Here is a 57,671-nt window from a genome sequence, read left to right on the forward strand (position 1 = left end):
CGTCCGGCTCAAACAGCAGGATGCTTGCACCCCTACGCTATCTCCTGCCCGCGGCAAGTACTCTGATCCGCCCAATCCCGGCAGAGGGACCCAAGTGGTTCACAGTGATGCATTTCCACGATTCAAGTCGGTTTGCTTCCAAGATCCAAGTTCTGCATACACAGATCCAATGCCTGGATCTCCATTTTTAAGCAGCAACCCTCAAAGCCCCCTCTAAAAGCCCCTGGTTTACAAGTTCTCGCTACAGATTGATGCCAATCATCAGTGTGTGAGTACTGCAAGCACGTTGATCATCAGTAATGTTTACTTTTGGGCTTTTTCAACTAGCCTCACTGCGATCAACCGCAGTGCCTCTTCAATCCATCTCAACAACTTGGCCGACAACAGACCCAGCCTACCAAGCGCCAAGCCTAGAAACGGCACACAGCCCCCGTCCCCTCTACAACCAGCACTTTCCCCCGTCCAAAATCGGTTTTTCTATATTTCTCCGTTGTGAGCCGCTTGGGGGCCGGGTCCAGGGGGGCGGGCGATTCAGACTGCTTGCCGCAGGCAGTTCTGATATCCGGGATGCAAGCCCTGTGCTGTTTGAGCCCGACGCTTGTGATTGGTCCGGGGGACCAATCACCGGGCGAGTTCACAGGGCGCCCGGATATCAGAATCGACAAGGGTACCGATGCGCAGCATCGGCAAGTAGTCAAGCCCGCCCCCCTGGACCCGGCCCCCAAGCGGCGTCCCCACACCGAGACACCCAACAAAAAAAAACCGATATCTCCAACCCTGGGGTCGGGCGAGATATCGGTTCAAAAGCCGGGGGCCTGTTCCCGGCGTGCTACCGTTTCAAAACGTGCTTCTAATTATTAATTCCAGAAGAACTCATCGCAGCCACCTCAATGCGCCGCAATCCACTCCAACAGTTCCTTCTCCCCTTGCCAAGGCTGACTACGATCCCCACTGGCAGCCCGCTCCTCGGCAACAAACTCGGGGGTAATGGCATCCTCCTCATTCCCCCACTCATGGCGAATAAAGCTCAACACAGCCGCCAGCTCCGCATCACTAAACTGCTCTGCAAATGCAGGCATCGCCCCCTGATATTCCTGGCCTTTCACCGTGATAGCCCCCGTAACCCCGTGCAGCACCAATTGCGCCAGTACCTTGGGGTCACCCTTCACCCACTCTGAATCCGCCAAAGGCGGGAACACCCCTGGCAAACCTTGCCCCGTCGCCTGATGACATGCCACACAGGCATTGGCATATAGCTGCTTGCCATCCGCAGATGCACTGCCAGGCGCAGGAGCCAGAACCGCCAAAGGACGCTGATCCCCCAAACGCGGAGAGCTGTTGGGCTGAGCCGAGACGATGTAATACACCGCCCAGGCCAGCAAGGCCAAAATCACCAGAATCACTATGCGCGGAATCGGGTTGTACTGCTCGTGGGGATCAGCATTCTCGCTTTGACGACTTTGAACAGGCCGGTTCATTCCTCACTCCCCACCACATCAGCACTCAAGATCGGATACACATGCTTGAGTGACTGCAAATACACCACCAGATCCAAGGCCTCCGGACGGGCTACCACCACCTTGCCCTCCGGTGCCACACCCGGCGGCAGACTCACGACGCGCTCGTCAGGCTGCACCTGATCCGGGTTCTTGGCTTCAAACAAGAAACGATAGGGAGGCATATTGCTGCCCGGCGAGTAAGCGCGCGGATCGTACAAGTGCCCCAAATGCCAATCCTGACTAGGCTGACGCACACCAATATTGAACAGATCCGGCCCGGTACGCATGGTGCCCAGCAAAGGTGGGTCGTCGTAGTGATAATCCCCGGCGACCGAAGCACGCCCCCAGCCACGGCTGGCATCCGCTACACCCGCGCCCGTTGTACTGGGCTGCTGCGTGTGACAAGTAATGCAGCCATTGCCCCGATACACCGCCCGACCCCGCACTTCCTGACTGGTATAAGGCGACAAACCTTCAGGAGCAGGCTCATCCTTCAACTGCAAAAAAGGCACCACAATCATGGCGGCCGTTGCCAAGGACAAGGTCACCATGGACCCGATGATCAACTTCAGTTCGTTTTCCATGACCTTAAACCTCCAGCTCAGCGGTACGGCGCACTGCAACCGAGCGGGACTCGGTCAAGGCAAACGCACCCGACTTCACAATCATCAGCAATACGTGCAGGGCGAAGACCAGATGGCCCAGCGTCATCATGGCGCCGCCAATAGAACGGCCTTGCAACCAGGGCATGGTGACTGCCACCGATTCCATAAAACCACGGGCTGGATCCAGCAAGGCCAAACCTTGCAGCACGCCACCAATGCTGAGCGTGATCATGTACACGGCAAAGCCAGCCACCACCAGCCAGAAGTGCCAGGAGATCAAGGCAGGCCGGGGCCAGGCCGTGTTCAGAATGCGAGGCAAGGCAAAGTACACTCCGCCGAAAATCACCATGGTCACAAAGCCGTACATACCCAGATGAGCATGAGCCACCGTGAAGTGCGTGAAGTGTGTAATGGAGTTCAGCGAACGCAAGGCCTCAGCAGAACCTTGCAAGGACGCGACGGTGTACATCATGGCGCCAAAGACAATAAAACGCAGAACGGGCGAGTGACGCAGCGCACTGAAATGCCCCTTCAACGTCAAATGCTGGTTAGCCGAGAAGGCCAGCACCGGAATCACCATCATCACGCTTTGCACGATGGACAAGGTAATCAGCCATTCAGGAATAGGACCACCAATCAAATGGTGCGCACCCACCTGTCCGTAGAAAAAGGCCAGCGTCCAGAAGCCCAGCAGCGACAAGTTGTAGGAGCGCACAGGGCGTCCAATGACTTTGGGCAGGAAGTAGTAAATAGCGGCAATCGACATGGGGGTATAGAACAGGCCCAACACGTTATGCCCGAACCACCAGTTCATGGTGGCTTGCTCCACCCCGAAGTGCACGCCAGGAACTTTGGCGACCAAATACAGGATGGGGAACCAGAACAGCGCCGCGCCGATGTACCACACCGACACGTACAAGTGCTTGACCTTGCGTTGCGAGAGCATCAAGGCCAGCGGCATACCGATCATCATGCCGCCAAAGGCGAACAGCACACCGATTTGCCAGGGGATTTCCAACCACTCCAAACCCGCATTCAAGCCAATGGCCAAAGCACCAATCCCCGCCACCAGCGCAGCATTCCAGACCAGACCGCCTACCATCACCAAACGGCCACCCAACAAAGGGGTTTGCAGCAAGCGCGGCAACATCCAGATCGTTAGCCCCAACAAGCCCATGGGTGCCCAGCCATATGCCACGCCGTTCAGGTGAATCGTGCGCAGACGGCCAAAGCTTAACCAGGAAACGTCACCCAGGAACTCGGGCCAGTGCAGTTTCAAGGAGCTGATCAGACCCGCAAACGAGGCCACCACCAGCCAAACCACCGCACAGACAATCAGTAAAAACGCAGGCATGGAACTGGAACGGTCGGCCTGTTCACGCGCCGCCATTTCAAACGCGCTGGTTTGCTGACCATGGTTCTCTGCAATATGGTCGGCCGCCGCCAGGCTTAGCGCCTGCCGTTGGGCAGCATCGGCCGAGGGTTCTTCGGGCTGGCCGATTTCGCCCTTGTGAAAAATAGTGCGCGCACCACTGACGTCAGCATCGAACAGGCCCTTGCGCAAGGACCAGATAAAGGCAAAAAGCCCGGCAATCGACAGGATGAATGCGGCAAGCAAAAGCGCCGTCGGGTTCATGGTATTCCTCTGATTAGATAGGCCCGCAGCCCACACGGGCACGGACGAAAACACCCGGCAAGGCTACCTGTCGGCACAGAGCATTCCAAGAATCAGTTAAAGCTTAAAAAACCCTATCAGTTGTCCTGAAAGCCCCGCAAATTGCCGTTTGCTTGTGCTTGAAGACATACCCATCAGATAATAAAAAAACCACATTTATTGAAATTACCGTATCAGATGGAGCACAGAAGGACATGAAACTGTACGAGACGCTGGCCAAGGAACTGGCCCAGGCCATTCTTGACGGCACAGTTGCCGCAGGCGAGCGCATGCCCTCTGTGCGTCAATTGATGGATAAGCACAAGATCAGTGCCTCGACGATTTTCCAGGCCTATTACCGCCTGGAAGCACAAGGCTTGATCAAGGCGCGCCCTCGTTCGGGCTACTACGTCTGCTCCAGCCTGGCGCCTCATACCTTGGAAGCGGACACGGCCTCCCAGCCACCGCTGCAAGCGACCAGCGTCAACAATAGCGACCTGATCATGGCGATCCTGCAATCCAGTTCAGAGCGCTCCGTAGCGCCTTTAGGCTCCGCTTTCCCCAGCCCTGTGCTCTTTCCTCTGGAACGCTTGGGCCGCTTCTTGTCTGCCAGTCTGAAACAGCAAGATCCCTGGGCCAGCGTGGACGATCTGACCCAAGGCCACGCTCCCCTGCGTCGCCAGATTGCCTTGCGCTATCTGGCTCAAGGCATGGCCATCAATGCCAACGATATTGTGATTACCAACGGAGCCCTGGAAGCGCTGAACCTATGTCTTGCAGCGGTAACTCAACCGGGTGACATCGTGCTGGTGGAATCGCCCACCTTTTATGCCGCGCTGCAATCGCTGGAACGCATGAAGCTGCAAGCACTGGAAGTGCCCACCCACCCGCGTGAAGGCATTGATCTGGAAGCGCTGGAACACGCGATCAAGCATCACGCCCCCAAAGCCTGCTGGCTGATGACCAACTTCCAGAACCCGCTAGGCAGCCTGATGCCCGATGCGAAAAAAGCCCAATTGGTCGAGCTGCTGGCCCGCTATGAAATCCCCTTGATCGAGGACGATGTTTACGGCGAACTGTACTTCGACACGGAGCGCCCCCGCCCCGCCAAAGCCTTTGACCGTCAAGGACTGGTGATGCACTGCTCCTCTTTTTCCAAAACCCTGGCACCCGGCTATCGCATCGGCTGGGCTGTGCCGGGACGCTATATACGTGAAGTCGCCCAGGCCAAGTTGACTACTACCCTGACGTCTCCCGTGCCCACCCAATTGGCCCTGGCCAGCTACCTGGAAAAAGGTGCGTACGAGCAACACCTGCGCCGTTTACGCACTCAACTAAAAAGCCAGTATGCGCAGTTCTCCAAAGCCTTGGGACGCTACTTCCCCGCAGGGACTCGGGCCACCCGCCCCGAGGGCGGCTACTTCCTGTGGGTAGAGCTGGAAAAAAGTGTGCAGACCTTGGAGCTGCATCGCCTGGCCCTGTCACAAGGCATCAGTCTGGCACCAGGCTCCATCTTTTCAACTACCCAAAATTACAGCCATTGCCTGCGTCTTAACTTTGGCCATCCATGGACAGAACACAGCGATCACGCACTGGAAATACTGGGTAATTTATGCCGACCATTGCCACTTAAAAAGTCATGAAGCGTAGGGCCTGGCGATAGAAAATAAGAATAGGCAAGTCATTGAATAACAAACGAAAAGACAGCATGATGACTCAGTTACATAACGCAACAACACTGTCTATTCAGGAGTTTTTGATGGCCCATACCTTACGTAGCAAGCTGATCGGTGTCTGGCAATTGGTGTCCTTTGATTTTGTCCCGGAAGATGGCTCGCCCAGCTATCCCGGACTGGGGCCTAATCCCATCGGTCAGCTGATCTATACAGAAACAGGTTATGTAGGGGCACAACTGGGCAGCAGCACCCGAACGGTACAAGACAGCTGTCAATCGCTATTGGATACGTATCTGGCCTACGCTGGGACGTTTGAAGTGGATGAGGCCACCCAGTGCGTTACCCACTTTGTTGATATGTCCCTGTACCCCGATTGGGTAGGGGTTCCCCAGCCACGACTGGCGCGCTTTACGCAAGGCGCTCTGGAACTGATCACCCGTGACCCCGTGGTAGTCGCCGGCAAATTGGGAGTGGGCACCTTGTTGTGGCACCGAGCCTGACCAGGCCAAGCAGACGCTCCCTCACTAGCGGCCAGCCCTTGCTGGCCGCCTCAGTTTTGAGCCTCGTTATCGAGCAGGCCCAGAAAATAATCCACAATCGCGTGTGCACGCCTGTCCTTACGCATGGCCAAGGACAAGGGAATCGTGAACTGACGCTGCTGCGGGTCCACCGCAATCATCTGGACCTTCTCTACCCAGCGAGCCGCCACGTGCTCGGGCAAGAAACCGATGTACTCCCCCGTCAAAATCAAAAAGGCGATCCCTTCCCGATCACTGGCCGTGGCAACACAATTCAGATCCTGGTGTTGTCCGATCGCCTCCGGGCTCATGCGATAAGCAGGCGCAATAGCCGCAGCCCGGCGCAAGGCTTCCTGAGACACTGTCCCTTTTTGCACCGCGGCAAACAAAGGATGCTCCCAGGAGCAATACAGAAAATAAGGTTCGGCATAAAGCGTGCGATATTCCAGCCCGCTCAAGGCATTAGTTTCAGGCAGCACGCCCATATGCAAGCGGCCATCCAGTAAACCACGCTCAATCTCACCCGGCGTACTCATGCTGATATGGACGCGCACCGCCTCACTGCTTTGGCGCAAGGCACGCAAGGCCGAGGTGATGTGCATATGAGGCTGCGAGATCAGGCTATTCATCAAGCCTATATTCAAGTCCCCCCGCAAACTGGAATGCAGCTGGTTCACCTCACTGCGGAAATTCTCCACCGCCGCCATCAAGGTTTCACTGGCCCGCAATACCTGTCGCCCTTCTTCCGTCAGAGCAAAACCCGCCCGGCCACGCTGACAAAGCCGGATTCCACCCAAACGTTTTTCCAGATCGCTCATATGCAAGCTAATGGCCGAACGTGTAATGCCCAGCACGCCTTCCGCGGCTGAAAAGCTACCCACTTGCGCTACTGTTCTGAACACACGCAGCAGACGCAAATCAAAATCGGAAACCTGCAAGAGTCCTTTGAGTTGCATATAGGTGAGTAAAACAATAAGTGAAGTTGAATAAAAACGTATTTTACTCAACAACTTAGCTGCCTACACTGGGGGTATTCACCGCCTTGAGGAGACCACCATGAACTCACCCTACTTTGCGCCACAGCAGATTGCCAGTGAACTCAATCTCCAGTCCCACTGGATGCCCTTTACCGCGAACCGACACTTCCAGCAGGACCCGCGCCTGGTGGTCAAAGCCGAAGGCAACTGGCTGTACGATCAGGATGGCCGCCAGATTTTTGACAGCCTGTCCGGGCTTTGGACTTGTGGTGCCGGACATGCTCGCCATGAAATCCAGGCCGCCGTGCATCGTCAACTCGGGCAACTGGACTACTCTCCCGCCTTTCAGTTTGGACACCCCGCTGCTTTTCAGTTGGCCGACAAACTGACGCAATACACCCCCGAGGGACTGGATCACGTTTTCTTTACCAACTCCGGCTCTGAATGTACCGACACGGTCGTCAAGATGGTGCGGGCCTACTGGCGCATCAAAGGCCAGGCGACCAAGACTCGTTTGATTGGCCGTGCTCGTGGCTACCACGGCGTGAACGTGGCCGGCACCAGCCTGGGAGGCATAGGCGGTAATCGCAAGATGTTCGGGCAACTGATGGATGCCGACCACCTGCCCCACGTACTGCAAGCAGACTGCGCCTTCACGCGCGGCCAGCCCGAAACAGGGGGCCTTGCCCTGGCCGACGAACTGCTGAAACTGATCGAATTGCACGACGCCAGCACCATCGCCGCCGTGTTTGTCGAACCCGTCTCCGGATCGGCAGGCGTACTGGTGCCACCTACCGGCTACCTGCAACGCCTGCGCCAGATTTGCGACCAGCACAACATTCTGCTGGTCTTTGATGAAGTCATCACCGGCCTGGGCCGCCTGGGAACCTATACCGGGGCCGAATACTTTGGCGTCACCCCCGACATCATGACCATGGCCAAGCAATTGACCAACGGTGCCATCCCCATGGGCGCGGTCGTTGCCAGCAAGGAAATCTACCAAACCTTCATGGGCCAGGACTTGCCACTGCACGCTGTGGAATTCAGCCACGGGCACACTTACTCTGCCCACCCCGTCGCCTGCGCCGCTGGACTGGCTGCCCTGGAGTTGCTGGAACAGGACAATCTGCTGCAACGCTCCGCTGAACTGGCTCCGCATTTTGAACAAGCCCTGCACCAGCTGCGCGACAGCCCGAATGTCATCGACATCCGCAACTGCGGCCTGGCGGGTGCCATTCAGCTCGCCCCACGTAATGGCGACCCCGCCATCCGCCCCTTTGAAGCGGGACTACAACTGTGGAAACAGGGCTTTTACGTACGCTTTGGTGGCGACACTCTGCAATTTGGCCCCACCTTTACCTCTACCCCCGAGCAACTCAACTCGCTCTTCGATGCGGTGGGAGGCGTCCTGAAGAACCTGGCTTGAACGCAGCAACAGGGCGGTCATGGAAAGACCGCCCCACACACCAACCAAGACCTGGAACAGGGCCTAAAGGAGACAGCCGCTGTAAACCAGGCTGTAGCCTCTGCTCCAAACACGACAAAAGCGCCATAATAGGATTTTTGCCCCACAAGCATCGTTCAGCGCCATGAGTCCATCCCGCCCCGCCGTTTTTGCACAAGCCCCTATTGGCGTGTTTGATTCGGGCGTGGGTGGATTGTCCATCTGGCGTGCCCTGCGCCAATCCCTGCCCAACGAGCATCTGCTCTACCTGGCCGATTCCCAATACGCTCCCTACGGAGACCGATCCCCCGAATGGATTGTGGAGCGTACCCTGCAAATGACTCAATTGCTGGTAGACCAGGGCTGCAAGGCGCTGGTCATCGCCTGCAACACCGCCACACTGGTAGCCGCCCCCGCCCTGCGCTCCAGGCTTTCCATCCCCATCATCGCCATCGAACCCGCCATCAAACCCGCTGCCACCTTGAGCCGTAGCCGTAGCGTCGCCCTGATGGCCACCAGCCGCACCCTGGACAGCAGCGGCCTGCAAAGCCTGATTGACCGCTATGCCAGCGATGTGGAAGTCATACGCATTCCCTGTCCAGGGCTAGCCGACCGGGTCGAGGCCCTGCAACTGTCAGGCCCGGAAATCGAAGCAGAACTCAAAGAACGATTGGCCCCCGCCCTGCAAAGCCAGGCCGATACCCTGGTCCTGGGCTGCACACACTACCCCTTTCTGCGTCCCACAATCGAAGCCATCAGCGGCTCGCGCTTCCATATACTGGAACCGTCCTTTGCCGTCGCCGCCCAAGTGCACCGTCGCCTGGAGCAGGCCAACTGCCTGAACACACAAGCCCAAGCAGGCAACAGCGCCTTCATCAGCAGCGCCCCCGTGGACCAAGCCCAAAAAGTCATCCAAGCCCTGACAGGACTGAGCGAACCCACCATGCTGGCATTCCCCATACATTCGCTAAACGTGCTGTAAAAACGGCCTCTACTCAATCTCTCGCCATGTTCAATAAGAGCAGCTTGAATTGGCTGCTCCAGCTAATTGACCACTAGCTTTAGCGGTCCACCGCCCCCCATTCACCCTCTCCACTCGACTCGACTCAGCGTTCGAACTGACGTGATGACATGACGCCCCTCCCCCCGGACGGTTTTAAAGTCAGCCCGAACAACAAGCCTGCCCCATCGCAACTCAAACCAGCAACCCACCCAAACAAAGACTCCAGACCTCACTCTTGAAGCCATTGAGAGCTGCTCGGGGTGCTGGCACAGGGGCGCGGGGCGAGTCAGACCACTTGCCGCAGGCGGAGTGACGATCGGGGATGCAAGCAGCCTGCTGCTTGAGCCCGACGCTTGTGGTTTGTCCGGGGGACAAACCACCGGGCGAGTTCAGGCTGCGCCCCGATTGTCACTCTGCCAAGGGGACCGACGCGCAGCGTCGGCAAGTGGTCCGCCCCGCGCCCCTGTGCCAGCACCCCGAGTAGCGGCCTACGAAGAGTGCTCTGCCCCCCACTCTGCAGCAACCAACGCCCCCAAGCCTGCTCCACCTTCAAGCTCAGCAAACAACAACAACAACAACAACAACAACAACAACAACAACAACAACAACAACAACAACAACAACAACAACAACAACAACTTTGAGCCTAAAGCATAAAAAAACGCCTAAAACCCCGCCAAACCACGCCACCGTAACAAACCATCCATCAAGCCGCCATATGCCTGCCAAGCCGCAGCCAGACAGCCCTTGAGCCCCCCTGCTCCCACCCCCGCCCGACCCTTCACATAAAACACAATCCAATCATCGGCGGATTTGCTGATCCGTTCACAGGGCAGTCATACGCCCTTCCTACACTGCCCGCAGTCCTGATCCGATGCCAACTGAGCAGCCCACCCCCACGCCCAGTCTGGCCTCTCTTTTCACTTTTCTACACGAGTGGCTGTATGACCTTCTCTCCCCGTCTTCCCAAGTCCCCGGCATTGCAGCGCATGCAGCAAGCCGGGCTTACTCTGTCCATGGCCCTGCTGCTAAGTGCTTGTAGTGGTGGCTCCGGCGGCAATGATGGCTCCACCAGTCCTGGCGTGGACCCGGAACCCCCTACCGTTGAACCGGGCGACAAACCCCAGGCCCTGGGTGGCAAAAAAGCACTGATCGTCACCATCGACGGTTTGAGCTACGAAGCCTTGCTGCAAGCCCGTCAGGCCGGCCAGCACCCCGCCCTGAAATCACTGACCATCGCCCCCGCACAAACCGGCGGCTATGTCGGCACCAGCAGCGAACAGCGCACCCTGCCCGTCCCTGGCTGGGCCTCCCTGATCACCGGCGTTTGGGCAGACCAGCACGGCCTGCGTGGCGTAGGCACTGCCGCTCCCACACTGAGCGCCCCCACCCTGCTAGCCCTGGCTGACAAGCAGCCCCAGGCCGCCATGGCCCTGAGCGCCGCCGACTACCGCAAGCTGCTGGGTGAAGACCTGCAGGCCGGACGCATCGTCGAAGCGGCCAACTGCACCGATTCCGACAGCTGTGTCAGCGAGCAAACCGAAAAATACCTGCAGCAAGGCAAATCCCTGATCCTGGCCCAAATCCAGGCTCCCGCCCGTGCCGCATCCCAGGGTGGCCTGGGTGGCCAGGCCTACCAGCAAGCCGTGCAAGCCTCGCTGGCCTCCGTGGACAAACTGTTTGCCCTGATCGAAAAACGCAAGCAGGCAGACGCGTCGGAAGACTGGCTGGTCATCCTGACCACCAGCTATGGACTGGACGAATTTGGCGGCACCACCGGCTCGCAATTCAACCGCAACAAGACCAGCTTCATCGCCACCAACAAGACACTGGCCTCCCTGCCAGCGGCTGACAGCCCCATCACCAGCACCACAGACATGAACACCCTGGCGGCTGTCATCGACATTGCCCCCACCGTGCTGTCCCACCTGGGCATCCAAAGCGAACAGTACCGCTTCCGTGGCTCACCACTGCAAGCTGAAACTCGTGTGCGCAACGTGTCCTTCAGCAAACCCGCCGACAAGAACATGGTGGACCTGAAATGGGTACTGGATGGTGACGCCTCGCAGGAAATCCAGGTCATGCGCGACGGCAAGCTGATCGCTACCCTGCCTGCCGGCACAACCCAGTACTCCGACCCAATGCCCACCTCGGACACCGAGCAGATCTACTCGCTCTATTACTCGATCCAGACAGGCAAGGCAGCGTCCGCCCTGAAAGCAGAAGTAGGTTACAAGCCCCCACCCAAACTGGCTGACACCCTGAAAAACGGCCTGCAAAGCTACTACACCTTCAACGCCCAGCCTTTTACCGACAGCAAGGGTGGCAGCAGCCTGCAAACCTCCACCCCATCCGTGCCCGCCGGCCAACTGATTGCCGCCGACTTCCTGGACCCCAGCACCGCCAAAGGCGGCCTGCGCATCCTGGGCAGCAATGTTGATGCCAATGGCAACCGAGGCTACCGCCTGGCCATGAGCCGCGACCTGTTCTCCCTGAGCAGCGTGCCCAAAATGACCATCGGCTTCTGGTTCCGCACCCCCGACAACTGCCAGGGTTACGGCGCTTCCATCATGGCCAACAAGAACTACGACTCGGGCAACACCGCCGGTTTTGCACTGGGCCTGTTCAACTCCGGTGGCTGCGATATCCGCTTTAACACCGGCTACGGCGGTGGCCGTAATGAAAGCCAAGGCTACAACGTCACACCCAACGAGTGGGCTTATGTTGCCGTCGTGATCGACAAGACAGATGGCCGGATGCTGGGCCACGTATTCGACCCCAAGAAAGGGGCGCAATTTAGCTCCGTAGCCCTGGAAGCCCGCACGATCCAGGCCCTGGGCGGCACTGGCACGGGTGAACTGGGCTTGAACGAAGACGTTACCGGCCAGTACTACAAACGCTGGGGACGCAGCGACATCAACATGGACTTTGGCGAGCTGGCCATCTGGGATCGTGCCCTGAGCACGGACGAGCTGACCAGCATCTATGAATCTCGCCAACCTTTGTCCAGCCTCCAACCCTGATCGCCACGCAAGGACTTTTCATGACTCCCAAGAACACCTCACTTACCTTCGAGCGCCTCAAACGCGCATCTGTCTTGCTGATGTTCTGCGGGCTGCTGGCTGCCTGCGGCAGCGGCGGCGGTAGCGGCTCGGATGACACCGGCTCGCCGGAAGGACCGACCGAACCGGGCAAGCCCACTCCAGAACCTGCGCCGCAACTCAAATGCGCCCCTTGATTGATTAAGAGATTAAGCACAATGACTTCACGCCGCACATTCCTACGCAACATGACGGGTGCCAGCCTGGCAGCCGGCTCTCTGGCCGCCTTTCCTCCCAGCATCCGCAAGGCGCTCGCCATCCCGGCCAATAACAAGACGGGCACCATCAAGGACGTAGAGCACATTGTGGTTCTGATGCAAGAGAACCGCTCCTTTGATCATTACTTCGGCACCCTGAAAGGCGTACGTGGTTTTGGTGACCGCTTCACCATTCCACTGCCCAATGGCCGCAACGTCTGGCAGCAAAATGTCAGCTCGACCGAAACCGTGATGCCTTATCACCTGGACAGCACCAAAGGGAATGCCCAGCGCGTCAACGGCACCCCGCATTCCTGGTCGGACGGCCAGGCGGCCTGGGACCACGGCCGCATGGCTTTCTGGCCCAAGCACAAGAACCGCCACTCCATGGGCTTTTATCGCGAAGCCGAAGTGCCCTTCCAGTTCGCCATGGCCAATGCTTTCACCCTGTGCGATGCCTACCATTGTTCCATGCACACGGGCACGAACTCGAACCGCATGTTCTTGTGGACCGGTACCAATGGGCCCTCGGGCAGCGGCGAATGTACGGTGAACAACGCCTGGGACAGCCTGGGCCCCTCGCTACTGGGTTACGAGTGGAAAACTTACCCCGAGCGTCTGGAAGAAGCCGGCATCAGTTGGAAGGTGTACCAGAACCTGCCTGACAACTTCACCGACAACTCCTTGGCAGGTTTCAAGCAATACCGTCGTGCCAACGAGAAGTCCGGTCACCCGCTGACTCACCCACCCTACGAACCCTCGGACAATATCGGTAATCCGCTGTACAAAGGCATCGCTAACACCATGCCCGATGGCGGTTTCTTTGGCCAGCTGCGTAAAGATGTAGAAGAAGGCAATCTGCCCCAGATCTCCTGGGTGGTGGCGCCCGCCAATTACTCCGAACACCCAGGCCCATCAAGCCCGGTGCAAGGTGCCTGGTACACCCAGGAACTGCTGGATGCTCTGACAGCCAACCCCGAGGTCTGGAGCAAGACCGTACTGCTGGTCAACTTTGACGAGAACGACGGCTTCTTTGACCACGTGCCTTCGCCCTCCGCGCCATCCATTGATCCGGTCACCGGCAAGCCCGCAGGCAAAACGTCCTTGAGCGAAGACGAAATCGCGTTCGAATACTACAACTACCCCAGCCCCAAAGGTCTGTTGGGCCAGCCCCCCCGTGACGGCAAGGTCTTTGGCCCCGGCGTGCGCGTGCCCATGTACGTGATCTCCCCCTGGAGCCGTGGCGGTTGGGTGAACTCGCAAGTGTTTGATCACACATCCGTCATCCGCTTCATGGAAGAACGCTTCGGTGTGATGGAGCCCAATATCAGCCCCTACCGCCGTGCCGTGTGTGGCGACCTGACTTCGGCCTTCAACTTTGCCAGCCCGAACGACGAGCCGCTGCCTACCTTGAACGGCCGTCGCAGCCGTCAGGAAGCCGACTCCATCCGCAGCGCACAAGAGCGCTTGTCCCAAGTGCCTCAGCCCGTGGACAACCAGCGTATTCCCGTACAGCAAACCGGTGTGCGTCCATCGCGTGCCCTGCCTTACGAACTGCACGTCAGCGCCCGTTGCGACAGTGAAAAAGGCGTACAACTGCTGTTCTCCAACACAGGTAAGGCCGCCGCTGTTTTCCACGTCTACGACAAGCTGAACCTGGACCGTATCCCGCGCCGCTACATGGTCGCTCCCGACCAGATTCTGGACGATGTGTGGGACGTACAGGCAAATAATCTGGGGCACTACGACCTGTGGGTACTGGGCCCGAATGGTTTCCACCGCCACTTCCGTGGTGATGTCAGCGTATTGAGCCAGCCCGAAGCCGCCCGTCCAGAAATTCGCGTTTGCTACGAAGTGACCAAGGGCGACATCTATCTGGAAATGATGAACGGCGGCCAGTCTGCCTGCACCTTCACCATCCAGTCCATGGCATACCGCGAAGACGGCCCATGGGAAGTCACCGTGGAACCAGGCAAGCAAGCCAAGCAATCCTGGGTTCTGAAATCCAGCGGTCACTGGTACGACTTTGTGGTGCGCAGCAACAGCGACCCAAGCTACTACCGTCGTTTCGCTGGCCGCGTGGAGTTTGGCGAGCACGGTGTCAGCGATCCGGCTCTGGGCATTCCGGCTTACCTGTAAGACTTAAACGCTGTGCATCTATAGTTCTCTATCGTCTGACTATGTGTGCGTGCGCACCACGCACACGTTTTGCCCCGATGCCTTTGCTTGGCATCGGGGCTTTTTTTTATTGATTGTGAGTGATGTCAAACGGGATCTGAAAGCCCGCTGACCCAGCAAGCTTAGCGGGAAAAGCGCGACCGTAGATTCAAGCCAATGTAATGCCTTCTACGTTGCCGCTTTCTTTTCGTCGCCACTCTTTCCTCTTTGACCTGGACCGGTATCCGGGCGCTGCCCAACTCCACAACCGCGCGCAAAACAGCAGAGTAAGCAGTACGGGCAGGCAAGCAAACGTCAGCCCCTGCATACATAGCACGCTCACTGGACAAGGGGGACTCATCGGCCAAAAACAGAATGCCAACATTATCCAGCTGCCGCATCGCGGAAATAACGGCGTACACATCAAACGCGCTCTCGCCCTCCCCGTCAATAATCAGAATGCGCAAGCGCTTTCCGAAAGTGGCAAGGTCTGTAGGACTGGTTGCTACCGTCGTGCACACCCCGGAGCCGGCCAAATAATCATGCAGGGCCAGCATATCGCCCACACGCGATGATGCAGGCTGTGCAATCAGGAGAAAAACCACATCAAAATCATACATAGGGCGCGATACGCAGTCCTGTTATCACCGACCACCCTGCATCAATTTAATAATGGCCTGTGTATGCTGGGCGTTCTGGGTTCCGATCAGCAAACGCCCATCAGAAATCGTTTCACTGATACGAGCCACACTGACCAACTGCCCCTGCACACTCAAGAGCAGATAATGCCCTCGTGCCTGAGCCGTGACACTGCGCAGTTTGCTAATGCCGTTCTGGTTCATCTCCAGTAGCAAAAACGTACCTTGATCCTGAGTGGTTACTGGCGTAACGCGGTGCAGATCGGATTGCGTCAAAACAGGCTGGGGCAGCGCATACAGCGAGGTCCCCCCCACATCCACGGCCACCAAGGGCGCTTCTGCTTTCTCTTGCGCCAAATGCAGGGTAATAACAGTTTGAGCTTGGGCACGTGAGGCCGTCGGTGCCGCCGTGCTGGCATTGGTCGAACCACCCGCGCCTTGCATGACAGGCGGTGCTGGATCTACAGGTTCGGAAATATGACGAGGCATGGTTTGCTGACAAGCAGCCAGGCCACCAGCCAGAATCAACACCGCTAATTTGTGCAGAATATTCATTGTTTTCTCGATCACGGCACACACCCGGCCAAGACGGGTGCGTGCCTGGTTGCCGCATCCAACTTAACGTTGGCCTTGAACTTCGATATCGACCCGACGATTCGGTGCCAGGCAGGCAATCAAATCACTGCGATTGGGCTGATCACACTGCACAAGGGGGCGGTCCTGACCAAAGCCTTGCGTCACAATTGCGGCGGCTGGAATGCCCTGGGCGGACAAGGCCTGTCGTACCGTCTGGGCACGTTGTTGCGACAAGCGCTGATTCGATGCCGCACTTCCAATCCGATCTGTATGGCCGGAAACCGTCACCCGTTCGATGTCGGACATTTGCTTGAGCTGGCCGGCAATATCACGAATCGTGCTCAGACCGGCGCTGGTCAAGGTCGCACTGCCAAACGCAAAGGCCACGTCCCCGGAAAGCGAAAATGGCTGAATGGTTGTGGTTTTCGGCGCCGCATCCAGAACAGAAGCACACTCACCAGGCTTCCAGTAAAAGCTGCGACCCAGCTTGTCCTGATCAAACAGCACCTTGAACTGACAAGTCTTGATGCCCTGTGCCGTGTTGAAGTGGAACAGGTAATCCCACTCGCGAACCTTGAAGCCTTCGGCAAAGTGCGGACGACCCAGCAGGTCATACAGCTGATCGCGAGTCACGCCTTCCCGGACCTGACGCAGATTGTCGATATTCGGGTAAGAGCCCGTGTGAAAAGTCGCTTTATCCACTTCCGGAAACACCGGGTTTTCCGTGTGGCCCTCCGAGTCCACCTGACTCAAGGTTCCGCAACCAGCAAGCACCAGACTGCCCAGCAAAGCAGCCCCAAACCAATTTTTCTTCATGATCTGAATTCCTTCAAAAGTGTGTGCTGTGCATCGGCGCCAATGCGCCGATGCACCATAGAGTCAGGGCCGACTTACCATTGATAACCAATACCCACGGCACCACCGTAATCACCGCGCGAAGTGGTATTGCCCGAGAGCTTGTAAACCCACTTACCGTTATCGGTAATACCGGAGAAACCAATGGCCATACCGGACTCTCCACGCCAGGTACCGCCGGCCATGGACATCATGTGCTTGCCCGGCAAGTAAGCCTGAGGCAGAGACGCTGTTGCCATCGCGGCCGCCACACCTGCACTTAAGCGGTTATCCAGACGATTGATATCGTGGCGAATATTGTTGATCTGACCTTGCAGATTGCCCGCCACCTGATTCAACTGGCTTACGTTGACCGCATCGGTGTCATTCACGCCCGCCGCCACATTGGTGATGTGCTTGCCGGACATATTGATGCCGTTCTCGTTGATGATCGGACCACCGTTATTGATCTGAATTTCATCGGCCTGAACATTCACTGCCGTAATGGAATTGACCTTCAGATCCTGGGACACCGACACCTTGATATCAGCGCCAACGGTCTGGCCTGCATCATTGACCCGGTCCGTCTTGGAGATAACGATGTTGTCCCCTTCAACAAAGCCGACCGTGTTGCCATTGTGGATAGGCGTGCCGTCACCGGAGCCATTATTGCCACCACCTGTGGAGCCGGAACCATTGCCGTTGGAACCACCGGTATTGCCGCCTTCCTTGCCATCAGTCGGTGCTTCAACATTCCAGTGCATGCTGTCCAGAACATCTTTCAAGGAGGAATGCTGGCCACCGTTGTAGGCAAACGAGCCGTTTCCATCCAGACCAATGAAGGACTCGATAGGCTGGAGCTGACCATAATTGACGGCATCCGTCGGATTGCGACCGGCGGCAACATTGGTGATGCGCATATCACCTGCGTTGATGCCAGCCAGGGTGATGCTCGGGCCATTATTGATGGTCAGGCCGGTGTTACCCAGGTGTACGTCGTTTCCTACCGCAACCCCTGCGTTGTTGATGACGGTATCGCCGGTCTTCAGGCTGCCATCTGCTCCCAGATCAATGTCCTTGTTCAGCTTGACTTCAACCTGTCCGGAATCATCGGTGCCAGTCTGCTCAACTGTGACATTCTTATCACCGACAAAGGCAACCTGGCCGTTCGGGCCAATATTGGCGCTATTGCCATCCGCATCAGTCACATTCCAGCCAGCGCTGGCAACGTCATTGACTTGCTTGAGCTGATCTTCGGTCGCCGCCTGACCGCTGGTGTAGTTGTCCGGATCCCAAGTCAGATTGGTCAGTCCGCCGATTCGGCCAGTATCACCATTGATCGTGACCGGGTTTGCTCCGCCCACCACAACCTGCGTGCTGCCGATAGCCGTGCTGTTACCGGCTGCATCGGCCACCGTGATCGAACCTGCGCCTACGGTAGTCGTGTCACCGGCGGCATTGCTGACCGTGGTGCCTGCCGCAGTCGTGGAGGTCTTGTTACCTGCCCCATCATCCACGGTCAGACCGTCGTTGTTCACGACCGTGTTTCCTGTCTTCAGGCTACCGTCTGCGCCCAGATCAATATCCTTGTTCAGGTTGAAGGCCAGGTCCGTGCCATCACGCGAAATGTTGATGTTGCCGTCCGTGTTACTGAAGTCCACCGAGGCGCCAGGCTTCACGTTTTCAGTAGCACCACCATTAGCGCTGATATTCCAGCCTGCGTTGGCAACCTCTGAAACTTCTTTCAGCTGCGATACGTTCACCGCATCGGTGTCATCCGTACCTTCGGCAAGATTGGTGATCTTCTTGCCGTTCATATTGATGCCGGCACCGTTAATCACCGGTCCACCGTTATTGATGATGATGCTGTTCAGATCCGTCAGATCCTTAGCCATGACCAGGTTCAGCTTGTTGCCGTCGCTATCAACACGCAGGTTCTCACCCGTGGACTCTGCGCCCTCGGCCAACTCACCTGAAATGGTCAATGGCGTGTTATCGCCCAGCGTTTTGGCAATGGTGCTGCCGGTGTTGCCCGAAAAGCTCAAGCCATCAGCCTGGGTGGCGATCTCGCTGCCCTTGTAGATAACATCACCACCGCTTTGGACAACAAAGTTGTCACCCAGCTGGGTTGCGCCCGTAACAGTCAGATTGTTGGTCGTGACGCTGTCGCCATTAACGATCGTGTCACCTACCGTGACGCTGTCACCGCTGATCACGGTATCGCCTACAGTGATGCTATTACCCACAGTCAGATCATCAGCCAGGTTGAAAGCCAGATCCGTGCCATCACGCGAGATAACGATGTTGTCATCACTGTTGCTGAAGTCCACCGAAGCACCGGGTTTCACGTTTTCAGCTGCACCACCATTGGCACTGATGTTCCAGCCTGCGTTAGCAACCTCTTCAACATCCTTCAACTGCGACACGTTCACCGCATCGGTGTCGTCTGTGCCTTTGGCCAGATTGGTGATCTTCTTGCCGTTCATATTGATGCCGGCACCATTGATCACCGGACCACCGTTATTAATGGTGATGCTGTTCAGGTCCGTCAGATCCTTGGCCATGACCAGGTTCAGCTTGTTGCCGTCACTATCGACGCGCAGGTTGGCACCCGTGGACTCCGCGCCCTCGGCCAGTTCGCCGGAGATGGTCAGCGGTGTGTTCTCACCCAAAGTTTTGGCAATGGTGCTGCCGGTGTTGCCTGCGAAACTCAGACCATCATTTTGGGTCGCGACTTCGCCGCCCTTGTAGATAACGTCGCCGTCGTTGTTGACTACAAAGTTGTCGCCTAGGCGAGTTTCACCCGTAACAGTCAGATTGTTGGTCGTGACGCTGTCGCCATTAACGATCGTGTCACCTACCGTGACGCTATCACCGTTGATCACCGTATCGCCCACGGTAATGCTGTTGCCTACGGTCAGATCATCGGCCAGATTGAAGGCCAGATCCGTGCCATCACGCGAGATGACGATGTTGTCATCACTGTTGCTGAAGTCCACCGAACCACCGGGCTTCACGTTCTCAGCTGCAGCACCGTTAGCACTGATGTTCCAGCCTGCATTAGCGACGTCTGAAACCTCTTTCAACTGCGACACGTTCACCGCATCGGTATCATCCGTACCCTCGGCCAGATTGGTGATCTTCTTGCCACCCATATTAATGCCGTCACCGTTGATCACCGGACCACCGTTATTAATGGCGATGCTGTTGATATCGGTCAGATCCTGAGCCATGACCAGGTTCAACTTGTTGCCGTCGCTATCGACGCGCAGGTTGGCACCCGTGGACTCTGCGCCCTCGGCCAGTTCGCCGGAGATGGTCAACGGTGTGTCGTCACTCAGCGTCTTGGCAATAGTGCTGCCGGTGTTGCCCGCAAAGCTCAAGCCATCATTCAGGTTGGCGATCTCGCCGCCCTTGTAGATAACGTCGCCGTCATTGTTGACTACAAAGTTGTCGCCCAGGCGAGTTTCACCCGTAACAGTCAGATTGTTGGTCGTGACGCTGTCGCCATTAACGATCGTGTCACCTACCGTGACGCTATCACCGTTGATCACCGTATCGCCCACGGTAATGCTGTTGCCTACGGTCAGATCATCGGCCAGGTTGAAGGCCAGATCGGTGCCATCACGCGAGATGACGATGTTGTCATCACTGTTGCTGAAGTCCACCGAACCACCGGGCTTCACGTTCTCAGCTGCAGCACCGTTAGCACTGATGTTCCAGCCTGCATTAGCGACGTCTGAAACCTTTTTCAACTGCGACACGTTCACCGCATCGGTATCATCCGTACCCTCGGCCAGATTGGTGATCTTCTTACCGTTCATATTGATGCCGTCACCGTTGATCACCGGACCACCGTTATTGATGGTGATGCTGTTGATGTCTGTCAGGTTTTGAGCCATCACCAGGTTCAACTTGTTGCCGTCACTATCGACACGCAAGTTCGCACCCGTGGACTCTGCGCCTTCGGCCAGTTCACCCGAAATGGTCAGCGGTGTGTCATCGCCCAGCGCCTTGGCAATGGTGCCGCCGGTGTTACCCGCAAAACTCAAGCCATCGGTCTGGGTCGCTACTTCGCTACCCTTGTAGATAACATCGCCCGCGTTGTTGACCTCGAAGTTGTCGCCCAAGCGGGTGGCACCCTCAACAGTCAGGTTCGTGGTCGTGACACTATCGCCATTGACGATGGTGTCGCCCACCGTAATGCTGTTGCCGATGGTCAAATCATCAGCCAGGTTGAAAGCCAGATCGGTGCCCGTGCGCGTGACGGTGATGTTGCCATCGTCATTGCTAAAGTCTACCGAGCCACCAGGTTTCACGTTCTCCGTGGCGGCGCCATTGGCGCTCACATGCCAGCCCTGAGCAGCGTATTTGATCGCATCGTGCACCGTGTTTTCACCGGTATCACCGATATTGCTCATGCTCAGCGTGCCGTTGGGGGCCAGTGTGGCATTGCCACCCAGGATGTTTTTCGTGGTGTTGGCTACATTGCCCAGCACCGAATTCGTGGCATACAACTGGCTGCCATTGATCGCATCCGTGCTGCTCGCGCTGATCCGGCCTGCGGCCACATTCGTCACTGTACGTTTTTCCTGCTCCGTACCCACGCTGACGGTAGCAACAGGACGATCCCCGGCAAAGTTACCGTAGTTCAGCCCGTTCAAAGAGGCATTCGAGGTGCCAACCGCGCCTGCTGTCTCTGCACCATCGCCCAGCGCTACCGAACGCGCATTGCCTGCACGTGCGCCCTGACCAATAGCGACGGCACGGTCGGCCGTGCTGCGGGAACCGTCACCCAGCGCGATCGCCTGCCGCTCAAGAGCCCAAGCGTCACGGCCTTGTGCAATCGATGCCTCGCCAAAGGCATGAGCGCCCTTGCCCTGTGCCAGTGAATAATCAGCGGTGGCCTGAGCTTCACGACCTACCGCGATGCTGCTATTGAACTGGGCAATGGAGTCCGTTCCCAGCGCAATCGAATCGCGGTTCTTGTCCTGATTTTCGACATCAGGATTAGATTGGCCGGAGCGAGCGTTAGTACCCATTGCAATACCGCGCGCCGCAAAGGCTTTGGCATCCGTACCGCTGGCTTGGGAGTTACCGGCTGTTGCCTGTGACCGAGTACCAAACGCCATGGCGTCATTAGCCGTTGCCGTCGCGTTGCTACCCTGAGCGATACCGCGAGCCGCATTCACCACCGAATTTTTACCGATCACAATCCCTTCCACGGCTGTGGAACTGGATTCTGTACCGATCACAATCGAGTTCTCGACCGAGGGACCGTTTGCCTGACGATCTGTGTAAGAATCCCGGCCAATGACAATGGAGTTCTTGTCACGGCTGACAACGTGCGTACCAATTGCCACGCCGCTCTCGTCCCGCGCTTCAGATTGGGAGTTACCGATAGTCGTGGAATTCAGCCCCAAGCCCTTGATGTTGTGTCCCAGCACAACAGATGACGCTCCCTCTGCCCCTGCCATATGTCCAATAGCAACCGAGTCCTTTTCCTTGGCAGTCGCATCAGGGCCGATGGCAATCGAATCAATAGCAGTAGCAGCAGCGCCATTATTATTCTTGTTACCCTTGTCCACACCACCATCATTGACACTGAAGTAACGAGGCTTGCTGTCGGCAATCTGCTGCCCCCAGTCCTCACCGACCTTCTCGGCCAGCTTTTCATAGTCGACTGTCGCGCCCAGCGTCACCTGATCTACTGCCGATTGCAGCTGGCGCACGTTCACTGCATCCGTATCATTGGCACCGTCTTCCACGTTCACAATACGACGTGTGAACTCGCTGCCCGACTGGCTGCTACCAACGGAAACGGCACTGCCATTGAAGCCTCTATTGGTGAACTTGCTCAAGCCAGACACATCGTTTTGCGCGGCATGAGAGTTCAACCCCAGGGCTACAAAATTGCTGTCTGCATGTGCATTAGGACCAATGGCTGTACCCGTTCCCAATGCCGTTGTCTGACGGCCCACCGCAACCCCGGTATTACCGGCAATCGCCTTGTACCCAATCGCCACGCCTTCTGTTTCAGCGCCGGAGTCCTCACCAATACCGATCGCACGGTTTGATGACAGCCCCCGATTCGCATTCTTGCCCAGGCTGACATTGCTATCGCCAATGATATTCTGGCCAGCATCTCGGCCAAGTGCCACGTTCTCGTTGCCATCCACGCCATTGCCGGTGCCATCACCTAGCGCCACATTGAACTGACCTTTGACGTTCTGACCACTGGCCTGACCGATGGCTATATTGTGCGAACGATCACCCGGCAGATGATTGCCAGTCGCCCGGCCAGCACCATTACCGATAGAGATATTGTTTTCTGCATCAGCCTGAGCATCCAGACCCAAGGCGATCCCGTTAGCCCCGCTGGCCTGTGCCTGCATACCCAAGGCAAGCGCATTATTTCCACTCGCCGCTGCTTCGCGGCCTACCGCAACGCTGGCCAGACCGCTGCTCTGACTATCCTTGCCAATCGCAATGGCCGCCTCCGGTTTGGGTCGACTGTCTGCGCTGGCGACACTGGCACCGTCACCCAATGCAATCGCGCTCTGGGCATCGGCCAAAGCGCCCTGCCCTGCAGCGATACTGCGATCACCCTCTGCCTTGGACTCAGGGCCAATTGCAATGGATTCTTCGCCGTTCGCCTCTGCATCAGGCTGCTCTGAATTGGCACGGAAATACTTCACACCAGGATTGGTATCATCCACACCCAAGGCGGTCAGACGATCGTTGATCGTCACTAACCCTGCTTCAGCCGTTCCAATGCGGCTGCCATGATCAGCAATAACCGTTTCATTGTCCGAGATTCGGGTGTCATGGGCCGTAATGGCCGTTTCATTATCCGTAATCCGGGTGTCATGACCCGTAATGGCCGTTTCATTGTCCGTAATGCGAGTCCCATGATCCGTCAGAGTGGACTCATTGCTCGTGACCCGCCCTTCCAGCCCATCAATCTTGCCGGTATTGGTCTGCACCTCAGCGGACGTAGCATTGAGCTGCGCCTGGGTCGCCACAGACTCACCACCCACCGTAATCTGATCGGCACTCAAGGCGCCGGAGATCGTCAGGCTACTCAACCCCACGATGCTGCCACCACCCGTAAACCGGATGGTGCCGCCTGGGCTGGTGAAGTCAATGAGGTTGTTCTGACCATCGCCAGGAATCTCGACCGCGGCCCAGGCATTGCTCATCGCCAATGCGCTTGCTGTCAACAAGGCGCCCCATCCCATGCGTGCGGAAAAAGACGCACGCTTTCCTCCTTTTACGCACGAGGAACTGCGCTTGCCTTTCGCTTTTTTATGCTCAGAAACGGCAACAAATGTTCCCGTTTGCTCATTCCAGATGGTTTTGTAGACGTGATTCATCTCTGTTCCTGATCCTTTAAGGAATACGTGTTGAGTGCTACGTGTGTGTGAGTAGGGTTGAAACTGTCTCGAACGCACAAAGGCTCCGCCCCCTCCCAGGGGGGCAGTAGGCAGGGAGGTTCTATGAAGTAGCCTTGGAGGGCGTGCACGCCGGCATCGACGCTCAACTGGAAATCCAGGGCAGTCTCAATTCCTTCGGCGATGACGTATTGGCTGATGCCACGCGAGGCATGAACCCAAGAATGAAGGGCAGCAATGCCGTCCCTGTCCCGTGCCTGATGCACCAGGGACTTATCAATTTTTATGACCTGGGGACGGATCTGCCGAGCCAGATCCAAGGTATTGAATCCCGTCCCAATATCATCAATGGCAACTTTGCAGCCCAGGCCGCGCAAGGTGCGCAGCAGGCTAATGGCGGCTTTCTCATCAAAGACAGAAGCCGTTTCGGTAATTTCCAGGGTCAACCGACTGGCCAACTGTGGCGCATCGCGCAGCACCGCAATCAGCAAGCGCCACCACGGCGCCTGCTGCAAAGACAAGGGGGAAATATTGCAGGCAAGGTGAACGTCCGGATAACGCTCCAGCACCTGTACCACCGACCACAGAACGCTGGCATCCAGGCGTTCGGTCACATGCAAGCGCTCTATGGCCTGAACAACCTGCGCACAAGAAACGGGCTCAGTACTGTTCTGCGCATCATCCCAGCGCAACAGCACTTCGTAGTACAGAACCTGCTCGCGATCCTGCACAAAGACCACAGGCTGAAATGACAGGGCAACCTTCTCGTCCCGCATATCTGCAAAGAAACGAGTCGCCAGAGCCATGTCGCGCCGAGTCTGCTCGCAAACAGGAGGCTCAAGCTCGGAGAAGGCAATAGTGCTGGCCAGAGACTGCAAATGAGACAGGCAAACCGGACGGTCGCCCGATGCTTCAACCCAGGCCGGAACAACATTGACCAGGATACGGTCCGAGCCGCAGCGAACGGGCTCGTAGCACAGCGCCGCTTTGACTCGTTCCAGAAACAAGTCCTTGTCAAACTGGGTGGGCAGACGACAATTCGTCAAGCCAATCAACACCACTTGATCAAGCACCAGGATGTCGCTGCGTGCTATGCCGTAGGGACGCAGGCGCGCCGAAATGGCGGACAAAAAGGCTTGCTGGAACAGGCGCGCATCATAGGCCTGGGCAAGCGTTGCCAATCTTCGCAAGCCTAAAAGCAAATAGCTGCTTGAAGGAGTAACTTGCTGCAACCAGCAGGACAATGACTCTAGCGACTGGACGCCCATTACGCGCCCCGCATTGTCAGTTGGCACTGTGGACGCTGAGCGTGAATCAGCGTCTGGCTTTCAACCTGGCAGCGGTCAAAAAGCCTCCTTTATGTCAACATCCATTCCATAACAAATAGACACGTTTGTACGTGAAAATTACGCTGAAAAGGATCATTTCGATGCGCTATTCGGTTGGGACTAAAAGGAGGCTTCTTGTCAAAATCGCAAGCCTATTTACGCCTTTTCTTAACCATTGTTGACGCTTGCCTATGGCTGGCTGCAACGTTCTTCAGAAAGTGCATCGGCCAGACCTGCTTCGTGTTGACACACATGTGGCCGCCGCTAACACTTAATCAGTATCTGCATCTGAAACACAGCGTTAATAAAAAATTACGTAATAGTTTTTATTGCAGTACGAGCTACCTCAATCGCCGTTTACGTGGCAGCAGGTTTGCATGCGGTTAGTAAAACTTGACATCGCGTGGCCAACATTCCACTGGACCATCTTGGGTTTACTAACATCGATTGCACTGAGATGTAGTCGAGTGGGAGGGGGGAGGCTGCGCTTTGCGCTAGGAAGATGGGTACTATGAGTAAGAAATATGGATATGCACGCGTTTCAACACAGGATCAAAACCTGGACCTACAGATCGCGGCTTTAAAAAAGGTGAATTGTGATCATATCTATACGGATAGAGGGATATCCGGGGCTAAAGCAACACGTCCAGGATTGAATCATCTGCAGCGAAAACTGAAATCGGGTGACACGCTTATTGTCTGGCGTCTGGATAGGCTGGGCCGATCACTACGCTATTTGGTCGACACGATCGATCGTTTAGGCAAAGAGAATATCCATTTCATTTCCTTGACGGAAAATATAGACACGACAACATCGGGTGGTAGATTGCTGTTTCATATGATGGCCGCCCTGGCTGAGTTTGAACGCTCGCTGATTAGCGAACGCACTCGCGCAGGAATGGCAGCAGCGCGTGCCAATGGCAGACCTCTAGGCAGACGTCCAGCCTTATCACCCGCCCAACATAAAGAAGCCCTTATTGCGTTGACCAATCAAGTTCCGCTGGACATCGTTGCCAAAAAATATGACGTGCATCCCAGGACGATACGCCGCATCAAGGCCATGGCCTCGACATAGCGGGCTCAACGCAAGTGACTTTATTAGTCAGCATTGCCGCCAGACAACTAGGTGGCGGCAATGATCTGTAGGGGAACAGGGCAAGCACCCTACCGCCTTTTACTGCACCAGCTGATTCATCTCGATAATTGGCAGCATCACGGCCAGAACAATCAACAGCACCAAACCACCCATCAGCAAAATCATCAAAGGTTCCAGCAAGGCGGTCATGGTCAGGGCTTTGCGCTCCAGCTCGGTTGATAAGGTCGTCGCGGCCCGATCCAGCATGGGCGCCAGTTCGCCGGTTTTTTCACCGCTGGCAATCAGTTGGACTAATAGCGGCGGGAACAAGGCACTGCGCTGCAAAGCGGTCGCCAAAGGCAGACCCTCGCGCACATGAATAGCGGCCTGATTCACGGCATCGCGCAAGGCCAGATTGGACACAGTACGCCCGGCCGCTTCCAATGCCGTTAGCAAGGCCACATTGCTGCCAGCCAGAATGGCCAGCGTGGCGGCGAAGCGAGCGGTATCGACACCCAGCAAGTAGCCTCCCAGAACAGGCACGCTTAACAAACGCCGATGAAAGGCCAGCTTCAAGGTCGGCTGTCGCAGCAAAAAAGCCACCAGGCCAGCCGCCAGTAAGAGCACAACAAATAACACCAGGCCCCATTCACGCAGCAGATCACTGGCGCTGATCATGACCCGAGTCAGCATGGGCAGTTGCTGTTTGGCTTGGGTGAAAGCACCGACCACTTGCGGGACGACGTAGCTCAGCAAAAATACCACCATCGCCACCGAAATCAGACTGACGATGGCAGGGTAAATAAAGGCCGTCAGCACCTTGCCCCGAAGGGCCCCGCTATCCTCGATAAAGCTGGCCAAACGATCCAGCACTTGCTCCAGCTCGCCCGACTGCTCCCCTGCCCGCACCAATGCCCGATAGATTTCCGGAAAATCGCGCGGGTGATTGGCCAAGGCATCACTCAGGCTTTGCCCTGCCCGAATATCCGCACGCAGGGCTGCCAGCAATTGCACCAGAGGCCGACGCGTCGCCTGCTCAATCACCACGCCCAGGCTGGCCTCCAGAGACAAGCCCGCCGCCACCAGACTGGCTAACTGACGAGTCAGCCAGGATAACTCGGTACGACGCAGGCCCGCACTGCGAGCACGGGCAGCGGCTCGGCTACGGCCCGCCTTCAGGGAAACCGTCAGCAACCCTCGGGACAGTAATTGCTGACGCGCCAGCCGTTCGCTCTCGGCCTCCAGCACACCCCGCTCGCTGCGTCCGGCCTGGTCCACCGCCTCATAGTGATAAGTACCCATACTCTTTCGCCCCCCCCTTATAGCTCGCGCGTGACGCGCAATACTTCTTCAGGGGTACTGATGCCCTGCTCTACCCAACGCTGGGCGTCCTCGCGCAAGCTGCGCATGCCCGACTCACACGCGGCCTGACGCAAGGCAGGTTCGGCCCCGGCAGCATTCAACAAGTGCTGGGCACGTTCGTCGATGCGATACAGCTCGTGAATCCCGGTACGGCCTTGATAACCCGTGTGAGCGCATTGCTCGCAACCATCAGGACTGGCCCGGTACTGCCCGTGCTCGGCAGGCTGACGACAATGTCGGCACAGCTTGCGTATCAGCCGCTGGGCCAGCACGCCACGCAAGGTGGAGGCCAGCAAGAAAGGTTCCACACCCATATCGACCAAGCGAGTCGCGGCGGACACGGCATCGTTGGTGTGCAAGGTGGCCAGAACCAGGTGGCCTGTCAGAGAAGCCTGCACCGCAATCTGTGCGGTTTCCAGATCCCGAATTTCCCCGATCATGATGATGTCCGGGTCCTGTCGCAATATGGCACGCAAGGCACGTGCAAAGCTCAACTCAATACGGGGATTGACCTGCGTCTGGCCTACGCCGGGCAAGTCATATTCAATCGGATCTTCCACCGTCAGCACATTGCTGCGGGCTGTATCGACGCGGCCCAGAGCGGCATACAAGGTGGTGGTTTTACCGCTGCCGGTAGGCCCGGTAACCAGCACAATGCCGTGTGGTTGATGAATCAGCTCATCGAGCTGAGCCAGGATGTCCGGGGCCATGCCCAGACGCTCCAGCTCCAGTTGCCCGGCTGACTTGTCCAGCAAACGCATTACGGCGCGTTCGCCATGTCCGGTAGGCAAAATCGAGACACGCAGATCCAAGGCCCTGCCCCCCACTTTCAGGGCAATCCGGCCATCCTGGGGCAGGCGTTTTTCGGCAATATCCAGGCTGGCCATAATCTTGATACGGGACACTAAAGCACCATGCAAGGCTCGACGCGGGCTGACGATATCGCGCAAACGGCCATCCACCCGGTAACGCACGACCGAATGGGTTTCATAAGGCTCCAGGTGTATATCACTGGCACCGTCCCGCACCGCCTGGGTGAACAAGGCGTTGATCATGCGGATGACCGGCGCATCGTCCTGGTTTTCCAGCAAGTCGGTGACAGCAGGCAGTTCCTGCATCAGACGATCCAGGTCTACCTCGTTGGCGGCCGCATCCACCACGCTGGCGGCATCGTCGCCCTGTGCGTAACTGGCATCAATCAAGGTATCCAGTTCCGCATCAGGCACTTGGCGCTCGTCCAGCTCGGGGTAGCGTCGCCGCAATTCCACCAAGGCCCAATCCGGTGTGCGTTCGCTAATGACCAGCGTACCCACACCTTGCTGCTGCGTCAGCACCGCACGGTGCTGACGTGCCCAGGAGTACGGCAGGCGGGTCATAAGGTCTCTCGCAAGTCCACGGTTCCGGACGAGCCTGCGGCCTGCGGCAAGACCATGTGTCCCGCATCCGGGTGGAACCAGGTGGAGCGATCCGGCAAGCCTGTCTGCACGGCACGCATGTAGTTGTAGCGGTCCAAAGACAGGCTTTGGCTATCTTGGGCATTACGCACAATATGAGGGCGCAGGAACACCATCAAATTGGTTTTGGTACGCTTGCGTTTCTCGTATTTGAAGAGGTTGCCCACCAGCGGAATGTCGCCCAATAAAGGCACGGACTGCGTGCCGTCCTCAATCGAATCTTCCAGCAAACCACCCAGCACAATGATCTGACCATCATCCACCAGCACATTGGTACTTAGCGCACGTTTACGCGTGACAGGCGAGTTGGCCGAAACCGACATGGCGGTATCAATGCTGCTGACCTCCTGGTACAGCGCCATCTTGACGGTGCCGCCTTCGGAAATCTGCGGGCGCACCTTCAGGGTCAAGCCCACGTCCTCACGCTGAATGGTCTGGAAAGGGTTACTGGCCCCGTCACCCGTGGTGGTGTATTGCCCTGTCACAAAGGGGACGGTGCGGCCCACCATGATGCTGGCCTCTTCGTTATCCAGTGTCATCAGGTTTGGCGTGGATAGAATATTGGTGCCCCCTTGGCGTTCCAGCGCACGCGCCAGAACACCCAGATTGACCACCTGCTGGCCCAGCACATTCACCGTGCCTTTCACCACACCCAAACTTAAACCGGCGGCCAGCGAATCCAGTGTGGTTGCCCCGGCCTTGGTGATGCCGCTGCCGCCCAGATTGGCACCGCCCACAAAGCCCGAACCACCGTCCGCGATATTGCCGCCGCCCGTCATCCACTGAATACCGAACTCGGCAGCATCCTCTGCATTCACTTCCACGATCAGGCTTTCCACCAGCACCTGAGCACGACGTTGATCCAGCTGATCAATCACTTCACGCAAGCTGCGGTAGACCGGATCGGGAGCGGAAATAATCAAAGTATTGGTGGATGGGTCGGCTTGCACGGTCGCACCACCCGCGCTGAAGGCCACAGTGCCGCTGGCATTGTTCGCAGCGCTCAAACCCAACTCCCCTTGGGGCTGCTGGCCCGTTGTCGCCGAGGTCGTCATGGCCTTGGCACCGCCCGTGGTGTTGGTATTGGTGTCAGGAGCCAGACTATTGTTGTTTTGCTGCTGATTCCCTGTGGACGCATTCCCCGAACCCGATTGCCCGGTCAAGGCTGCTCGCAACACTTCGGCCAGCTGCACGGCCTGGGCATTACGCAAATAGACCACGTGCAAATTGCCCTTATTGCTTTCCGGGCTGTCGATACGGCGTATCAGATCGCGCGCCAGATCCAGACGGGCCGGACTGCCTGCCCGCACCAGCACGGAATTACTGCGCGGATCAGCCACTACGGTAATGCGCTGCGCCACATCGTTGCCGGGCGTGTCCAGCATTTGCGAAGCCAATGCCGCCACGTCCAGAGCTACTCCGTAATCAATCGGGATGATGTCGGTATTCAAGCCTGCGGGGGTATCAATCCCGGCGATCACCTGGGCAATACGGTCCAGATTGTCGCCATAGTCCGTCACGACCAAGGTGTTATTGGAGGGGTAGGCATTGATAGGGTTGTTGGGCGAAATCATGGGACGCAACACAGGCACCAAGGCCGTGGCGTTTTCATAACGCAGGGTGAACACACGGGTTTCCAGCTCGCCGCTACCGCTGGCCCCGGCACCGGCGGCACGCACCGCGCCACCTTGTTGACGCGCTTCGGCTTCGGGCACCACGCGGCTGACCTTGCCATTACGCAACACGGCAAACCCTTGCATGCGCAGGGCAGACAACAGCATCTCGTAGGCGGTACGGGCATCGACCGGTACTTCGGACACCAAAGTCAGTTGTCCTTTTACGCGAGGGTCCACAATGAAGTTCTGGCCGGTAAAACGGGCCAAGGCAGCCACAACCCCATCCAGCTCGGCATCCACAAAATTCAGCGTGATGTCGTTGCCTTGCGGGAACTCGGCCGAGTCGGGCAAGTCGATCGGGGCGGCACTGCCCCCGACACGTTGTGGAACCCGACGTGTCACGGCCGGAGGCGACGTATTGCTATTGGCAAAGCGCGGGTCAGCCTGAGTGCTACGAACAGGCGTCTTGCCTACCGAGGCAAAAAACGAAGAAGGATCGGGGCCGGGTTCAGGTTTCTGACCATTGCTCGCACAGGCGCTCAACAGCACGGCTGCACCCAGGCTTAAAAGGAAGCGAGGCCGCAGCCCAGGAAGTCGTTTAGTCAAGGTACTCATAGTCAAAATATCGTTATTCCTGCTTGCTAGTCGTTGTGGCTATTCGCCATTGGGTCACACCCTGACGCTGAGGCCCCAAGGCCTCCAGTAACTCTTTGAATCGTTGATCGTCGGCTTGTCTGGCTTGGGCGCGTCCTTCAAACAGCCCGCCATCCGGCCCCCACTGACCTTGACCTGCCAAGATCAAATCCCCCGCCAAGGTACGCAGGCTTAACTGCACGCCCTGACCCTTGCGGCTGACTGCCAATTGGTAATCACCCAGCTCGGCCTGGGCCGCCAGCGCGGAGCGTGCATTACGCCAATCCAGTTCCAGCAACGGCCCGTTTTCAGCGGCCAGAGCCTGACTGGGCCAGCGCAGCTGCAATTGCCCTTGCGGTTGCACGGTCTGCAACAAAGGATGCAAACGTCCTAACAGCGCGGCGGGAGCGATCAGGCTTTGGCCCGAAATACGCCAACCTTGCAGGCTGGCTTGCAGGCGCACAGGCTGATCCAGCCAGCCATGGCTCAACTCCATTTGCGGCCAGGGTGCCAAACGCCAACGCCAGCTGACAGGACCGGGAACAGTGCGGGCCAACAGACCCGAACCCACTACCAGCAAGCCTTGACCGGAGGCCAGGCTGCCATGGGCGGTTTCCAGCCGTAGCGGCAACTGCTCGGGCTGCCAGGCCAGCATCATGCGGGCAGGCAGAAAGGGCACGGCGGCCAGCAGCAGACACAGCGCCAGCAAAACCCACCCCATGATCTTGGTCAGCTTTTTCATGAAGGCTCTCCTGCACGCAGCACAATGCGGCCATCCAGCAGACCGGCGCGTTCACGGCTATCGACCACAGAGCGACTCATGCTGACTTCCTGCACGGCAAAGCCCAGCACGCGGGGGGCGTGCATCAGCCAATCGATCAAGGCAGGAGCGGCCACAGCCTGGCAGACCAGAACACGTTGCTCGGCCTGTGACTGCTCTGTCTGACACTGGGTACCCAAGGTCTGCAAGCTGAGCTGCAAGGCCTTGTCTTGTCCTTGCGCGTCCACAGGCGCTACCAGCTCTTTATCCAGCACCTGAATCTGCGCCAGCACGGTTTGCATTTGCGCCATCTCGTACTGCAGGCGGGGCAGCTCCTGTTTTGCCAGAGCCAGATCACGAACGGCGGGACGTAGCAGCAGCAACCACAGCAACATCAACACCAGCAAAGCACCCAGGACCGACAAGGCCAATTGATCCCGACGGCCCAAGGCTTGCCAGTACTGTCTTGCCAGGGCGAGCTTGCTTTGTACGGTCAGCCATACAGGCTGAAGGGCGGTGAATTTGCTCATTGCGGCGCCCCCTTCTGGCTGGCTGCTTGCGCTGCTTTGCTGAAACCAATTTCCCATTGGCGGGCAGACTCGCCCTGCTTCCACTCCAGATCCGATTCAGCCGGCAAAGGCTGCGCGGCCAGTTCGCTGGCCAGCGTCAAATGCAATTGCTGATCTTTGAAACTCAATGCCCGCACCTGTCCTTGCAAAGCAGGCCACTGCACGGCGCTGGCCATCAATAAACGATCAAAGGGAGCCGAGGCCGGGCTTTTCTCGGTCAGCAAACCATCACGATGCTGTCTGGCCTGCGTCAAGGGTGCAACGATAACGGGCAGGTGTGGCAAGGCTTGCCGAACCGCCTGCTCCATCTGAGTCTGCACCTGCCTCATTTGAGATCGCAACGACTGCGCCTGCTGCTGCAAGACCAGGGTCCAACTCAACACAGCGGCCAAAGTCCACCACATGCTTTGTCGTAGCACGCTGCTACCACCATTCGACGCCATCTCTGGCATCAGCAAGGAGCAGGCCGGCACCGTCAAGTTTTGGCCCTGGCCCTGCCTGTCTTGTTCATGGCCATCGGACCAGGCGTAAACCCCGCTCAAAGGCAGTCCCAACTGAAGCGTCTGCTCCCCCAAAGCCAGCAAAGGCTGGCGCTCCGTCCAGGCCAATTGACTCATCCCGGACGGCCCCGGTGCCGAACAGGCCACCCACACCTGTTCGATAGGACTCAAGCACATAGGCTCGACCGCACTACACGCCACAGCCTGCCGCCGCGAGGCGCTGACCGAGGGAATACGCGCTTCCGTCACCGTCGCCATCCCTGCAGGCAGGACCAGTTCCAAAGAGCGGGCCAGGCCCTTGAACTCCTGCACCTCTCCCCGTCCACGGCGCAATACCCTGGCGCGCTTGTCCCGCAGCACAAAGTCCACCGGCTGATCCAGCCTTGGCGGAGAGTCCAAATAAATACGCAGCACTTTGCTCATCACTTCAACGAATCCAGACAATCCGGCTGCGGTCCGCAGCCCTGTTGATCAGGGCCTGGGTTGCCACCCGGCTATGGTCAAGTCGTAACTCGCCACTTAATAAAAACCATTCACTGCGCACGCTCAGCGTTTGCCCCTCCAGCGCCTCCTGACGTTGGAGGCGGGCCTGCACATCGGCCTGATCCCGAAACCACTGGCCCCGGTCGCGCTGCTCCAAGAGGCCACGCCATTCCACCAGGCTGACGGAAGGCTGCACGGCCGCCAGCACCTGGGCACTGGCGGTATTCACATTCACGGATTTGGCTTGCGGCAAATAGCTCAGATATGGCTCCAGCTGCTTGGCCTGTTGCTCTGCATTGGAAAAGAAGTCCTGCAAATGAGAGGGCCAAGGCGCTTGCCCGGCCTGTGCCCGCTCCAACCGCTGGGCCAGCTCCAAAGCCAAAGAGGGTTCCTGCTGCACACTGCCCAGCAATTGCTCCAATGCCTGCACATAGCGGGCCTGAATGCGGCCATCGCGCAGCAATAAAGCCAGATTGAATTTGCCCTGCTCATCCTGGATATAGCCGGAGAAGTAAGCCGCACGGGTCTTGTCCGGAGTCTCTATCTTCAGTTCGCTCAGGGCCTGCGCCCACAGTCCACCTTTGTGCGTCACAGCGGAGCGCTGCGAGTCCAGACGCAAGACCAGCACAGCCCAATCCAGCGCGCCGCGCAGCAACCAGTTGGCCTGCATGTAATCGCGCTCGCTGGCCAACTGGGTTGCCAGCCCACTTTGACGCTGGACGATGCCCATGGTGGCAATGGACACCGCCATCACGACCACCAGCGCATTGATCACCGCCATGCCTTGTTGAGATGCCCGTTTCATAGCAGCATCACCACTTTGCGATACGGGTGCTCCTGCCCTTCCAACTGCACTGTCAGTTCTATGCCTGTAGCGGCTGCCCCGGCTTGATCGGGCCACGGCCAGCTTTGCCAGCCACGCGCTGGAATCCAGATACGCAAGTTCCAGGCAGTGACCTGCTCCAGCACATCTTGCAAGGGGCCCAACTCGGGCAAGGGGTAAACCGTTCCTGCCTGGGCAATAGCCCGTTGCAACACGCCTTGCTGCAAACGCCATTGAATCTGCTGGGTTCCCGCTCCGACTTCGGCGCGACGTTCAATCATCAGGATGGCCGGGCCTTCGCCCTTGGCTTGCCAGCGAATACTGGCGGGCAACACCGCCATCGCCCCCGCCGGGTCCGCAGGACCTGGCGCGGTGGGCAGATGCAACTCCAGATCCCGGCCCATTTGGGACAAGACATTGAACAAGGCCTGGGTCTGGCGCGCCTGTCGGCCAAGCTGCTCATCCGCGTGCAAGACCGCATCCAGGCCACGCCAGGACATCAGGCTGATCAAGGCCATGATGGTCAGGGCCACCAACATTTCCACCAAAGTGAAGCCTTCCTGGCTCGCGTCTGTCATGGCAAGGACGCCAAGGTCGCGTGCAACTCGGCCAGCACGGGGCCTTGGGGCAAGAAAGCTTGTACCGTTACCTGACGAAAGAAGCGATTGGCCGTGGCCTGCACGGTTTGCTTGCACTGCAAGTTCAAGGAACCCTGACGACAAGGCACAACGGTTTCACCCGGATCGGGAAACAGGCGGCGCAGCCGCATCTCGGCCACCACACCATCGGCTGCCAACAGAGCCAGGCTGCGTTCATGCATAGCCTGGCTACCAGAGGCGCTAAGGCCCAGTGCACGCAATCCGGCGGTCAAGGCCACCGAGACGATCGCCAGCGCAATCAATACTTCAATCAAACTCATGCCACGCTCTGTCATGACTGCACATCAAAACGGCCCGTCGGGTCGCTGCGTAAATGCAGGACCTCGTGACCATCATCCAGCTCCAGCTGACGCGGCGCGGACAACCATTCATTCACAAAAACCCACGGTCCCGCCGGCTCCAGGCGCACACGCACTGATTCCAAAGTCCAGGATCGTTGAGGAAACAACTGGGCAAAGCGGGCCTGATCGCGCAGCCAGCCCGGTGTGGGGCTGGCACCATCCGTAGCGTCCGGGATCAAGCTGAAGCGATAGCCCTGCTGATCCGCACTCCAGACGACGCTACGCCCGCTTTCACGCACATAGCTTTGCAGTTCGGCCAGACGCAGAGCCAGTTGACGGGCTTCTCGCTGTATCCCCTGATCCCGGTCCAGCACCAGCACGCTTAAACCCGCGCTGCTGACAATGCCCACGATCAGCAAGACCACCAGGGTCTCGATCAAGGAAAAGCCCCGCTGAGCCACATCAGTCCCAATTGCCTATGTCGGCATCACTGCCCGACCCACCGGCCTGCCCATCCGCCCCCAGCGAGAACACATCAATCTCGCCATGAACGCCGGGTTGCAGATACTGGTACGGATTGCCCCAAGGGTCGTTGGGCAGGCGGTCCATATAAGGACGCCAGTTGCGTGGCTCGGGAGGCTGGGTGGGACGCTGGTGCAGTGCCGCCAGACCTTGAGCGGTACTGGGGTAACGGCCGTTATCCAGGCGGTACAGCTTCAGGGCCTGTGTCAGGGCAGCAATGTCCTGACGAGCGGCGACGGCACGTGCCTGATCGGGACGGTCCATCAGACTGGGGACGACCAGGGCCGCCATAATGCCCATGATGACCACCACCACCATGACCTCAATCAGAGAAAAACCTTGTTGAGTGCGGGACTGAACAGAGCCGGCCAAACGGCGTGCCGGACGGCGAGATAAAGTAGATCGAGACATGAAGGAAATAAGCTACCAAAAAAAACCCAAGCTCTTGTCATACGGGCTTCATGCAGCACACGCACACTAAGAGCCCTTAAGACAGCCATCTCGGCCGTCTGCCAAAGCACTATGCGATGCAGTCTAAATGGGTATTATTTCCGCCATATTTCCGTCACATCTTTGGTTGCGTCTGTGTCAGGCCGGTATCGCTCTGGCCCTGATCAATTTGCTGATCAACCTGTTCCTGCCCTCGGACGGGACCATTGCGCCGGTACTGGAAGAAGACCACCGCGAGCAGATCAGCACGCAGCAAATTGCGCAGTGGTTTGGAGGCAGCACCGCGCTGCCCGAGTTGCGTTTGCATGGCATGATCGTAAGCGGCCAGGCGGGGGCAGCCCTGCTCAGCATCAATCAACAGCCGGTACGTGCGTATCGCCCTGGCCAGGAGCTGGCACCGGGTGTGCTGCTGGATTCGCTGCAACGCGAACACATTGTGATTACGGTAGATGCCGTGCCTCAACAAATCGCCACCGAGCGCAAAGGCCCCGCCATCATTCCCGGTATCCAGCAAGGGGCTAAGCCCTGAATTGAAGAGTTAGCAGTATGATTTAAAGCTGTCTTTCTTCTTCACCCTGGTGGGTATGCCTGCTTTACTTCGTCACTGGTTTGACAGCCTGCGCCCCAAGTCGCTGGCCATTGCACGCCCTGAAATGCTGCGTGCCACGCTAGGCGCCACGCTTAGCGTGCTGTTGGTTTCCTCTCTTAGCCTGTACCTGTCGGATTTTGCACATACGCATCATTGGTTGGTGGCGTCCCTGGCCGCCAGCGCCTTGCTGATTTTTCTGGTGCCAAGCAGCCCGTTGGCACAGCCCTGGAACATATTGCTGGGCAATCTGGTGGGCGCACTCACAGGCATTACCTGCGCGGTGCTCCTCCCTCATCCGATTGCTGCCATTACGATGGCCGTCTGCGTTGCCATGCCCATCATGCTGGCCCTGCGCTGCGTGCATCCGCCCAGTCTGGCAATGGCGGTCTTTCCCGCCCTGAATGGTATTCAGAACTACGACTTCGTCCTGTTTCCGGTGCTGTTTGACTCCTGCGTGCTGATCCTTCTGGGCATGCTGTACAACCGCCTGACCGGCGTGGCTTATCCGCCGGTACATAAACCCGCAACACGTCCGGCCGCCACGCCAGCCCGCTTTACGGACCAGGATTACGATGCGGCTTTAAGCCACTACAACCAGACGCTGAACATCAGCCACGATGATCTGGAAAAGCTGGTCAGTTATGTGCACCAGTCTGCCTTCCGACGCAATCTGGGCACACGCCGCTGTTCCACCCTGATGAATGATGCGCCTCTGTCCTGCCTGGTCAGTACGCCCTTGCAGCAAGCCTGGGACATGATGCGCGAGCGCAAGATCAAGGCCTTGCCCGTGCTGGATCAGAACAAGCACGTGATTGGCATCCTGGCCCTGTCGGACTTCTTGCAACGCGCCGGACTGGATCAGCCGGATAATCTGCGCCAGCGACTCAAGCGCTTCTTGAGTCCCCGACAGCGTGCAGCCCCCACAGTGGCCGAGATCATGACTGCGCCGGCCGTCACCGCCAACGCAAACTGGTCGGTGGCAGAGCTGATTCCCTTGTTCAGCCAGGGCCGCCACCGTCACATGCCTGTGGTCAATGATCATAAAGAGTTGGTAGGCATGATTACCCAATCTGATCTGATGCTGGAGCTGTTCAGAATCCTGCAGCCACCACGCGGCAAGCAGGACTGAATATAAAGATTCAGCCCAAAAAAATCCCCACTGCTTGCCATCGCCAAACAGTGGGGACAGATCAGCACCCGTGCGTCCAGCACAGGCGCAGAACCTTGTTACTCGGCCTGCAAGACACCCCGGCGCAACTGATCGCGCTCGATGGATTCAAACAAGGCCTTGAAGTTGCCTTCACCAAAACCATCATCGCCCTTGCGCTGAATGAACTCGAAGAACACGGGGCCCATCAAGGTTTCAGAGAAAATCTGCAGCAAGAGACGGCGGTGGCCACCTTCCGATGTTCCGTCCAGCAAAATGCCACGGCTTTGCAGCTCTGCGGTGGGTTCACCGTGTGCAGGCAGGCGGCCTTCCAGCATCTCGTAATAGGTTTGTGGCGGTGCGGTCATAAAGCGCATGCCCATGGCCTTGAGCTTGTCCCAGGAGGCGATCAGATCGTCGGTCAGGAAAGCCACGTGCTGAATGCCTTCACCATTGAACTGCATCAGGAATTCTTCGATCTGGCCCGAGCCCTTGGCAGATTCCTCGTTCAGGGGAATGCGGATTTTGCCATCGGGGGCGGTCATGGCCTTGGACGTCAGGCCGGTATATTCGCCCTTGATGTCGAAATAGCGAATCTCACGGAAGTTGAACAGGTGCTCATAGAACTGGGCCCAGTAAGCCATGCGGCCGCGATACACGTTATGGGTCAGGTGATCGATCTCTTTCAGGCCCGCGCCCACGGGATGACGATCCACGCCGTCCAGGTAAACGAAGTCAATGTCGTAGATGGAGTTGCCTTCACCAAAGCGGTCGATCAGGTACAGAGGGGCACCACCAATGCCCTTAATGGCAGGCAGACGCAGTTCCATCGGTCCGGTAGGAATATCGACAGGTTGGGCACCCAGTTCCAGCGCCCGCTCGTAGGCCTTTTGCGCATCGCGCACACGGAAGGCCATGCCGCAGGCCGAAGGGCCGTGCTCGGCAGCAAAGTAAGCCGCGTGGCTCTTGGGCTCTTCATTCAGGATCAGGTTGATCTCGCCCTGGCGATACAGGGACACTTTCTTGGAGCGGTGTACCGCCACTTTGGTGAACCCCATCATCTCGAAGACAGGTTCCATCACACCAGGCTGGGGAGCGGCAAATTCGATGAACTCAAAGCCCATCAGGCCCATTGGATTTTCAAACAAGTCAGTCATAGCAGACTCCAGTTGCAATCAGGTAATCAAAGATGGCGTAAAAACGCCTTGAAACTTGGGCTCAAACCTTGCAGGGGGGCGCGCAGGATACCCCACGCACACTGCGTGCCAAGTGATCACCAAACAACAATTGAAATCCCAGAAACCTCACAGGCTCTGCTCCAGTGGGCGGGAAGCCGAAATGCATTCCCATCGCCGACATTTATTATCAGGTAAACAGGCCTTTTTTCGATATAGAGCATTACCCTAGAGACTTCAACCACCTGCTCTAGCGCGCCAGCAGCTGGGGTACCGAAGAGACCAGCATGGCAATGCCGGACAGGGTCAACAGACTTAAAACAAGGGCTCGAAACGTGCTTTGGCTAATGCCCACATACAGGCGCGCGCCCGCCAGCACAGGGATCAGCACAGCCAGCATCACCAGTCCTATAGACGGCAACATGGACGGCAGAATAGAACCGGAAGCAATATAGGCCAGCAAAGTTACCGACAAGGTCGCCAGATTGAAGTTTTGTATAACGGCGCGCTGCTCATCTTTGGGCAGCCCGGTCATGGTGGTCCACAAGGTAGGAATCACCCCCGTCATACCACCGAGCCCGCCCATGATGCCGCCTATCAAACCCGACACGGCATTGGCCAGACGGCTACGCACCCTCACATGGCCCAAACGGCTGGACATCAGCATGATCGGGCACCAGATCACCATCAAGGTTCCTAAAAACGCCTTGAATACGGCTGCATCCAGGAAAGGCAGCAAATAGGTCCCCAAAGGCACACCAATCAGGCCGCCGGCCAGAAACGGCAACAGGATCTGCCAATAAGAGGTACGCCGCCGGGTGAAGGCGGCAATCATCTGCCCGGTCCAGGCACCGCATACCGCCAGCACCGCCGCCAGTTGAGGCTCCAGAAACCAGGCCCAGCAGGACATAGCCACCATGCCAAAGGCAAAGCCCGACAAACCCTGCACAAAACCCGCCACAATGGCGCCAACAGCCACCGCCCAGTAAACCGACTCCATCATCCCCCGCTGCTCCTTGCCTGTAGACAAGCGACAGTATCTCTCTTTACGAATCGAGCGGGCAGAAAAAAGCCTCCACAATGGAGGCTTCCCAAACTGTTACCGGCGTCGGCCAAGACTGGCCAATCAGGCCTGGTTCAGATTGGTTCAGGCTGGGTCAGCAGCACGCAGATCACGAGGTTGGATCAGCGATTCGGCACGCAACACGTCATTCAGGGTCTCGGCATCCATCAAACCACGCTTGAGAACCACGTCACGAATATTGGTACCTGTCTGGAAGGCTTCGGCGGCAACCGAGGTAGCCGCTTTGTAACCGATGAACGGGTTCAAGGCGGTGACCAGGGAAATGGAACGCTCGATATTGCTTTCCAGGCATTCACGGTTGGCAGTGATACCTACCACGCAGAACTGGGTCAGCGTGTCGCAAGCATTGCTCAACAAAGCCATGCTACGCAGCAGGGAGTGAATAATCACAGGCTCAAACGCGTTCAGCTGCAACTGACCGGCTTCAGCAGCCATGGTCACGGTCATGTCGGCACCAATCACTTCAAAGGCAACCTGGTTGACCACTTCAGGGATCACGGGGTTGACTTTACCGGGCATGATGGACGAACCAGCTTGCACGGCGGGCAGACAAATTTCACCCATACCAGCACGAGGACCGCTGGAGAGCAGACGCAAGTCGTTGGACAGCTTGGACAGCTTGACGGCAGCGCGCTTCAACACACCCGACAGGTGCAGGAAACCGCCGCAATCCTGAGTGGCTTCGATCAAATCGTCAGAGACACGCAGTTGAACACCGGACAGATCAGACAAGGCAGCCACAGCCAGCTGAGCATACTCAGGGTGAGCCGTAATGCCGGTACCAATAGCCGTACCGCCCAGATTCACGTCACACATCAGCTTGCGCGATTCTTTCAGACGCACGATGTCTTCGTTGATCATGGTGGCAAAGGCGTTGAACTCCTGACCCAGGGTCATGGGCACAGCATCTTGCAACTGAGTGCGGCCAATCTTCATGTACGAGGAGAATTCCTCGGACTTTTTCAGGAAGGCGTCGCGCAGACGTTCCATGGCGGCAAACAGCGGGTCCAGCGAACGGTAGGCAGCCAGGTGCAAAGCCGTTGGATAGACATCGTTGGTGCTTTGGGCCATGTTCACATCTTCATTGGGGTGAAGATACTGGTACTCGCCGCGCTTGTGACCCATATGTTCCAAGGCCAGGTTACAGATAACCTCGTTGGCATTCATATTGGTCGAGGTACCTGCGCCGCCTTGAATCATGTCTACCACGAAATGCTCATGGCACTTGCCCGCTTGTACGGCCTGACATGCAGCCACAATGGCGTCGTGCTTATCCTGCTCCAGCAAACCCAGTTTGAAATTGGCCTGAGCAGCTGCCTGCTTGACCAGCGCCAGAGCATTAATCAGTTCCGGGTAAGTTGAAATAGGCGTACCGGTAATGTGGAAATTCTCCTTGGCACGCAAGGTATGAACACCATAATAGACTTCATCGGGGACTTGGCGGTCTCCCAGCAAATCATGTTCGATACGGAACTGACTCATAATTCCTTCGTTTCCTTAATAACGATAGCAAGACTTTTTTGATACGCCTCATACTCAATCCCGGACTACAAACGGAACAAAGCCCTACCATTTCTTGCGAACTTGGCAGGGGCTCGGGGACATGCTGGCAAATACCGCTAATAAGCTTTGGATAATGCTTGTATCCAATTCCGGAAAGCAAAGGCCCGTAAAAAACGGGCCTCTATTGCAATCCGCCAAGCGGGGTGAATGATCCAACCGCCTTTTTTGAAGGCATCGTCGAGCTCGGGAAGCGCTTTGAACATTGTAAACGCCGAGCGCTCACATGCACGTCGTTTTGCGGTTTTTCTTGAGTTGGGCCGCCTTCTCTTCCTGACTGACAGTTGAAAACTCGCTTAATTTAGCGGTGTATCTCCGATATAGCTCACTCATCATGTCTGTAACAAGAGTCTGGCGCTTTGGACACGAGCGTTGCGCGCTTGCATCATTTTGATGCGTTCAAGCCATAAGACTCACAACACAGGATCAAAAATCATCCCATGCTGCCTGGATAGGAAGTCCGGAAACCTTGCAGTTTGAGAAAAAAAGGAAGGCAAAAGAGTATACACAGGCTTTACGACTATTCTGTAAACCCATAGCCGCTTATACTGAAAAAAACTGGTCTTATTTTACTAAATGAAAATTCCTAATCAATAAAAGATGTTTAAATCAGTAAAAATGGAATTAAAAAATAAGATAAATTTCCACATTAAAAGCAGCGGCTCAGTAATAAAAGAAAGCAAACCCGTTTTTATTGGGTTTTATTGATTCTTTCTAAATAACTACTGCTCTTTGCCGCGCACTCCTTAACGGCACAGCACTATGAAATTACTCGATCTGAAATATCAAACTATCCTGAGCGAATCCCAACGCCAGGCTCACCCTAAAACCGAGGATATCGAACTGTGTTTACGCGTTCTGTCGCTGGCCTCCAGCATTAATCGCGCTTCCAGCTCTGTTCTGAACGAATTTGGTCTGTCCGAAGGACGTCTGGTTCTGCTGTTCTTGCTTAGCCGCCAACCCTCTGGCCTGAGCCCCGCGCTATTGGCAGAACAAGCTGGCGTAACCCGCGCCACCATCACCGGCCTGCTCGACGGGCTGGAACAGCAGCAATTGCTGGTACGCCAGAACAATACCTCGGACCGCCGCGTGCTCACTGTTAAACTCACCGAGGCCGGACAAGAGTTGTGCGAGCACCTGCTGCCCTATTACATCGAGTGGCTATCGGGCGTATTTAGTCATGTGCCCCAAGACGTGCGCGAACGCTTGTCCAATTTGTTATCCAAAGCCCTGCAAGGCAACGACACACCGGAAATCAAAGTTGAAAAGCCTCTTTCACACACCATCCCCGGAACCATGCAGCGCAGTTATATGGCTTAAGGCACATACTCGCCTTGCCCCAGGGTCGACCTTGTCGTCGACCCTACACCGTCAAGGGTGGCAACCGTATCGGTGCCACCCTTTGTTTTCGTCCCTGCAAGGCTGAAACTTATGGATGCTGCTGTTATGGATGCCATGAAAAAATGGCCCAATGTGCCCGCTGTCAGCGGGTATATCTCTTTAGATCAGTCTGGTCATTGGCGTCATCACCCGGCTGGCGATGCTAACCAGCACCCAGGGCAAGTGGGCGAGCGCATTGCCCACCAGGGTTTGTTGGCATTTTTCAACCGTAATTATCAGGCGGATGAACAAGGCCGCTGGTTTATCCAGAATGGTCCGCAACGTGTTTATGTCCGTCTGGACGCGGCCCCACTGATTGTTTCCCTGGCCCAAGATCAAGCCCATTTGCAAGACCATACTGGCCGTCCCGTTGAAACTATTCAGGCCTGGTACATCAGCGCTGAGGGCAGGCTCTATTTGCGCAGCTCCGCAGGCCCGGCCTTGTTGGCGGGCCGTGATGTTCCTGCCCTGCTGGATCAGTTACGCACAGATCAACACGGCCTGGAGAGTCTGGATCTGGAGCAAGCCCAGCGCAGCGAAGGCTGGTCCTTGCCCGCGTACCCACAAGCCTGTTCCCTGACAGTCTGGTCGTCCTGCGTGTCGCCCGCCGAGGAATTGGCGTATATTGTTTTGCCAGAACCCGATCCCAATTGAACCGCCATCACAGAATCTGCATGACCCAGCCATCCGCCTCTTTCTATTTCCCCGCCCCACGCACGCAAAACTTCTGCAATCAATGTGGCAGCAAATTGACACGCCTGGTGCCCCCGGACGATAACCGCATGCGTGATGTCTGCGAAAATTGCGGCGCGGTGCACTACCAGAATCCCCGCAATGTGGTCGGTATTGTGCCCATGTGGAAGGACGATCAGGTCTTGCTGTGCCGTCGCGCCATCGAGCCGCGCTACAACACCTGGACCTTGCCCGCCGGTTTCATGGAGCTGGGCGAAACGCTGGGGCAAGGCGCCTTGCGTGAAATGGGCGAGGAAGCGGGTGCGCAAGTCGAACCCGGCCCGCTCTTTACCGTTATCAGCGTGCCTTACGCCGAACAAGTTCACGTGTACTACCTGGCCAAAGTCATCAGCGATGTGCTGGACCCCGGTCCGGAGTCCCTGGAAGCCCGTTTCTTCCACCTGGACGACATCCCTTGGGACAACCTGGCTTTTCGCACCGTAACTGCCACCCTGGAGCGTTACGTCGAAGACCACAAGGCAGGTCGCTTCCAGATTCACGAATTTGATATCGCCCCCCGCGACCACGGCTGATCATGTCGCTTGTATGGGTCGCTCCTGATCAGGCCCTGCCCAGCCCTGAACATGCCAGCCCCGAAGGACTGGTGGCTGCCGGTCTGGATTTAAGCGTTCCACGCCTCCTGGAAGCCTATAGCCAGGGCATGTTTCCCTGGTACAGCCCTGGCGACCCGGTTCTGTGGTGGTCTCCTGATCCGCGCATGGTGCTGGAGGTCGATCAATTCAAGATTTCCCGCTCCCTGGGCAAAAAACTGCGCCAGATTGCACGGCAGCAAGATCAAGACGACGCCCCTATCCGAGTCACCTGCGATCTGGCCTTTGAGCAAGTCATAGGCCAATGCGCCGCCCAACGTAGTGCGACCGGCACCTGGATCAGCCCGGATATTGAGCAGGTCTATACAGCTTTGCACCACAGTGGCTACGCCCACAGCGTAGAAACCTGGATGGACGGCAAGCTGGTCGGCGGTTTGTATGGGGTGAATCTGGGCCGCTTTTTCTTTGGCGAATCCATGTTTGCCTTGCAAACCGATGCCAGCAAGATCGCCCTGGCCCATCTGGTGGAGTTCCTGAAGTTCGCGGGCATCCCGTATATAGACTGCCAGCAAGAGACATCGCATCTGGCCAGTCTGGGTGCCAGCCCCATCCCCCGGAAAGACTTTATGGCTGCCCTGGCCTGGGCCAAAGATCAACCCAGCCCGGTCTGGCCGCGCGGGGCATTGCAACTAGGCCTGCCCCCAACTTGCTAGGCTGGCGCGAGCATCCCATAATGGCTCTATCACGCTTGGCAGAGTCGCATGAATTATCCCAAAGCACCCAGTCCCCAAACGCTGCAATTCTATTCCACGGCCAGCTATCGTTGCAGTTACCTGCCAGAGCAACAGGCACGCTCGCTGGTTGCCGCTCCTGCCCACCTGATTAACGACACGGTTTACTCCAAGCTGGTCCAGCAAGGCTTTCGACGCAGCGGCACCTTTACCTATCGCCCCTATTGCGACCAGTGCCGCGCTTGCCTGCCCCTGCGTTGTGACACCCTGCACTTTCAGCCTGACCGTGCCCAACGCCGTGCCAAAAAACGCCACGGCAATCTGGTCGTACAAGATCTGCCCCTGCACTGGAATGCCGAACACTACGAGCTGTACCGCCGTTACCAGGCCAGTCGACACCCCGGCGCCGGCATGGACGAGGACGACCAGTCCCAGTACGCCCAGTTTCTGCTGGCCAGCCATGTCACTTCGCGTCTGCTGGAGTTTCGTGAGCCCGACGGTACCTTGAAAATTGTGGCCGTCATCGACGTGCTGCAAGACGGGCTCTCCGCTGTTTATACCTTTTTTGATCCCGACGACACCGGCAGTCTGGGCACCTACGCCGTGCTCTGGCAGTTGGACTATTGCCGTCAACAATCCCTGCCCTGGCTCTATTTAGGCTACTGGATCGAAGAAAGCCGTAAAATGGCCTACAAAACCCGCTTTCGCCCCTACCAGCTCCTGATAAAAGGTCGTTGGGAATGGCTGGCTTAACGTCCTCTTTTATCGATCCCCATGTCTGCCCTATTCAGCCTTTATCCCTTGGCTCGCCGGGTGCTGTTCAGTCTGGATGCTGAACACGCTCACGAACTGACTTTGAAATCCCTGCATTGCGCCCACCAAACCCCAATTTTGGGCAGTTTGCTGAAAGACTTGCCCAGCAAGCCTTTGGAACTGATGGGTTTGAAGCTGCGCAATCCTGTGGGTCTGGCCGCAGGCCTGGATAAGAATGGCGCGCATATTGATGCCCTGGGCGCACTGGGCTTTGGCTTTGTCGAAGTTGGCACAGTGACCCCGAAAGCGCAGCCCGGCAATGCCAAACCACGCCTGTTCCGCTTGCCTGAAGCCAATAGCCTGATCAATCGCTTTGGCTTTAACAACCACGGCCTGGATACCTTTATTGATAATGTGCGCAAAAGCCAGTTCCGCTCGCAAGGCGGCATTCTGGGTCTGAACATTGGCAAAAACGCGACTACCCCCATTGAGCAGGCCGATCAGGACTATCTGACGTGTCTGCGTGCGGTCTACCCCCACGCTGATTACGTCACTGTGAATATCTCCTCACCCAACACGCAAAATCTGCGTGCGCTGCAGGCACAGGATGAACTGGCCCGTCTGCTCGGTTCCTTGCAAGCGCTACGTACGGAATTGGCGCAAGAGCACCAACGCTACGTGCCTATCGTGGTGAAAATCGCTCCTGACCTGGATCAATCGCAAATTGATGCCATTGCGGACACAGTACCCTCGCAAGGTCTGGACGGCATTATTGCCACCAATACCACCTTGTCGCGCGATGCCGTACAGGGTTTGCGTCACGGTCAGGAGCAAGGCGGTTTGTCCGGCCCACCCGTGCACGAATTATCCTTGAACGTCATTCGTCGTCTGCGCGAGCAACTAGGCCCTGACTTCCCGATTATTGGTGTTGGCGGTATTGAATCTGGCCGTCAGGCTCAGGAAAAGATCCAGGCAGGTGCCCAGGCGGTACAGCTGTATACCGGCTTGATTTACAAAGGCCCGGCCCTGATTTCCGAGTGCATTCGCGCCCTGTAAAACGCATCGTGCCCGCGTTACGCGGGCACTAGCACCCTGAAGCACGTTCACTATTGGCACGGCAAGCAAGAAAAAAGCCAGCTCAACGAGCTGGCTTTTTCTTTAGCGCCTGATTAAATCAGACCAGCAAAGACTTACTTCTTGCTGGTAGCAGCCGTTGCCGCAGCGGCAGCCGCTTCAACGGTTTTATTGCTGGCTTCGGTGACTTGAGCAGCAGCTTTCAGGCTGGCGTTAGTAGCAGCCTGGATGTTGCTTTCAGCAGCATCAGCAGCTTGGCGAGCAGCCTTGACAACGGTTTCAGCCGCGTTAGAAGCCGTGGCGAAGGAAGACTTCAGCAAAGCAACAGCGCTTTCGGTACCGGTAGGTGCGTTTTTGGCCAGCTGGTCGATAGCGTCAGCAGCGTGCTGTTGACCTTGAGCCAGTTGAGCTTCAGCGATGCGCGACAGGTTCAGTTGCAGATCGGAGAAGATGTCGTAAACGCTTTTGCCGTATTCCAGAGCCTGGGCAGCATTAGGCTTGGCCACGCTTTGCGACAGGGCCACAACGTCTTGCACGTCTTTGGCGTTGATAACTTGCTGGGATTGGCCAGCCGCTTGTTCCAGCGAGCTGCGCAGCAGATTCAGATTCAGACCAACCAGCTTTTCAAAGCCTTGCAGCAATTGACCTTGAGCAGCGAACAGGTTGTTCAAAGTAGCTTGTTGGGATTCCAGTACGTTTTGTGGAATAGCACTCATGATGTTTTCCTTGGAGATACGTGGCCTGGGTCAAGCCAGCGTGAAATTAGTGTCAGTGTTACTAGACAAGGGTCTGAAGAAGGCCCGGCCCATTCGCAACTACGCAAGGCAAACCTTCTATGTTGCACCGCAACAATTCAACTTTAAGCGCTATCCAAAACAAAGTCAACGTAATTTGTTGCGCTGCAACAAAACCGTCATGGACTTGTAATCAAGACTGGAAAAACAACACTAAAACACAGACTTAACGCTGTTTGTCGTATCCCAGCGTTTCGGAAATTTTAGCGGCGGTATTCAGCAAAACGGGAATCCAGTCGTCGTGCAAACGCTCGGCCGGAGCAGATAAAGACAGACCGGCCAAAAGCTTGCCGGTGTCGTCATACACACCAGCCGCAATACAGCGCACACCCATCTCCAGCTCCTCGTTATCGCGGGCATAGCCCAGACGACGAACTTGCGCCAATTCGCGCTCCAGCAATTCCAGTTGAGTAATGCTGTTACGGGTAGCACCGGCCAGGCCGGTACGCATGACGTAGGCCCGCACCTGACGCGGTTCCCAGGAAGCCAGAAACAACTTGCCGGTCGAGGTCAAATGCAAAGGTGCATGGCCACCAATGGCGCGCACCACCTGCATACCCGAGCTCTCGCTCCAGGAACGTTCCACATAGACAATTTCATCGCCCTGCTGCAAGGACAGATTCACCGTTTGTCCGGTGTACTTGTGCAGCTCGCGCATGGGGGCCAGGGAAGCCGCACGCACATTCAGACGGCCTTTAACCAGGGAGCCCAGCTCCAGCAAACGCATGCCCAGTCGGTATAAACCGCTATCCACGCGCTCCACATAACGCCCCACCACCAGATCGTTCAGGATACGGTGAGTGGTTGAGGTATGCAGGCCAGTTGCAGCCGCCAGATTCTTCAATGCCACTGGCTCAGATTGCTTGGCCAGTTCGTCCAATAGAATCATGGCGCGTTCCAGAACCTGGATCGACATCTGACCACCATTGTTTGACGACGCGCCTGAGGGCGTAAAGGAATTTGTTGTCATTATTAGGAGAATTATGATGCAACGCAACAAATTCCATAATATGAAATGGTCGCGCGCTTGGCAAGCGCTATTTTAGCGCAGGGCTCAAGCTCCCGCCCAAGTCCAGCACCTGCTGGCGCAAATAGGCCAAGGCCTCTGCCGCCGGTTCCGGCTCCCCTTTAACGCCCAGATCAATATGTGGCTGTCCGCCCGCTTCCCCCACGCTGGGCAGGCTAAACGCTTTCACACCTGGCCAATTCAGCTCTACATGCTCCATGGCCGGCGTAATACGCGACTCTGGCAAGTTAAAGGCCAGGAAAGAGTGTTCGACTCGATGAGCCAGATGGTGCAGTTCCCGATAGCGAGTATCCAGCGTCCACTCCATCATAGGCCAGGCCATCACAGGAAAACCCGGCATGAAGGTGTGATTGTGAATGAAAAAACCGGGAATCTTGTTGTAGACGTTGGGCACAATTTCGGCACCCACCGGGAACACACCCATCTGCAGGCGCTGCTGGTTCTCGGGCAAGGACATATCCGCACTACCCACGCCATTACGCTCATTTTCAGCACAGCGCTCAGCAATCAAGGCTGCGGCCTCGGGATGCAGCTTCAGCTCCACACCCAAAGCCTTGGCCGCCGCCTGACGGGTCTGATCATCCGGTGTCGCACCAATCCCACCACAGCAAAACACAATATCCGGCGTCGCAAAACTGCGCTGCAGGGTGGCGGCAATCGTATCCAGATCATCAGGGATGATCTGGGCGCCCCCCAGTTGCAAGCCCCTGGCCCCCAGCAGCTCGATCAGTTTTGAAAAGTGTTTATCGTAGCGACGTCCCGACAGGATTTCGTCGCCAATAATAATCAGACGAATAATGGCTTGATCCTTAGTTGTCATGGTCAATAAGCGTAGTAGAAGCCGCTGCTGCCTCGTGCTGGCGCAGGCGACGAAGGTTTTCCAAAGAGAAGTGGGCAAACACCAGAGCCGAGAACACAGGCAAGACCAGCCAGGCCGGTGGAATCAGGTTCAAGAGGGCAAAGATCAGACCGATCAACCAGTACTGGCTATTCAGACGGGACCACAGATATTTGCGCTCTTGCACATTCGCGTGCTCAACCAGGGAATCCACCCGCAACATGCGCGTCAGGGCAAAAACCCACCACAGCACGGGCAAAATCAGCGCAAAAGGAGGAAAAATCCATAACGGCAAGGTGACCAGCCAACCCACTACAAACAAGGTTCCCACCCACACCGCGTTCCAGACGCTGTAGACCGTGGCATTGTGGCCTTGCTTGATCAGATCGGGATAGTCTTTCTGCTGCAAATGGCCCAGGACCAAAGGCATGACCAGCACAGCGGCAATAATCAGGCCCAACACACCGGCCAGAGGCAACAAAATGCCTAAAGCCAACAAGGGCGCCAGATACACTTTCAGCGAGAACAGGCCCAAGCCCACCAACCACTGATCCACGGATTCAAAGGCATTCCAGCCCCCCAGCAGCTCCAGCAACCAGGTCTGAATGGGGGTCCACAATAGCCAGCTCAGTAAAATCAGGCCCACAAACATGATCAGGAAAGGCATGACCAGGGCCACCAGCATGCGTGGCTGAAATTGCGACACCAAAGAACGCTTGAAGGCGATGGAGATGCTGGCCCAACCGCCAGCAGGGCCCGATCGCGATGGGGCAGACGAAGATACGGACATACTGCTCCTGCTAAGCAAAATCGATTACCCGAGTATCATAGACACAGTCGCTTCTTTTTGTCTGTATGAAATTATGGCCTTGTTCAACGCCCAACACGATCTGACCGCCCTGGCGGCCCACCTGCAAGCCGAACCCGATGCTTTGTTGATTGCCTGTTTCTGCGCCGAATGGTGCAAAACCTGTCAGCAATATCAACCCGCTTTTGAGGCTTTGGCCACACAGTTTCCCCAGGCTTGCCTGATCTGGATTGATATTGAAGAGCAGCCCGAGCTAGTGGGCGATGAAGATATTGAAGATTTCCCCACGCTGCTGATCCAGAACGAAAATGGGACCGTTTTCTACGGTCCCATGCTGCCTCATATCGAACATCTGGAGCGTGTGGTGCACAGCATCTCCGAACGCAGCCCGGTCGTTGATGCCGGGCCCGGGGATTTGCGCGCCTTAGTAGCGGCCGCCGCCTAACAGAACACCCACCGAACGCTTGCGCGTTGTATTGGAAGGAGTCGTCACCGCTGGCTTGGGCGCAGCAGCGGTCGATGGCTCGTAGGGCTTGAGGAAAAACTCGTCCACGGGTGGCGTGTTCGACTGATACGAACGACGCTCACCACGCTCGTGACGGTTGGAACCGGAACGGGACGAAGCGGCAGCAGGCAGATCCAGCTTCAGACGTGGCACAGCCGTGCCAATCAGCTTCTCAATTTCTTGCAGCAAATGCTCTTCATCGGGAGCCATCAGGGCAATGGCTTCACCCGAGGCGCCAGCACGACCAGTACGGCCAATACGGTGCACGTAGTCTTCAGCGTTGTACGGCAAATCCACGTTGATCACGCAAGGCATACCGGCCACATCCAGACCGCGAGCGGCCACATCGGTTGCCACCAATACATCCACACTGCCGCTCTTGAAGGCGTCCAATACCTTCATGCGCTCCAGCTGGCTTTTATTGCCGTGGATGGATTCCGCCTTGATGCCTTCACGCTCCAGATAGCGGGCCAGTTGACCAGCACCAATCTTGGTATTGGAAAAGACGATAGTCTGGGTCAGCTTCTTGGTCTTGATCAGATGCGCCACGGCACGACGCTTCTCGTCCGCCGACATGGGGTACACCACCTGAGTGACCGTCGATGCGGTCGCGTTGCGGGCAGCCACTTCGATCTCGACCGGATCATTCAGAAAGTTGCGGGCCAGCTTGCGGATTTCCTTGCTGAACGTCGCCGAGAACAACAGTCCCTGACGATTCTTGGGCAGCAAGGACACAATACGGTCCAGATCGGGCAGGAAGCCCATATCCAGCATGCGATCAGCTTCATCCAGCACCAGAATGCTGACCTGGCTCAAGTTGATCGTGCGCTGATCAATGTGATCAAGCAGACGGCCTGGGGTGGCGATGACAATTTCAACACCACGGCGCAGGGCCTCTTTTTGCGGTCCAATATCCACACCACCGAACACTACCGTCGAGCGCAAGGGGACCGATTTGCTGTAGAGCGCAATGCTCTCGGCCACCTGGTCGGCCAGCTCGCGTGTTGGTGTCAATACCAAAGCCCGCACCGGGTGGCGGGCGGGCGAAGCGCTGGTCGTGGCGTGCGCCATCAGACGATTCAGGATAGGCAAGGAAAAGGCTGCCGTCTTACCTGTACCCGTCTGTGCTGCCCCCATGACATCACGGCCGGCCAGCACCACGGGAATCGCCTCGGCCTGAATAGGCGTAGGCTTGGAATATCCCGCCTCGGTAACGGCGCTTAATATTCCAGGGTGCAGACCGAAATCAGCAAACGTAAGGTCATTGGGGGTCGAAGGAGTTTTATCTGTCATGTACGCAAAAAGTCGGCTTGCCACCAGTGGCAAGCATTTGTAACAATCCTATTTTAACTTATGCCCGCCTGCCTCACAGCAGTCACGGGCATGTCAGTACTCGGGTCAGGATTTTATGGCATCACGGCACGTATCAGCCAGAACGCCACCATCCCGGCCACGATTACCCAAACAGCGTTACGGGTACGGATGAACACCAGCACAGCCACCAGGCTGGCCAGAGCTTTAATATCCAATCGGGGGGTGTCGCCGTAAGCCCAAGGCAAAAGTTCCGGGATAATGATTGCTGCCAGAGCAGCTACCGGAGCAAAGCGCAAGGCGCGCCGCATACGTTCGGTCAGGGGCAGCAAATCACCAAACATGAAATAGCCGGAGCGGGTGAGCAAGCTGCACAACACCAACAGGGCGATTGCACCCAAAACGTACCAATCATACTGCCAATCGCTCATCACCGTGCATCCCTATGCCGTTGCAGTTGTTCTGCCGCCACGCCAGCCAGCACTCCGCCAAGCACCGCTGCCACCAGCCCCAAACGCAGGGGCAGCGCCTGTCCGACCCATGCAATCACGCTGGCCGTAATCAAACAGGCCCACATGGCACGGTTATTGACCAAGGGAATCAGGAGCGCCAACAAGGCCAGAATGGCCGCAAACTCCAGCGACCAGGAAGGCGGCACATAGGCACTGAGCACAATGCCCGACAAGGAGGCAATCTGCCAGCTTAGCCAACCAGGCAGGATGATTCCCAGGTAATACCAAAGATGCTCGCGCGAGCCGCGCTCTTTTGAGTCGCCATACTTGGACATGAACAGCACAAACACCATATCACTGGTGATATAGCCCAAGCCCAGGCGTTTCTTCCAGCTCAGATGACGAAAAAAAGGCTGCAAGGCCGCTCCAAAAATAATGAAGCGAATATTGACGATGAACCCGGCAGTGAAAATCAACCACAAGGGCGCGTGGGACTCGATCAGCGGCAAGGCCGTCAGCTGGGCCGAGCCCGCATACACAAACAAGGTCATCAAGGTGGCTTCAAACCCGCTCAAGCCGGACTTGACCATGGCCACGCCCGTTACAAAGCCCCAGACCACAGTGGCAATCAAGGCGGGAATAAAGTCGATGAAACCGGCGCGCATGTGTACACGATCCTGTGCACTAGGCAACAAGGCCGATAATCTTGTGATGGCTGACACGCCGTCTCCTGAGATGTGCTGCCCGCAAGCTGTAAACAGCGGCGACAGCTTTGCTTATGATTTTTCTTATTCTAGAAGCAAAACCGAGGCACGAACATCTTGCTCTGTTGATAAGGTCAAGAAAAAACAGGCCGGGTCTTGCTACAATCGCTAGTCTACGCACGTAAAGTTCGGCACCGCCGTTGCGTGCACGGTATTCTTACCTCTCTCATTGTTATCAGGAACCTTATGAGCGCCGCTATCGAACCTAAAAAAGCAGATCACGAACTGATTATGGTCGGAGCCGACGATCTGCCCGTGCACTGCCCCCGTCCAGGTGGCACACTGTGGAACATGCACCCCCGCGTGTATATCGATATCAGCAAGACCGGCGAAGCCGCTTGCCCTTACTGTGGTGCCCGCTACCGCCTGAAAGAAGGCGAGAAGGTTCACGGTCATTAATTTCTGAATCTGGCTTCGTTGGACCCCACTGCTCCCCCCTCTGGCAATGCGATAGAGCCGGGCCCTGTGCCCGGAGCTGACGCGCAACCCTGGCGTCATGCCGATACGGTTGCCCGTCTGGATTCCAGCGCCTGCCCCCTGCCCGCCTGGTTGCCTGGCGGACACATACAGACCATTCACGGGGCATTTTTTGCCCGCCATCACCATATCGCCTTTGTCCGTCAAAGGATTGATACACCCGATGGCGACTTCCTGGACCTGGACTGGACCGGGCCTGGTCTGTTTGCCGACAAGCTGGCCAACGGCGCCACCGCCCAACCCGACGCCCATCTATCCCGCACCGCCGCCCGCCGCTGGATGCAGCCCCAGGATTGGGACAGCCTGCCCAGCACGGCCGATACCCATGCCCTGGTTCTGTTTCACGGGCTGGAAGGCAGCAGCCGCAGCCATTACATCCAGGCAATCGCCCAGTACTTCCGCGCCCGCGGCTGGATTGTGGTGGTCGCTCATTTCCGGGGTTGCTCGGGCTTCCCAAATCGCATGGCACGTGCGTATTACTCGGGTGACTCGGAAGAAATCAGCTTTATCCTGAATACGGTTCGAGGCCATCTTCCCAATGTGCGCTGGCACGTAGCTGGTACCTCGCTGGGCGGCAATGCCATGCTCAAGTATTTGGGGGAAGCGGGTGATGAAGTGTCCTGGTTGCAGGCATGTGCATCCATTTCGGTACCACTGGATCTGGTCGCTTGCGGCCGCTACCTGTCCGAATCCCGAATGGGCCGCTGGTTTTACTCGCCCTATTTTCTGAAAAGCATGCGCAGCAAGCTGCAGGACAAGGCTCACCGTTTTCCAGGCATGGTCGATACTGCCCGCTTGAATCAGGCCCGCACCATACGCGACTTCGACGACATTTATACCGCGCCCATGCACGGCTTCAGCCATGCGCTGGATTACTGGACGCGCGCATCCAGCAAGCCTTTGCTGCGCAATATCAAAATCCCTACGCTGGTTTTGAATGCTCGCAACGATCCTTTCGTGCCGCACACCAGTTTGCCGACCATTCAGGACTGCTCGGACTCCATCCTGCTGCATCAACCTGCCGAAGGCGGGCACGTCGGTTTCATCACGGGCAGCATCCCCGGCAATATGGGTTGGTTACCCGCAAGACTGGCCCGCTTCTTTGAAACCAATAGCTAAGATCGGCTAAAGCGGGCCTGCGGGCTCATCAGGAGCGGAAACGCTCCAGCAAGATACGCTCACTTTCCACACGTTCACGCAATTGACGAATCTGCGTATCCAGCTCGGATTGCTGATAGAAGTCCTGGGTCAAATTGCGCGCCTGCTGCAATTGCTCCACAGCGGTAGGCAGAGCCCCCACTAATTCATAGTACTCAGCCATGGCACGTCGGGCCTTTACACCGTCGCCCAAACGATCATAGGTTTGTGCCAGCAACTGATGCAGCTGGGGTTCATCAGGCCATTGCTTGATACGCTCCATCAAGAAAGCCTGCGCCTGATCGTTTTGCCCCAATTGCTGCAAGACCTGCACATAAGCCAAAGCCACCCCTTGGCTCTTGGGCCAACGCTGCCAGGCCTGCTTGGCCAAATTCAAAGCACCTTGCACATCTCGATCGGCAATCGCAATGCGTATACCCAGGGTATCCAGCTCCGGAGCCTGGAATTTGCCCTGTCCCCGCGCTTCGGTCAGATGCGCACGAGCCTGTTCATAATCCTGACGGCCTTGCGCAATATAGGCCAGACCGTACTGCGCCGCAGAGCGCTCCAGATCACTTTGTGACTGGTTCGTACTTTGCAGCGCCTGTTCCAGAACACGCAAAGACTGCCCACCCCCAGCCTGCATCACCATCAACTTCGCACGGATATACCAGAACGAAGGGGTGTCCTGATAATTACTGGCTGGCAGACCGCGCACCCGGTTACTGATGTCTGATTCACGCTGCTGAGACATGGGGTGAGTGCTGGCGTACTCATTGGCTGTCGCGCGCTCATTCAGACGCGAAGCCGCGGCCAGACGCTGAAACATCTGCACCATACCTTGTGGCTCATAACCAGCCTTGAGCAGCATCTCGAAACCGACGCGGTCAGCTTCTTGCTCGGCCTGACGAGAAAAACCCAGCTGCCTATCCACGGCCGCTGCTTGTCCGAAAGCAGCCGCCCCCATCGCCAGATCACCACTGCCCGCCAGGGCCCCCAACAAGGCTCCGGCCAGAGCAGCAATCAGCAAATGGTTGCTTTGCGCACTTTGGGTAATACCGCGAGCCACGTGACGTTGCGCTACGTGGGCAATTTCGTGAGCCAGCACCGAGGCCAATTCGGACTCGGACTGTGAAGCCGTGAACAGCCCGCTATGAATACCGATATAGCCACCGGGCAAGGCGAAGGCGTTGATGCTGCTATCACGCAGGGCAAATACCGTCACTGGCTGCGCCATGGCAGGACCGTACTGGGCCAGCTTGCGGCCCATATCCGTCAAATACTGATTGATATCCGGGTCCGAGACATAGTCGGGTGAACGCCTGCCCTGCTCCATGATGGCATTGCCCAAAGTCCGCTCCAAAGCCGGAGACAACTCGGCACCCGAAGCTGCTCCCATTGAAGGGATGCCCACAGGCTGCGCCTGCACAGGCAACACTGAACCGAAAGCCAGCGACAAAGCCAGACATAGAGAAAGCGCGGAACGGGCGGGTTTAAACTGCATGGATACTCCCGACAAAATCAATTGGCCCTGACCATCATAGCGCTTGTCCGCTTGCGAGATTCTGGCAAACGGTGACGCGCTGACAGGCGCATCAAGGTGCCCAAGGCATACAAAAGGCCAAACACTTCAACCAGACCGGCCAGCACCCACATAATCAGGCCACCCATGACCTGATCAGCCAGCGCATCCATACCCGGAATGGCACGACCGCATAAATCGAAAATCGGATAAAGGTCGTATTCAGTAAATGTGATGATGGCGCCCACAATCATCTGTGGCACCATCGTAATAACCGGCGAAAGTATACGCCCACCCACCGACAGCCGGGCCGGTGGTGAAGGCCGACGATCCAGAATCAGGTTCCAGTACATGATCCCGCTGATGACCACAGACCAGTTCATCAAACGGTACAAACGCCAGTCCAGCATGGAATAGAACTGCACCGTAGGCAGCATCCATATCAGGACCAGGAAAACAAACAGAAAGGCGA

53 protein-coding genes (1 of these 53 running past the window's edge) are annotated in these 57,671 nt (G+C 57.1%); 20 read left to right on the forward strand and 33 right to left on the reverse strand.

What is annotated here, in order from left to right:
• Positions 1-887: 887 nt before the first annotated feature.
• Genes OSH04_RS19000 through OSH04_RS19010 form a run of 3 tightly spaced genes read right to left on the reverse strand, consistent with a single transcriptional unit; the run spans position 888 to position 3,740 of the window.
• Positions 888-1,478, reverse strand: coding sequence for a c-type cytochrome (locus OSH04_RS19000; RefSeq protein WP_083053171.1), 591 nt, complete (start codon positions 1,476-1,478; stop codon positions 888-890).
• Complete coding sequence (locus OSH04_RS19005; RefSeq protein WP_035271983.1) at positions 1,475-2,083, reverse strand: cbb3-type cytochrome c oxidase subunit II; 609 nt, start codon at positions 2,081-2,083, stop codon at positions 1,475-1,477. The genes OSH04_RS19000 and OSH04_RS19005 overlap by 4 nt, the downstream gene beginning before the upstream one ends.
• A 4-nt stretch (positions 2,084-2,087) precedes the next feature.
• Entirely contained in the window at positions 2,088-3,740 is a 1,653-nt protein-coding gene (locus OSH04_RS19010) for a cbb3-type cytochrome c oxidase subunit I (RefSeq protein WP_266109072.1), read from the reverse strand.
• A 233-nt stretch (positions 3,741-3,973) separates the two neighbouring features.
• Between OSH04_RS19010 and OSH04_RS19015 the strand changes: the two genes are divergently transcribed.
• Positions 3,974-5,401, forward strand: coding sequence for an aminotransferase-like domain-containing protein (locus OSH04_RS19015; RefSeq protein ID WP_035271980.1), 1,428 nt, complete (start codon positions 3,974-3,976; stop codon positions 5,399-5,401).
• 116 nt (positions 5,402-5,517) lie between these two features.
• The gene (locus tag OSH04_RS19020; protein WP_035271977.1) at positions 5,518-5,934 is read left to right on the forward strand and encodes a lipocalin-like domain-containing protein; all 417 of its coding nucleotides are present in this window, start codon (positions 5,518-5,520) and stop codon (positions 5,932-5,934) included.
• 50 nt (positions 5,935-5,984) lie between these two features.
• Here the strand turns inward: OSH04_RS19020 and OSH04_RS19025 are convergent, their stop codons facing one another.
• Positions 5,985-6,908 (reverse strand): LysR family transcriptional regulator, encoded by a 924-nt coding sequence (locus tag OSH04_RS19025; protein WP_266109073.1) that lies wholly within the window; start codon positions 6,906-6,908, stop codon positions 5,985-5,987.
• Positions 6,909-7,008: 100 nt separating this feature from the next.
• On the opposite strand from OSH04_RS19025, the gene OSH04_RS19030 reads away from it, so the two are divergent.
• Together OSH04_RS19030 and murI are read left to right on the forward strand one after the other, a co-directional pair.
• Positions 7,009-8,355, forward strand: a complete 1,347-nt coding sequence (locus OSH04_RS19030) for an aspartate aminotransferase family protein (protein ID WP_035271971.1) — start codon at positions 7,009-7,011, stop codon at positions 8,353-8,355.
• 163 nt (positions 8,356-8,518) lie between these two features.
• Complete coding sequence (gene murI, locus OSH04_RS19035) at positions 8,519-9,355, forward strand: glutamate racemase (protein WP_035271969.1); 837 nt, start codon at positions 8,519-8,521, stop codon at positions 9,353-9,355.
• Between the two features lie 576 nt (positions 9,356-9,931).
• On the opposite strand, the gene OSH04_RS19040 is transcribed toward murI, so the two are convergent.
• Positions 9,932-10,105: a hypothetical protein gene (locus OSH04_RS19040; RefSeq protein ID WP_266109074.1), complete on the reverse strand. Its 174-nt coding sequence runs from the start codon at positions 10,103-10,105 to the stop codon at positions 9,932-9,934.
• Positions 10,106-10,320: 215 nt separating this feature from the next.
• On the opposite strand from OSH04_RS19040, the gene OSH04_RS19045 reads away from it, so the two are divergent.
• Genes OSH04_RS19045 through OSH04_RS19055 form a run of 3 tightly spaced genes read left to right on the forward strand, consistent with a single transcriptional unit; the run spans position 10,321 to position 14,813 of the window.
• Positions 10,321-12,399, forward strand: coding sequence for a LamG domain-containing protein (locus OSH04_RS19045; protein ID WP_251197178.1), 2,079 nt, complete (start codon positions 10,321-10,323; stop codon positions 12,397-12,399).
• Between the two features lie 20 nt (positions 12,400-12,419).
• Positions 12,420-12,614, forward strand: a complete 195-nt coding sequence (locus tag OSH04_RS19050; RefSeq protein WP_035271967.1) for a hypothetical protein — start codon at positions 12,420-12,422, stop codon at positions 12,612-12,614.
• 21 nt (positions 12,615-12,635) lie between these two features.
• Positions 12,636-14,813 carry a phosphocholine-specific phospholipase C gene (locus tag OSH04_RS19055; protein WP_035271964.1) on the forward strand — a complete coding sequence of 726 codons (2,178 nt, stop codon included), beginning with the start codon at positions 12,636-12,638 and terminating at the stop codon, positions 14,811-14,813.
• Between the two features lie 161 nt (positions 14,814-14,974).
• Here the strand turns inward: OSH04_RS19055 and OSH04_RS19060 are convergent, their stop codons facing one another.
• The 5 genes from OSH04_RS19060 to OSH04_RS19080 form a co-directional block, all read right to left on the reverse strand.
• Positions 14,975-15,451, reverse strand: a complete 477-nt coding sequence (locus OSH04_RS19060) for a hypothetical protein (RefSeq protein ID WP_035271962.1) — start codon at positions 15,449-15,451, stop codon at positions 14,975-14,977.
• A gap of 24 nt (positions 15,452-15,475) precedes the next feature.
• Positions 15,476-16,024: a SecDF P1 head subdomain-containing protein gene (locus tag OSH04_RS19065; protein ID WP_035272160.1), complete on the reverse strand. Its 549-nt coding sequence runs from the start codon at positions 16,022-16,024 to the stop codon at positions 15,476-15,478.
• 63 nt (positions 16,025-16,087) lie between these two features.
• Positions 16,088-16,861 (reverse strand): OmpA family protein, encoded by a 774-nt coding sequence (locus OSH04_RS19070; protein ID WP_266109075.1) that lies wholly within the window; start codon positions 16,859-16,861, stop codon positions 16,088-16,090.
• A 74-nt stretch (positions 16,862-16,935) separates the two neighbouring features.
• Positions 16,936-24,255: a YadA-like family protein gene (locus OSH04_RS19075; RefSeq protein ID WP_266109076.1), complete on the reverse strand. Its 7,320-nt coding sequence runs from the start codon at positions 24,253-24,255 to the stop codon at positions 16,936-16,938.
• Complete coding sequence (locus tag OSH04_RS19080; RefSeq protein WP_266109077.1) at positions 24,252-25,454, reverse strand: EAL domain-containing protein; 1,203 nt, start codon at positions 25,452-25,454, stop codon at positions 24,252-24,254. Before OSH04_RS19080 ends, OSH04_RS19075 begins: the two co-directional genes overlap by 4 nt.
• A gap of 658 nt (positions 25,455-26,112) precedes the next feature.
• Between OSH04_RS19080 and OSH04_RS19085 the strand changes: the two genes are divergently transcribed.
• Positions 26,113-26,676: a recombinase family protein gene (locus tag OSH04_RS19085; protein WP_035271953.1), complete on the forward strand. Its 564-nt coding sequence runs from the start codon at positions 26,113-26,115 to the stop codon at positions 26,674-26,676.
• Positions 26,677-26,775: 99 nt separating this feature from the next.
• Here the strand turns inward: OSH04_RS19085 and gspF are convergent, their stop codons facing one another.
• Genes gspF through gspG form a run of 11 tightly spaced genes read right to left on the reverse strand, consistent with a single transcriptional unit; the run spans position 26,776 to position 36,749 of the window.
• On the reverse strand, positions 26,776-27,978 hold the full coding sequence (gspF, locus tag OSH04_RS19090; protein WP_035271952.1) for a type II secretion system inner membrane protein GspF: 1,203 nt from the start codon (positions 27,976-27,978) through the stop codon (positions 26,776-26,778).
• 17 nt (positions 27,979-27,995) lie between these two features.
• Positions 27,996-29,414 carry a type II secretion system ATPase GspE gene (gene gspE, locus OSH04_RS19095; RefSeq protein WP_266109078.1) on the reverse strand — a complete coding sequence of 473 codons (1,419 nt, stop codon included), beginning with the start codon at positions 29,412-29,414 and terminating at the stop codon, positions 27,996-27,998.
• Positions 29,411-31,723, reverse strand: a complete 2,313-nt coding sequence (gspD, locus tag OSH04_RS19100; protein WP_266109079.1) for a type II secretion system secretin GspD — start codon at positions 31,721-31,723, stop codon at positions 29,411-29,413. Before gspD ends, gspE begins: the two co-directional genes overlap by 4 nt.
• Positions 31,724-31,736: 13 nt before the next feature.
• On the reverse strand, positions 31,737-32,483 hold the full coding sequence (gene gspN, locus OSH04_RS19105) for a type II secretion system protein N (protein ID WP_266109080.1): 747 nt from the start codon (positions 32,481-32,483) through the stop codon (positions 31,737-31,739).
• Complete coding sequence (gene gspM / locus OSH04_RS19110; protein WP_266109081.1) at positions 32,480-33,031, reverse strand: type II secretion system protein GspM; 552 nt, start codon at positions 33,029-33,031, stop codon at positions 32,480-32,482. Before gspM ends, gspN begins: the two co-directional genes overlap by 4 nt.
• A complete protein-coding gene (locus tag OSH04_RS19115; protein WP_266109082.1) occupies positions 33,028-33,993 on the reverse strand; it encodes a GspL/Epsl periplasmic domain-containing protein in 966 nt (321 codons plus the stop codon). Before OSH04_RS19115 ends, gspM begins: the two co-directional genes overlap by 4 nt.
• Positions 33,994-33,997: 4 nt before the next feature.
• Positions 33,998-34,858, reverse strand: a complete 861-nt coding sequence (gene gspK / locus OSH04_RS19120) for a type II secretion system minor pseudopilin GspK (protein ID WP_239054577.1) — start codon at positions 34,856-34,858, stop codon at positions 33,998-34,000.
• Complete coding sequence (locus OSH04_RS19125) at positions 34,855-35,454, reverse strand: prepilin-type N-terminal cleavage/methylation domain-containing protein (protein ID WP_266109083.1); 600 nt, start codon at positions 35,452-35,454, stop codon at positions 34,855-34,857. The genes gspK and OSH04_RS19125 overlap by 4 nt, the downstream gene beginning before the upstream one ends.
• A complete protein-coding gene (gene gspI, locus OSH04_RS19130) occupies positions 35,451-35,810 on the reverse strand; it encodes a type II secretion system minor pseudopilin GspI (RefSeq protein ID WP_083053158.1) in 360 nt (119 codons plus the stop codon). The genes OSH04_RS19125 and gspI overlap by 4 nt, the downstream gene beginning before the upstream one ends.
• The gene (locus OSH04_RS19135) at positions 35,807-36,277 is read right to left on the reverse strand and encodes a prepilin-type N-terminal cleavage/methylation domain-containing protein (RefSeq protein ID WP_266109084.1); all 471 of its coding nucleotides are present in this window, start codon (positions 36,275-36,277) and stop codon (positions 35,807-35,809) included. The genes gspI and OSH04_RS19135 overlap by 4 nt, the downstream gene beginning before the upstream one ends.
• A 1-nt stretch (position 36,278) precedes the next feature.
• Positions 36,279-36,749, reverse strand: a complete 471-nt coding sequence (gene gspG, locus OSH04_RS19140; protein WP_266109085.1) for a type II secretion system major pseudopilin GspG — start codon at positions 36,747-36,749, stop codon at positions 36,279-36,281.
• A 127-nt stretch (positions 36,750-36,876) separates the two neighbouring features.
• Between gspG and OSH04_RS19145 the strand changes: the two genes are divergently transcribed.
• Both OSH04_RS19145 and OSH04_RS19150 read left to right on the forward strand, forming a co-directional pair.
• Positions 36,877-37,317 carry a hypothetical protein gene (locus OSH04_RS19145; RefSeq protein ID WP_035271935.1) on the forward strand — a complete coding sequence of 147 codons (441 nt, stop codon included), beginning with the start codon at positions 36,877-36,879 and terminating at the stop codon, positions 37,315-37,317.
• Between the two features lie 55 nt (positions 37,318-37,372).
• The gene (locus tag OSH04_RS19150) at positions 37,373-38,506 is read left to right on the forward strand and encodes an HPP family protein (protein WP_009460080.1); all 1,134 of its coding nucleotides are present in this window, start codon (positions 37,373-37,375) and stop codon (positions 38,504-38,506) included.
• Between the two features lie 98 nt (positions 38,507-38,604).
• Here OSH04_RS19150 and hppD read toward each other — a convergent pair whose 3' ends face one another.
• The 3 genes from hppD to aspA form a co-directional block, all read right to left on the reverse strand.
• The gene (gene hppD, locus OSH04_RS19155) at positions 38,605-39,681 is read right to left on the reverse strand and encodes a 4-hydroxyphenylpyruvate dioxygenase (protein WP_026484753.1); all 1,077 of its coding nucleotides are present in this window, start codon (positions 39,679-39,681) and stop codon (positions 38,605-38,607) included.
• 268 nt (positions 39,682-39,949) lie between these two features.
• Complete coding sequence (locus OSH04_RS19160; protein WP_115634057.1) at positions 39,950-40,699, reverse strand: sulfite exporter TauE/SafE family protein; 750 nt, start codon at positions 40,697-40,699, stop codon at positions 39,950-39,952.
• Positions 40,700-40,846: 147 nt separating this feature from the next.
• Positions 40,847-42,265, reverse strand: a complete 1,419-nt coding sequence (gene aspA, locus OSH04_RS19165) for an aspartate ammonia-lyase (protein ID WP_009460082.1) — start codon at positions 42,263-42,265, stop codon at positions 40,847-40,849.
• A gap of 840 nt (positions 42,266-43,105) precedes the next feature.
• Here aspA and OSH04_RS19170 point away from each other — a divergent pair.
• The 6 genes from OSH04_RS19170 (at position 43,106) to OSH04_RS19195 (ending at position 47,546) form a co-directional block, all read left to right on the forward strand.
• A complete protein-coding gene (locus OSH04_RS19170) occupies positions 43,106-43,663 on the forward strand; it encodes a MarR family winged helix-turn-helix transcriptional regulator (RefSeq protein WP_021446953.1) in 558 nt (185 codons plus the stop codon).
• A gap of 111 nt (positions 43,664-43,774) precedes the next feature.
• Positions 43,775-44,377 carry a DUF2946 family protein gene (locus OSH04_RS19175; RefSeq protein ID WP_254002187.1) on the forward strand — a complete coding sequence of 201 codons (603 nt, stop codon included), beginning with the start codon at positions 43,775-43,777 and terminating at the stop codon, positions 44,375-44,377.
• Positions 44,378-44,397: 20 nt separating this feature from the next.
• Complete coding sequence (locus OSH04_RS19180) at positions 44,398-44,988, forward strand: NUDIX hydrolase (protein ID WP_009460085.1); 591 nt, start codon at positions 44,398-44,400, stop codon at positions 44,986-44,988.
• Between the two features lie 2 nt (positions 44,989-44,990).
• A complete protein-coding gene (aat, locus tag OSH04_RS19185) occupies positions 44,991-45,719 on the forward strand; it encodes a leucyl/phenylalanyl-tRNA--protein transferase (RefSeq protein ID WP_083053156.1) in 729 nt (242 codons plus the stop codon).
• Between the two features lie 48 nt (positions 45,720-45,767).
• Complete coding sequence (locus OSH04_RS19190; RefSeq protein WP_060186979.1) at positions 45,768-46,490, forward strand: arginyltransferase; 723 nt, start codon at positions 45,768-45,770, stop codon at positions 46,488-46,490.
• A 21-nt stretch (positions 46,491-46,511) separates the two neighbouring features.
• Positions 46,512-47,546 (forward strand): quinone-dependent dihydroorotate dehydrogenase, encoded by a 1,035-nt coding sequence (locus OSH04_RS19195; protein ID WP_035271927.1) that lies wholly within the window; start codon positions 46,512-46,514, stop codon positions 47,544-47,546.
• Positions 47,547-47,680: 134 nt separating this feature from the next.
• Here OSH04_RS19195 and phaP read toward each other — a convergent pair whose 3' ends face one another.
• Entirely contained in the window at positions 47,681-48,280 is a 600-nt protein-coding gene (gene phaP / locus OSH04_RS19200; protein ID WP_009460089.1) for a TIGR01841 family phasin, read from the reverse strand.
• Between phaP and OSH04_RS19205 the strand changes: the two genes are divergently transcribed.
• The gene (locus tag OSH04_RS19205; RefSeq protein ID WP_009460090.1) at positions 48,279-48,491 is read left to right on the forward strand and encodes a hypothetical protein; all 213 of its coding nucleotides are present in this window, start codon (positions 48,279-48,281) and stop codon (positions 48,489-48,491) included. The two genes, phaP and OSH04_RS19205, sit on opposite strands and share 2 nt — an antisense overlap.
• A gap of 33 nt (positions 48,492-48,524) precedes the next feature.
• Here OSH04_RS19205 and OSH04_RS19210 read toward each other — a convergent pair whose 3' ends face one another.
• The 3 genes from OSH04_RS19210 to OSH04_RS19220 all read right to left on the reverse strand — a co-directional run bounded on the left by OSH04_RS19210 (position 48,525) and on the right by OSH04_RS19220 (position 51,013).
• On the reverse strand, positions 48,525-49,274 hold the full coding sequence (locus OSH04_RS19210) for an IclR family transcriptional regulator (protein ID WP_035271925.1): 750 nt from the start codon (positions 49,272-49,274) through the stop codon (positions 48,525-48,527).
• 121 nt (positions 49,275-49,395) lie between these two features.
• On the reverse strand, positions 49,396-50,205 hold the full coding sequence (locus tag OSH04_RS19215; protein ID WP_035271923.1) for a competence/damage-inducible protein A: 810 nt from the start codon (positions 50,203-50,205) through the stop codon (positions 49,396-49,398).
• A complete protein-coding gene (locus OSH04_RS19220; protein WP_035271921.1) occupies positions 50,195-51,013 on the reverse strand; it encodes an EI24 domain-containing protein in 819 nt (272 codons plus the stop codon). Before OSH04_RS19220 ends, OSH04_RS19215 begins: the two co-directional genes overlap by 11 nt.
• Positions 51,014-51,086: 73 nt before the next feature.
• Between OSH04_RS19220 and OSH04_RS19225 the strand changes: the two genes are divergently transcribed.
• Positions 51,087-51,476: a thioredoxin family protein gene (locus tag OSH04_RS19225; RefSeq protein ID WP_266109086.1), complete on the forward strand. Its 390-nt coding sequence runs from the start codon at positions 51,087-51,089 to the stop codon at positions 51,474-51,476.
• On the opposite strand, the gene OSH04_RS19230 is transcribed toward OSH04_RS19225, so the two are convergent.
• The 3 genes from OSH04_RS19230 to OSH04_RS19240 form a co-directional block, all read right to left on the reverse strand.
• On the reverse strand, positions 51,456-52,829 hold the full coding sequence (locus OSH04_RS19230) for a DEAD/DEAH box helicase (protein ID WP_026484744.1): 1,374 nt from the start codon (positions 52,827-52,829) through the stop codon (positions 51,456-51,458). The genes OSH04_RS19225 and OSH04_RS19230 overlap by 21 nt on opposite strands.
• Before the next feature lie 113 nt (positions 52,830-52,942).
• A complete protein-coding gene (locus OSH04_RS19235; protein ID WP_009460095.1) occupies positions 52,943-53,278 on the reverse strand; it encodes an AzlD domain-containing protein in 336 nt (111 codons plus the stop codon).
• Positions 53,278-53,964, reverse strand: a complete 687-nt coding sequence (locus tag OSH04_RS19240) for an AzlC family ABC transporter permease (RefSeq protein ID WP_009460096.1) — start codon at positions 53,962-53,964, stop codon at positions 53,278-53,280. The genes OSH04_RS19235 and OSH04_RS19240 overlap by 1 nt, the downstream gene beginning before the upstream one ends.
• A 285-nt stretch (positions 53,965-54,249) precedes the next feature.
• Between OSH04_RS19240 and OSH04_RS19245 the strand changes: the two genes are divergently transcribed.
• Both OSH04_RS19245 and OSH04_RS19250 read left to right on the forward strand, forming a co-directional pair.
• Entirely contained in the window at positions 54,250-54,462 is a 213-nt protein-coding gene (locus OSH04_RS19245) for a zinc-finger domain-containing protein (RefSeq protein WP_021446957.1), read from the forward strand.
• Between the two features lie 66 nt (positions 54,463-54,528).
• Positions 54,529-55,659, forward strand: coding sequence for a YheT family hydrolase (locus tag OSH04_RS19250; RefSeq protein ID WP_266109087.1), 1,131 nt, complete (start codon positions 54,529-54,531; stop codon positions 55,657-55,659).
• Positions 55,660-55,687: 28 nt separating this feature from the next.
• On the opposite strand, the gene OSH04_RS19255 is transcribed toward OSH04_RS19250, so the two are convergent.
• The gene (locus OSH04_RS19255) at positions 55,688-57,181 is read right to left on the reverse strand and encodes a M48 family metalloprotease (RefSeq protein WP_035271918.1); all 1,494 of its coding nucleotides are present in this window, start codon (positions 57,179-57,181) and stop codon (positions 55,688-55,690) included.
• Between the two features lie 17 nt (positions 57,182-57,198).
• Positions 57,199-57,671, reverse strand: the 3' portion of a protein-coding gene (locus OSH04_RS19260; protein ID WP_009460099.1) for a cytochrome c oxidase assembly protein. 382 nt of this gene lie beyond the right edge of the window; 473 of the gene's 855 nt are visible here — the last part of the coding sequence; its start codon lies beyond the right edge, outside the window; the stop codon is at positions 57,199-57,201.

The sequence above is a fragment of the Alcaligenes nematophilus genome (assembly GCF_026344155.1).
Classification (GTDB): Bacteria; Pseudomonadota; Gammaproteobacteria; order Burkholderiales; family Burkholderiaceae_B; genus Alcaligenes; species Alcaligenes phenolicus.

Excerpts from the sequence above, each read along its gene's own strand:
- OSH04_RS19000 (WP_083053171.1), bottom strand. The coding sequence starts at position 1,478 with ATGAACCGGCCTGTTCAAAGTCGTCAAAGCGAGAATGCTGATCCCCAC.
- OSH04_RS19005 (WP_035271983.1), bottom strand. The coding sequence starts at position 2,083 with ATGGAAAACGAACTGAAGTTGATCATCGGGTCCATGGTGACCTTGTCC.
- OSH04_RS19010 (WP_266109072.1), bottom strand. The coding sequence starts at position 3,740 with ATGAACCCGACGGCGCTTTTGCTTGCCGCATTCATCCTGTCGATTGCC.
- OSH04_RS19015 (WP_035271980.1), top strand. The coding sequence starts at position 3,974 with ATGAAACTGTACGAGACGCTGGCCAAGGAACTGGCCCAGGCCATTCTT.
- OSH04_RS19020 (WP_035271977.1), top strand. The coding sequence starts at position 5,518 with ATGGCCCATACCTTACGTAGCAAGCTGATCGGTGTCTGGCAATTGGTG.
- OSH04_RS19025 (WP_266109073.1), bottom strand. The coding sequence starts at position 6,908 with ATGCAACTCAAAGGACTCTTGCAGGTTTCCGATTTTGATTTGCGTCTG.
- OSH04_RS19030 (WP_035271971.1), top strand. The coding sequence starts at position 7,009 with ATGAACTCACCCTACTTTGCGCCACAGCAGATTGCCAGTGAACTCAAT.
- murI (WP_035271969.1), top strand. The coding sequence starts at position 8,519 with ATGAGTCCATCCCGCCCCGCCGTTTTTGCACAAGCCCCTATTGGCGTG.
- OSH04_RS19045 (WP_251197178.1), top strand. The coding sequence starts at position 10,321 with ATGACCTTCTCTCCCCGTCTTCCCAAGTCCCCGGCATTGCAGCGCATG.
- OSH04_RS19050 (WP_035271967.1), top strand. The coding sequence starts at position 12,420 with ATGACTCCCAAGAACACCTCACTTACCTTCGAGCGCCTCAAACGCGCA.
- OSH04_RS19055 (WP_035271964.1), top strand. The coding sequence starts at position 12,636 with ATGACTTCACGCCGCACATTCCTACGCAACATGACGGGTGCCAGCCTG.
- OSH04_RS19060 (WP_035271962.1), bottom strand. The coding sequence starts at position 15,451 with ATGTATGATTTTGATGTGGTTTTTCTCCTGATTGCACAGCCTGCATCA.
- OSH04_RS19065 (WP_035272160.1), bottom strand. The coding sequence starts at position 16,024 with ATGAATATTCTGCACAAATTAGCGGTGTTGATTCTGGCTGGTGGCCTG.
- OSH04_RS19070 (WP_266109075.1), bottom strand. The coding sequence starts at position 16,861 with ATGAAGAAAAATTGGTTTGGGGCTGCTTTGCTGGGCAGTCTGGTGCTT.
- OSH04_RS19075 (WP_266109076.1), bottom strand. The coding sequence starts at position 24,255 with ATGAATCACGTCTACAAAACCATCTGGAATGAGCAAACGGGAACATTT.
- OSH04_RS19085 (WP_035271953.1), top strand. The coding sequence starts at position 26,113 with ATGAGTAAGAAATATGGATATGCACGCGTTTCAACACAGGATCAAAAC.
- gspF (WP_035271952.1), bottom strand. The coding sequence starts at position 27,978 with ATGGGTACTTATCACTATGAGGCGGTGGACCAGGCCGGACGCAGCGAG.
- gspE (WP_266109078.1), bottom strand. The coding sequence starts at position 29,414 with ATGACCCGCCTGCCGTACTCCTGGGCACGTCAGCACCGTGCGGTGCTG.
- gspD (WP_266109079.1), bottom strand. The coding sequence starts at position 31,723 with ATGAGTACCTTGACTAAACGACTTCCTGGGCTGCGGCCTCGCTTCCTT.
- gspN (WP_266109080.1), bottom strand. The coding sequence starts at position 32,483 with ATGAAAAAGCTGACCAAGATCATGGGGTGGGTTTTGCTGGCGCTGTGT.
- gspM (WP_266109081.1), bottom strand. The coding sequence starts at position 33,031 with ATGAGCAAATTCACCGCCCTTCAGCCTGTATGGCTGACCGTACAAAGC.
- OSH04_RS19115 (WP_266109082.1), bottom strand. The coding sequence starts at position 33,993 with ATGAGCAAAGTGCTGCGTATTTATTTGGACTCTCCGCCAAGGCTGGAT.
- gspK (WP_239054577.1), bottom strand. The coding sequence starts at position 34,858 with ATGAAACGGGCATCTCAACAAGGCATGGCGGTGATCAATGCGCTGGTG.
- OSH04_RS19125 (WP_266109083.1), bottom strand. The coding sequence starts at position 35,454 with ATGACAGACGCGAGCCAGGAAGGCTTCACTTTGGTGGAAATGTTGGTG.
- gspI (WP_083053158.1), bottom strand. The coding sequence starts at position 35,810 with ATGACAGAGCGTGGCATGAGTTTGATTGAAGTATTGATTGCGCTGGCG.
- gspG (WP_266109085.1), bottom strand. The coding sequence starts at position 36,749 with ATGTCTCGATCTACTTTATCTCGCCGTCCGGCACGCCGTTTGGCCGGC.
- OSH04_RS19145 (WP_035271935.1), top strand. The coding sequence starts at position 36,877 with ATGGGTATTATTTCCGCCATATTTCCGTCACATCTTTGGTTGCGTCTG.
- OSH04_RS19150 (WP_009460080.1), top strand. The coding sequence starts at position 37,373 with ATGCCTGCTTTACTTCGTCACTGGTTTGACAGCCTGCGCCCCAAGTCG.
- hppD (WP_026484753.1), bottom strand. The coding sequence starts at position 39,681 with ATGACTGACTTGTTTGAAAATCCAATGGGCCTGATGGGCTTTGAGTTC.
- OSH04_RS19160 (WP_115634057.1), bottom strand. The coding sequence starts at position 40,699 with ATGGAGTCGGTTTACTGGGCGGTGGCTGTTGGCGCCATTGTGGCGGGT.
- aspA (WP_009460082.1), bottom strand. The coding sequence starts at position 42,265 with ATGAGTCAGTTCCGTATCGAACATGATTTGCTGGGAGACCGCCAAGTC.
- OSH04_RS19170 (WP_021446953.1), top strand. The coding sequence starts at position 43,106 with ATGAAATTACTCGATCTGAAATATCAAACTATCCTGAGCGAATCCCAA.
- OSH04_RS19175 (WP_254002187.1), top strand. The coding sequence starts at position 43,775 with ATGGATGCTGCTGTTATGGATGCCATGAAAAAATGGCCCAATGTGCCC.
- OSH04_RS19180 (WP_009460085.1), top strand. The coding sequence starts at position 44,398 with ATGACCCAGCCATCCGCCTCTTTCTATTTCCCCGCCCCACGCACGCAA.
- aat (WP_083053156.1), top strand. The coding sequence starts at position 44,991 with ATGTCGCTTGTATGGGTCGCTCCTGATCAGGCCCTGCCCAGCCCTGAA.
- OSH04_RS19190 (WP_060186979.1), top strand. The coding sequence starts at position 45,768 with ATGAATTATCCCAAAGCACCCAGTCCCCAAACGCTGCAATTCTATTCC.
- OSH04_RS19195 (WP_035271927.1), top strand. The coding sequence starts at position 46,512 with ATGTCTGCCCTATTCAGCCTTTATCCCTTGGCTCGCCGGGTGCTGTTC.
- OSH04_RS19205 (WP_009460090.1), top strand. The coding sequence starts at position 48,279 with ATGATGTTTTCCTTGGAGATACGTGGCCTGGGTCAAGCCAGCGTGAAA.
- phaP (WP_009460089.1), bottom strand. The coding sequence starts at position 48,280 with ATGAGTGCTATTCCACAAAACGTACTGGAATCCCAACAAGCTACTTTG.
- OSH04_RS19210 (WP_035271925.1), bottom strand. The coding sequence starts at position 49,274 with ATGTCGATCCAGGTTCTGGAACGCGCCATGATTCTATTGGACGAACTG.
- OSH04_RS19215 (WP_035271923.1), bottom strand. The coding sequence starts at position 50,205 with ATGACAACTAAGGATCAAGCCATTATTCGTCTGATTATTATTGGCGAC.
- OSH04_RS19220 (WP_035271921.1), bottom strand. The coding sequence starts at position 51,013 with ATGTCCGTATCTTCGTCTGCCCCATCGCGATCGGGCCCTGCTGGCGGT.
- OSH04_RS19225 (WP_266109086.1), top strand. The coding sequence starts at position 51,087 with ATGGCCTTGTTCAACGCCCAACACGATCTGACCGCCCTGGCGGCCCAC.
- OSH04_RS19230 (WP_026484744.1), bottom strand. The coding sequence starts at position 52,829 with ATGACAGATAAAACTCCTTCGACCCCCAATGACCTTACGTTTGCTGAT.
- OSH04_RS19235 (WP_009460095.1), bottom strand. The coding sequence starts at position 53,278 with ATGAGCGATTGGCAGTATGATTGGTACGTTTTGGGTGCAATCGCCCTG.
- OSH04_RS19240 (WP_009460096.1), bottom strand. The coding sequence starts at position 53,964 with ATGCGCGCCGGTTTCATCGACTTTATTCCCGCCTTGATTGCCACTGTG.
- OSH04_RS19245 (WP_021446957.1), top strand. The coding sequence starts at position 54,250 with ATGAGCGCCGCTATCGAACCTAAAAAAGCAGATCACGAACTGATTATG.
- OSH04_RS19255 (WP_035271918.1), bottom strand. The coding sequence starts at position 57,181 with ATGCAGTTTAAACCCGCCCGTTCCGCGCTTTCTCTATGTCTGGCTTTG.